This window comes from Microbulbifer mixtoriginis (SeqCode), from assembly GCF_052466695.1.
On sequence record NZ_CP174285.1, the window covers coordinates 4,362,210 to 4,419,354 of the forward strand.

The following is a 57,145-nucleotide window of genomic DNA, read 5'->3' on the forward strand; positions in this document are numbered from 1 at the left end:
AAAGGATTCTTCCTCGCGACAGAGCAAGTGGGTAAACAGCCAGAAGGCGGCGGGCACCAGAATCACCGGCAGGTGAATCAGCAGCCCCATGAGCCCGACAAGGGGAGGGAGTGTCGGTAACAGTAAATAACAGATAACACCGATCAAAACCAAAATCAGCCAGCGGCCCGCCGCGAGACGTCGGTGATTGACGGAAACCTTGGTTGCGGCCAGTAAGAGTAAGGCGCAGGCCCCGCCGGAAAAAAATAAATAGCCTGAAGTCACGACTTATCTCCAGCGGTTGGCCCAGGCATCCAGCACCTTACTGCTATAGGTGTGGCGGCCATAGCTGCCGTTGTAGTAGGCGAGGGCGTTAGCCAGATTGCCCTTCGCTTTTTTGATGTAGTGCTTGAGGATGGTGCAGCCGTAACGCAGGTTGGTATCCATATCAATCAGGTTGTCACCGGGACGGCCGATCTCTTTCTTCCAAAATGGCATTACCTGCATCATGCCTTGTGCGCCTACCCGGGATACTGCGTAGGGGTTAAAGGCACTCTCGATCTGGATTACCGCTAGAACAATTTCCGGGCGTAAACCCGCTCGAGTTGCCTCGCGATGCACAGCCTTAAGAACGTGCATGCGCCTTTTAGGGTCTTTGATGTAGCGTGCTAGGGGCTGGGATTTTGACATCAGCCACACCTCCGCATCGAAGCGATCGACAAAGCTGTCTGCCTGAGTAATGGCCTCGCGCAGGGCGAGCCGCAACTCGGGGTCCACTTGCTTGGTGTTAGTCTGGGATATCGCACTGCAGCAGATAAGGCAGAACCCCATCGCGGTAATAGCTTTTCTTATCATATTGGGAATTTTACGAGATCCAGAGAGATTGGGTAGCGCCTTTTATGGACCTTTTACGCAAATCTGGACAGGGAGAGGCATTTGAATTGAATGGGGCTGTGAAATACCAACGGACTTAAAGTGCTGTGTTGGTATTTCACGGAGGTATTTTGAGATAGATAAGGAATATCTATTTCACCATCAGATTAGCGCAGGCCGAATTTCTCCAGCAGTACTTCCTCCAGCTGGGATACCGCAAACTCCTGGCTCTCAGCATCGGCGCGGCCCTTGTATTCCACAATGCCTTTCTCCAGGCCGCGGTCGCCGATAACGATGCGGTGGGGGATACCAATCAATTCGATATCTGCGAGCATGCCACCCAAGCGAGCCTTGGGCTCATCCATTAGCAGTACATCGACGCCTTTGCTGCGCAGGGATTCATACAGGTGCTCACACTTTTCCCGTACCACATCGCTCTTGTGCATATTGATGGGCACAATTGCCAACTGGAACGGCGCTATGGCGTCTGGCCAGATAATGCCGGAGTCGTCGTGGTTTTGCTCAATAGCGGCGGCGACAATCCGGGATACTCCGATGCCGTAACAGCCCATGGACATGACCTGCTCCTTGCCGTTCTCATCGAGTACGGTGGCGTTCATGGCGCGGCTGTATTTGTCACCCAGCTGGAATATATGGCCGACTTCGATTCCGCGTTTGATTTCCAGGGTGCCCTGGCCGTCGGGGCTGGCGTCACCGGCAACGACATTGCGCAGGTCTTCAACCCGGCCGAGTTCCACATCGCGGCCCCAGTTCACGCCGGTGAAGTGGTAATCGTCGCGGTTGGCGCCACAGATAAAGTCCGCCAAGTGTGCCGCAGCTCGGTCCACAATGGTTTCGAGCTTCATGCCGACGGGCCCTAAAGAGCCGATATTGCAGCCCAGTTCATCGGCAATACGTTGCTCCGGGGCGAACTGCAATGGGCTGGCGATGCCGGCCAACTTTTCTGCTTTCAGTTCGTTCAGTTCATGGTCGCCGCGCAGCACCAGCGCAACCAGGGGCGCGGTTTCACCCTCTTCGCATTCACCCAGAACGATCAGGGTTTTTACCGAATGGGTGGGGTCGCTGTTCAGGAATTCGCTGACATCGGCGATGGTTTTTTGCCCTGGCGTGTGTACTTCCTGCATTTCCTGGCTCGGTGCGGCGCGCTCGCCAGCAGGGGCCAAAGCTTCGGCCAGCTCAACATTGGCGGCGTAGCGGGATTCGGTGGAGAAAGCGATATCATCTTCACCGCTCTGTGCCAGAACGTGGAACTCATGGGAGCTGGAGCCGCCGATAGAGCCGGTATCCGCCAGCACAGGGCGGTAGTCCAGGCCAATACGATCAAAAATGCGGCAGTAGGCGCCGTGCATAATGTCGTAAGTCTCCTGCAGGGAATCCGCATCAATGTGGAAGGAGTAGGCATCCTTCATGGTGAATTCACGCGCGCGCATCACACCAAAACGCGGGCGAATTTCATCGCGGAATTTTGTCTGTACCTGGTAGAAATTGGCAGGCAGCTGCTTGTAGCTTTTGATCTCATTGCGGATCAGGTCGGTAATAACTTCCTCGTGGGTTGGGCCCAGGCAGAAGTCATTGGAGTGGCGATCCTGGATACGCAGTAACTCCGGGCCGTACTGCTGCCAGCGGCCGGACTCCTCCCACAGCTCCGCCGGCTGCACTACCGGCATCAATACTTCCAGGGAACCGGCACTGTTCATCTCTTCACGCACAATACGCTCTACTTTGCGCAGTACGCGCAGGCCGGTGGGCAGCCAGGTGTAGAGGCCGGAGGAGAGACGGCGGATCATACCGGCGCGCAGCATCAGCTGATGGCTGATTACTACCGCGTCGTTGGGCGTTTCTTTCTGGGTGGCGATAAGGTAACGGGATGCGCGCATAGGAATAAACTGGGTTCAATTATCGGTAAGCTGGTTATTTTACGCTATTCATCAGCTAATAAATATTGCCGGATAGACTCCCGTATGGGATCGGTTATTTTTTATGGAAGCTACACCCTGCTGATATTGATAAGGGCGTGGTAAAAAGGGTAATTGGTGTAGCTAAGAATGGGGCTATGGCCAATCTTTAGATGGTATATAGGGGCATAAAAAAACCCCGCAGTTGCGGGGTTTAGTGCCTGAGGCTGGGAGTCTTAGGACTCAGCCATTTCCTTCAGCTTCTTCAGCGGGCGAACTTTTACCTGGATGCTTGCAGGCTTGGCCTTGAAGACAGTCTCTTCACCAGTGAAGGGGTTGATACCTTTACGGGCTTTTTTGGCTGGCTTCTTCACAGTGGTGATTTTCATCAGGCCCGGCAGGGAGAATTCGCCAACAGCGCGCTTCTTGATGTGGCCTTCAATAATATCGCTCAGCTCGTCCAGAACAGACTGTACCTGCTTGCGGGACAGTTCAGTATTTTCTGCGATCTGGTTCAGCACCTGGGTTTTGGTGAACTTCTCTTTGATCGCTTTTACTTTCTTAACTGGAGCGGCAGCGGCTTTCTTGGCTGGAGCCTTTTTGGCAGCAGTGGTTTTGCTGGCAGCTTTCTTGGCGATTGCCATAGCTTACTTCCTTCTTTGTTGTTCGGTGTATATCCGGTAAAAGTGTGTTCGGTCTCCCGCTGCGCTGCATCCACAAAACGGCGTCTCAGCGGGTGATGGTGGGAAGTATATATAGTTTTTGTTTGGCCGCACGGGAAAATACTAGAAAAATAGTGCTTTTTCCTTATTTTGTACCTGTTTTGAGATCCCAAACCCCTTCTACAAAGGCCAAAAGGGGGTGCCTGCTTCTTCCCTCTGGGGGGCTCATGTATACTCTGTCCCCCTTTTTCCAGCATCGGGTACCGAGTAATGCCGATCTATGAATACCAGTGCAATGCCTGCGGCCACGAGATGGAGGCCTTGCAGCGCATGAGCGACAACCCCCTCAAAGACTGTCCTGCCTGTGACAAGGCCGAGTTGCACAAGAAGATTTCAGCAGCGGGATTTCGCCTCAAGGGCGGCGGCTGGTACGAGACAGATTTTAAGACCGGCAGTAAGAAAAATTTGGCCGGTGATGCGGCCAATGGCAGTAAAGCTAAAAGTGGCCAGCCGGCAAAAACGGCGAAGACTGCTTAAACCCGCTGTGCGGAGCCGCTTGTGCGGTGTACTCTCTATTTAACCTTTTTACCTATCGATAACGGGAATTTTCATCCATGCGCAGCGACTACTGTGGCGTCCTTCGTTCCGCGGACATAGACCGTGTAGTAACCCTCTGTGGCTGGGTCGACCGCCGCCGCGATCACGGCGGTGTAATCTTTATCGACCTGCGCGACCGCGAGGGAATTGTTCAGGTGGTATTCGACCCGGATGCGGCCGAGCATTTCGAAATGGCCGATCGCGTGCGCAGCGAATATGTTCTCAAGGTCACCGGCCGTGTGCGCGCCCGCGCGCCCGAAGCCCTTAATCCGAATATGGTGACCGGTGAAGTTGAGGTTTACGGCACTGAGCTGGAAATTCTCAACACGGCAGAGACGGTGCCTTTCCAGCTGGATGAGCACACTGCTGTGGGTGAAGACGTGCGCCTCAAGTACCGCTACCTGGACCTGCGTCGCAACGAAATGCAGAACAACCTGTATTTCCGCTCCAAACTCACCACGGCCATTCGCAATTATCTGGATGAGCACGGTTTCCTCGATATCGAAACCCCGATCCTGACCCGCGCCACCCCCGAAGGCGCGCGCGATTACCTGGTGCCGAGCCGCACCCACGATGGCAAATTCTTCGCCCTGCCGCAGTCTCCGCAGCTGTTTAAACAGTTGTTGATGGTGTCCGGCTTTGATCGTTATTACCAGATTGCCAAGTGTTTCCGCGATGAAGACCTGCGCGCCGATCGCCAGCCGGAATTCACTCAGATCGATATCGAGACTTCTTTCCTCGACGAAGAAGAGATTATGTCGATCACTGAGGGCATGGTGCGCAAGCTGTTCAAGGAATTGAAAGGCATTGAGTTGGGTGAATTCCCGCGTATGTCCCATTACCAGGCGATGTTGCGCTACGGCTCTGACAAGCCGGATCTGCGTATTCCGCTGGAAATGGTAGAGATCAAAGACCTGATGACCGAAGTGGACTTCAAGGTGTTCTCTGGACCGGCCAATGATCCCAAAGGTCGCGTAGCGGCTATTAAGGTGAGCGGTGGCTGCGACAAGCTGACCCGCAAGCAGATCGATGACTACGGCAAGTTTGTGGGTATCTACGGTGCCAAGGGTCTGGCCTATGTGAAGGTGAATGACCGCTCCGACCTGGAGAATGGCCTGCAGTCGCCGATCGTAAAATTCCTGCCCATTGAGACTCGAGCTGCCATTCTTGATCGGCTTGAGGCTGAGAGCGGCGATATTATTTTCTTCGGCGCGGATACTGCCAAAGTGGTCTCCGAAGCGCTGGGTGCGCTGCGCTGCAAACTGGGTGAAGACCTCAATCTCTACACCAGTGAGTGGGCGCCCCTGTGGGTAGTGGCCTTCCCGATGTTCGAGGAAAATGAAGACGGCAGCCTCACCGCGTTGCACCATCCGTTTACTGCACCTTCCTGTAGCCCCGAAGAATTAGAGCAGAACCCACTGGGGGCACTGTCGCGAGCCTACGATATGGTGCTGAATGGTACCGAGCTGGGCGGTGGTTCTGTGCGTATCCACGACCAGGCCATGCAGCAGGCGGTATTCCGTATTCTCGGTATCGATGAAGAAGAGCAGAGCGAGAAATTTGGCTTCCTGCTGGATGCTCTCAAGTATGGTGCGCCGCCCCATGGAGGCCTGGCCTTTGGTTTGGACCGCTTGGTAATGTTGATGACTGGCAGCGATTCTATTCGCGATGTGATTGCCTTCCCCAAAACCCAGAGTGCCGCCTGTGTCATGACGGATGCTCCGGGCACGGTGGATGCCAAGCAGTTGCGCGAGCTGAATATCCGCCTGCGCCAGAAAGAAGAAAAAATCAGCTGATTTTCCCCCGACGGGCCGGGCGAAGCGGGCCTGTCAAATCGTGGTGATGGGCATTTCGCTTCGCTTATTGGCCCATCCCTCGCACAGATTGAAGAGAGACGGAACATGGCCGGACATAGTAAATGGGCCAATATCAAGCATCGTAAAGCGGCTCAGGATGCCAAGCGCGGCAAGATCTTTACCAAGATCATTCGTGAGCTGACCGTAGCGGCCAAGGCGGGCCCCAACCCGGACGATAACCCGACATTGCGCGCGACTATCGACAAGGCTCTGGGCGCGAACATGAAGCGCGACACCATCGATAAAGCCATTGCCCGCGGCGCCGGCAATGCGGAAGGTGATAACTATGAAGCTGTGGTTTATGAAGGTTACGGTGTCGGCGGTGTCGCAGTACTGGTGGAGTGTCTGACCGACAACCGCAACCGTACAGTGGCCGAGGTTCGCCACGCTTTCTCCAAGCGCGGCGGCAACCTGGGTACCGATGGCTCCGTAAGCTATCTGTTCACCCGCAAAGGCCAGATGTTTTACGATATTGGCGTGGATGAAGACGCGCTGATGGAAGCGGCCCTGGAAGCGGGTGCTGAGGATATCGAAACCAACGATGATGGCAGCGTTGAGGTGACCACTGAATTTCAGGATTACCTCACGGTGAAAGATGCGCTGGTAGCCGCAGGCTTCACGCCTGATAGCGCTGAAATCGCCATGATCCCGTCCACCACTATCCCATTGGATAAAGAGGGGGCAGAGAAGGTGTTGGCCCTGATCGAGATGCTGGAAGATCTCGACGATGTGCAAAATGTTTACACTAACGCGGATATTCCCGCAGAGGTGATGGAGGAGCTGGGCTGAGTCCCAGTTCAGACCGGGGCGGGCAAGGTTAGCCCCGGTTTACCCTCATATCGCTTTAGCAGATAGCCACTTTTTCTATGCTGTCTGCGATCTTCCTTGACGCCTCGCTCCCACCTTGGGACACTCCCGCCACTATATAAACATACAGATATTTGGGGAACACCTCTTGACCCGAATCCTGGGTATTGACCCCGGCTCGCGTAAAACCGGCTATGGAATTATCGATGTAGAACGGGGTAAGGCCCGCTATGTGGCCAGTGGGGTAATTCGTATTCCCGAAGGCTCCCTACCTGAGCGCCTAAAGCTGATTTTCGACGCGGTTTCTCAGATTGCCCAGCAATACCAACCGGCGCAGATGGCAATTGAAAATGTATTTATGTCTAAGAGTGCGGGCTCAGCCCTGAAACTGGGCCAGGCGCGCGGTGCAGCCATAGTGGCCGGGGCCAATAGTGGTCTCGCCGTGGCTGAGTATGAGGCGCGCAAGGTCAAGCAGGCGGTGGTGGGCAGTGGTGCAGCCGACAAGCTGCAGGTGCAGCACATGGTCAAAACCTTGCTGTCACTACCGGGGACTCCCCAAGAGGATGCCGCCGATGCACTCGCCGTGGCTCTCTGCCATATGCACACGGAGCAGACTCTGCTATTTACCGCCGGCGGAGCGCGCAGCCGCTTTCGCCGCGGTCGCCTCAGCGTTTAGAAAACTCTGCAGAACTTGGCCCTCATTGTGGGCAGCGATAGATAAACCTGGAACAACACATGATTGGAAGACTGAGTGGCACTCTGGCCGCGGTACAGCCCCCTTTGTTACTGATTGATGTGCAAGGGGTGGGCTACGAAGTGCTCGCGCCTATGACCACAATTTTTGAATTGCCCGCCCTGGGACAGCCGGTTCGAGTACACACGCACTTGGCGGTTTCCGAAACGGCCCAGCAACTCTACGGCTTTATCCGCGACGCCGATCGCAAACTGTTCAGAACCTTGATTAAGGTCAGTGGTGTGGGCCCCAAGATGGCCCTGGCAATTTTATCCGGTCTCGATGGTGCGGCTTTGGCACGCTGTGTGGCTGAGGATAATGTTGCGGCACTGGTAAAGGTACCAGGCGTTGGCAAGAAGACGGCCGAGCGTTTGATTGTAGAGCTGCGCGATAAGTTGACCCCGGATTTCGGTGATTCCAACGATATTCCATTGATGGCGGCAGCCACAGCACTCAAGGTAGATCATACCGGCGAGGCCGAGAGCGCCCTGGTGGCCTTGGGTTACAAGCCCACTGAGGCTAGCAAAATGGTGGCCCGCGCGAGCAAGGAGCAGCCTGAAGCCGACAGTGCCACCCTTATCCGCCTGGCCCTAAAGGGCATGGCACCCGCCTAAAGCGGGAGGCTTGGAGTTGTTGCGATGATTGAAGCCGATCGTTTAGTAGCCCCAGAACCTGCGGGGCCCTCTGGGCAGGAAGAGCAGTACGACCGCGCTGTGCGCCCCAAAGCGCTGGCCGACTATGTGGGTCAGCCAGTGGTGCGCGAGCAGATGGAGATCTTTATTCAGGCGGCCAAACTGCGCAAAGAGGCCCTGGATCACACTTTAGTGTTCGGTCCTCCAGGTCTGGGTAAAACCACTCTGGCCAATATTATTGCCGCAGAGATGGGTGTTGCGATCAAGACTACCTCGGGGCCAGTGCTGGAGAAGGCCGGTGATCTGGCCGCGCTAATGACGAATTTGGAACCTGGGGACGTACTGTTTATCGATGAGATTCACAGGCTCAGCCCCCATGTAGAAGAGGTTTTGTATCCGGCCATGGAGGATTACCAGCTGGATATTATGATCGGCGAGGGGCCGGCGGCACGCTCAATCAAGTTGGATCTGCCGCCCTTTACTCTGGTGGGGGCCACTACCAGAGCGGGCCTGCTCACCTCGCCCCTGCGCGATCGATTCGGCATAGTGCAGCGGCTGGAATTCTACAACGTGCAAGACCTCACCAGTATCGTGCGTCGCTCCGCTAGGTTGATGGGGGTTGAGATGGATGAAGGCGGAGCCTTACAAGTGGCGCGTCGCGCCCGCGGTACCCCGAGGATTGCCAATCGCCTGCTGCGCCGTGTGCGCGATTACGCAGATGTTAAGGGCGATGGTGCGGTGGATGCTGATATCGCCGATGCCGCTTTGAATATGCTCAATGTGGATGCAAAAGGCTTCGACTCTCTGGATCGACGTATGCTGTTGGCGATGATCGAGAAATTTGATGGTGGTCCAGTGGGGGTGGATAGTCTCGCCGCTGCTGTGAGCGAAGAGCGGGATACTCTGGAAGATGTATTGGAGCCCTACCTGATCCAGCAGGGCTATATTGCCCGGACACCCCGTGGGCGAGTAGTTACCGGGCTCGCCTATGAACATTTTGGCCTGCCTAAGCCGGATAAGATCAGTTGATGATTCAGCACCTGGTGTTTTTGGGTTGGGTGGCTGTGGAAGTGAGGGAAATTCAATGAAGGAAGAGTTCGGTATTCCTGTAAGGGTTTATATCGAAGATACCGATGCGGCCGGCATCGTGTATTACGTGAATTATTTGAAGTATATGGAGCGCGCGCGCACAGAACTGTTGCGCTCCCTCGGGTATGATAAGCCGGCAATGCCGCAGGAAGGTGTACTGTTGGTGGTACATTCCGCCGAGGTCCAGTACCGTCGTTCCGCCAGGCTCGATGACGCATTGCGCGCCACGGCGGCGATTGGCAAACTGGGGCGTGCCGCAGTGACTTTTGAGCAAAAAATTTGGCGCGGCGATGAGCTAATTTGCGAAGGCGTGGTCAAAGTGGCCTGTGTCGCTGACGACAGCCGCAGGCCCTGTGCCCTGCCGGAACCTATTTATTCAGCATTAAAGGCAGTTATTTAAGAAGATGAACGCCGGTGAACAACTTTCTCTTTGGGGGCTAATTCAGAACGCCAGCCTGTTGGTACAGCTCGTCATGTTGCTGCTGTTACTGGCTTCTGTGGTGTCCTGGGTCATGATTATCCAGCGCGGGCTCTACTTATCCCAGGCCAAACGCGCGCTCAATAATTTTGAACGTCGTTTCTGGTCCGGTGCAGATCTGAACAAACTTTTTCGCGAGGGCAACGAGCGTGCCGAAAAAGGAAAGACCGATGGGGTCGAATCCCTGTTTCGCGCTGGATTTACTGAGTTTACCCGCCTGCGCCAGCAGGGCAGTAGTGGCCCGGAAGCGGTTATGGAGGGTACCGAGCGCGCCATGCGCGTGGCCATGTCCCGGGAACAGGAAAAGGTAGAGATGAACCTGCCGTTTCTGGCGACTGTAGGCTCCGTTAGCCCCTATATCGGCCTGTTCGGCACCGTTTGGGGGATTATGAACTCCTTCCGCGGTCTCGCCACTATGCACCAAGCCACCATTGCCACTGTAGCCCCGGGTATCAGTGAGGCACTGGTGGCAACGGCCATGGGTTTGTTCGCAGCGATTCCCGCGGTGATGGCCTACAACCGTTACTCGGCCAAGGCGGAGTGGCTGTTGTCCAGCTACGAAACTTTCGCCGAGGAGTTTTCCTCTATCCTGCACCGCAAAGTGCACTCCGGCTGAGTAGTGAGTAGGCGAACCCTATGAGTGTGTTTCGCAAGGGAACCAAGAAAAAGCTGGTCTCCGAGATCAATGTGGTGCCCTACATCGATGTGATGCTGGTGCTGTTGATTGTCTTTATGGTCACGGCACCATTGTTGATGCAAGGGGTCAAAGTGGACCTGCCAAATGCGCCCTCGGCGCCGATGGAGGACACCGATGAGGAGCCTTTGATTATTTCGGTGCGTGCCGATGGCACCTATTACCTAAATCTGGGTACCGATGAGCAGGAGGCCAAGTCTCTCACTGAGATCAAGGAGACGGTGGCCAAGGTGTTGCGGCAAAAGCCGAAAACTCCGGTGCTGGTGTGGGGCGATAGCGAGGCCCGCTACGGTTTAATCGTCAATGCCATGACCGAGCTGCAGCAGGCGGGTGCACCCAGTGTCGGCTTGGTGACAGAGCCACCGCAGGGGTAGGGTGCCGGTGAATAAAGGCTTTTATGTATTGGCGATAATAATTAGCCTCCTGTTACACGGGGCGCTAATTACTGCCATTACCTATGGTTGGGAAGCCAGCAGTATGCCCGAGCGCAAACCGATGCCGAAGTTTGTGCAGGCCAAGCTGGTAACTATTGAGGCGGCGACGCCAAAGAAGAAACTGCCCAAAAAAGTAGACAAAATTCAGCAGCGCGCCCAGCGCGAGGCTGAGCAAAAACGCAAGGCCGAAGTCGAGCGCAAGCGCCGCGCGGCCCTGGAGCAAAAGAAAAAGCAGGAAGCGGAGAAAAAACGCAAGGCCAAAGCCGAAGCCGACCGCAAGGCTAAGCAGGAGAAGGCCCGCCGCGAGAAAGAGCGCAAAGAAAAAGAGCGTAAGGAAAAAGAACTCAAGGAGCAGCTGGCCAAAGAGCGAGAGAGCTCTTTCAATGAGGCGCTGGAAGATGAGCAGGAGCTGTTGGATGCCAATGAAGGGCAGCAGGCGGTGATGTCTGTAGGCCAAGCGATCAAGCAACAGATTGAGGCGGTATGGAGCCGCCCGCCCAGTGCCCGCAATGGCATGACCATTAAAGTGAAAATTAATTTTGTCCCCACCGGCCGGGTGGTGGCAGCTAATATCGTCGAGGGCAGTGGCAATGCAGCCTTGGACCGCTCGGTATTAACTGCTATTCGTAAGGTGGAGGTCTTTCCCGAAGTGGCCAAGCTGGCCCAGGAAGAGCCGGTGATATTTGAGCGGGAAGCCCGTACAACCACTTTGAATTTTATAGTTGAAGATCTGCGCCAATGATCAAGAGCTTACTCAAAACTGTCGTCATTATTGCAATCGCCTCGGTGAGCCTGGGGGCCCGCGCCCAGCTGGTGGTGGATATCACCAGTGGTATCGATGACCCCACCCCGATCGCGGTATCCCCATTCAGCTGGTCGGGCGCTGGTGTCCTTAAAGAGGATGTCTCCGGAATTATCTCCGCCGACCTGCGTCGCAGCGGTCTTTTTTCTCCGGTACCCAAGGAGGACATGCTGTCTTTTCCTAAAACTCCGGAAGATGTGGTGTTCCGCGATTGGCGTATCCTCGGCACCGAGTACATTGTTACCGGTCGTATCGAGCCTCAGGCCTCGGGCTACCTGCTGACTTTTGACCTGGTTAATGTTTTCGGCCAGCACAAGATGTTCACCAAGCAGGTACGCGGCGGCCAAACCCAGTTGCGCGATATCGCCCACCGCGCCGCCGATGAAATCTTTGAGGCCATCACTGGTATTCGCGGCGCCTTCTCCACAGAGATGGTGTATGTGCAGGAAGAGAGGCGTGGCGGCAAGCCCAGCTATGTGCTGATGCGCTCGGATATCGACGGTGCCCGCGCCAAGCAGATCCGTCGCTTCAGTGCGCCGGTGATGTCACCCATGTGGTCGCCCAACGGCCAGGAGCTGGCCTATGTTTCTTTCGAGACCGGCCGCCCGGCGATCTTCCGCGAAAACTTGCGCACCGGCGTGCGCAAGCAACTAACCAACTTCAAGGGCATCAACAGCTCACCAACCTGGTCTCCTGATGGAACCAAGTTGGCTATGGTGCTCTCCAAGGACGGCAACCCGGAGATCTATGTACTGGATTTGGCGAGTGGTAAGTTCACTCGCATGACCAGACACTTCTCCATCGATACCGAGCCGAACTGGATGCCGGATGGTAAATCGCTGGTTTTCACCTCAGATAGGGGAGGGAAGCCACAAATTTACCAATTGACTCTTGCCACTGGTCAAGTCGACCGCTTAACCTTCGATGGCGACTACAATGCGCGGCCGCGTGTTTCTCCTGATGGGAAAACGTTGGTCATGGTACATCGCAACCGGGGAACCTTTACCATCGCTACGATGGATATTAACTCGGGCAGGATGCGTGTCCTTACGGAGACCACCCTGGATGAGTCCCCCAGCATTGCACCCAATGGGGCCATGCTGATGTACGCAACCAAGCGCGGAGACAAGGGCATTCTGGCTGCGGTATCGCTGGATGCCGGGGTGAAGTACAACTTACCCTCACAGAGAGGCGATGTCCGTGAACCGGCATGGTCGCCATACTTTGATTGAGGCGGGGGCCCAGCGCTCTGAAGCGTAGGGTATTTATAAGACCAATTTTAAAAATCTTTCAGGATTTTCGATAACACTAAAAGCGGAGTAGCTTATGTTGAAATCAGTAAAAACGGGCCTGGGGTTGGCCTGTGTTCTGGCAGTAATGGCCGGTTGTAGCAATACCAGCAGCGACAACACCAGCGGTGAAGAGTACACTCAGCCTGAGGTTGATACTCAAGTTGAAACTAACGTTGTAGATGAAGCTGAAACCATGGCTCCGTTGGAAAATGTGGTTTACTTTGACTTCGACCAGTCCCTGCTGAAGCCGGAAACCCGTGAACTGCTGATCCGTCACGCCGACCGCATGCGCAGTAATGCTACTGCTGTTCGCCTCGAAGGCCACGCTGACGAACTGGGCACCCGCGAGTACAACCTGGCTCTGGGTGAGCGCCGCGCCAATGCTGTACGCGACTTTTTGGTACTGCAGGGCGTAGACGCAGCTAACCTGGAAGTAATCAGCTACGGTGAAGAGCGCCCGGCTCAAATGGGCTCTAACGAAGCTGCCCGTGCGATGAACCGTCGCGTTGTTATTAACTAATCGTCAAAATGGATGCCAATGGCTTTTACGATTAGAAAACTGGCGATCGCCGCTGCCATAATGGCTGCGGCATCGCCCGTATTCTCCCAAGCCCCGATTGTCGACCTGACTGCCAGCAGCCAGGAGCCGTCGCCCGTCTCAAGTGACGCTAGTAACGAGGACATCTACCTCGCCCGCGCCACAACCCCCAGTCCCAAAGCTAAGACCAACCCCCAGGCTGAAGCCTACTACCAGATGCAGGTATTGCAGCAGGAAGTGCGCGAATTGCGCGGTACGGTTGAGGAGCTGCGCCACGAGATTAAGCGTCTCAAACAACAGCGCACCGAGGACTATATGGATCTGGACCGGCGTATAGCGCGCCTGAGTGGTACAGAGCCCTCAGCTCAGCCGCCGGTGGATACTAAAGGCAGTGGTGGCGCCTCTGTTGGAGGGGGTTCCTCAATGCCGCCCAAGCCTAAGGGGCCGAAAGACGGCAAGAGTGAGCGCGACCGCTATCAGGCCAGCTTTGGTCTGGCTCGCAATGGTGACTACGGTGGCGCCAGTGCTGAATTCAAGAGTCTGCTACAAGACTTTCCCAACGGTCAGTATGCCCCCAATGCCAATTATTGGCTGGGTGAGATAGCGCTGGTACAGGGAAATTTGGAAGAGGCCCGCGGATGGTTTGTGGCCCTGCTGGACGGCTACCCGAACTCTAATAAAGTCTGGGACGGTCGTTACAAGCTGGGAACGGTTTACCACCAGCTGGGAGATCAGCAGAAAGCGCGCAACCTGCTGGAGCAGGTGGCGGCGAGTGATGCCCGTGCATCAAATCTGGCTAAGAAATATCTGCAGGAGAACTTCTAGCCCGGTGCGGCAGTAATAACTGCTGTTGTTGCCTAATTCGCATCGCTGGTTTTTTGAGCAGAAAAAGCCTATGATCCCGCGCCCGGATGGCATGTGCCATTCGGGCGTTTTTGTGTCGGGTGTGTATGACCAATCTGTCTAAAGAATCACTCAGAATTAGTGAGATTTTCTACTCCCTTCAGGGGGAAGCGCGGGAAAGTGGCCTGCCTACGGTTTTTGTTCGACTGACCGGTTGTCCGCTGCGCTGTACCTATTGTGACTCGGAATACGCTTTTTATGGCGGCGAGCGCATGACCCTGGAGCAAATATTGCAGCAGGTGCAAAGCCACCCCGCACGCCATGTTTGTGTAACTGGGGGCGAGCCCCTGGCCCAGCCCAATTGCCTGCCCTTGCTTGAAGCCCTTTGCGACGCCGGCTACTCGGTATCATTGGAGACCAGTGGCGCCATGCCGGTGGATCAGGTGGACCCGCGGGTATCCCGGGTTGTGGATCTGAAAACCCCAGCTTCCGGAGAGCAGCACCGCAACCGCATGGAAAATATGCAGGTGCTCACCCGCGATGATCAGATCAAATTTGTGATCTGTGACCGGGGCGATTATGAGTGGGCCAGATTTACCCTGGATCAGTACAACTTGCCAGAGCGTGTAGGGGAGGTACTTTTCTCGCCCAGCTATGAGCAGTTGCCGGCGCGGCAGCTCGCGGAGTGGGTGCTGGCCGATGGGTTGCCGGTGCGCATGCAGATGCAGCTGCACAAATTGCTGTGGGGAGATATCCCGGGTGTCTGATTGGCCCGGTGATTGTGGATTGAAAAATTGAGGAAGAGATGACTGCAAAGAAAGCGGTAATTTTGCTGTCCGGTGGCCTCGACTCGGCCACAGTGCTCGCCATGGCGCGTGCAGAAGGTTATGAATGTTATGCCTTGGGTTTTGATTACGGTCAGCGGCACGAAGCTGAATTGTTAGCGGCAAAGCGCGTAGCCGCTGATCTCGGAGCGGCAGAGCACAAAGTGGTGAAGCTCGATCTGCGTTCAATTGGCGGCTCGGCCCTAACCGATGACAGTATTGAGGTTCCCGAAGAGGAAACCAGTGGCATCCCGGTTACCTATGTACCGGCTCGCAATACGGTATTCCTCTCTATTGCCCTTGGCTGGGCCGAGGTGCTTGGAGCTCAGGATATTTTTGTCGGCGTCAACGCGGTGGATTACTCGGGCTATCCGGATTGCCGGCCGGAGTATATCGAGGCCTATGAAAAGATGGCCAACCTCGCTACCCGCGCTGGGGTAGAGGGAAACAAGCTCTCTGTGAGAGCGCCGCTGATGCAGATGAGTAAGGCGGATATTGTACTCGAGGGAACCCGTCTTGGGGTTGATTACAGTTTGACGGTATCCTGTTACCAGGCGCGCCCAGATGGTGCGGCCTGTGGTCGCTGCGATAGTTGTCGGCTGCGTGCTGCGGGATTTACGGAAGCAGGCCTGGCGGACCCTACGGTGTATGCCAGCTGATTGTCAGTTGGTGTCACTTTTATGGGAAATACCTAACCCCTTAAATTTGTTAGATTTTTTTTCGGGTTAGGTATTGTCTTTTCAGAATAGATCCGTAAGATACGCAGCTCCTCACATCGAGGCACGGAAAAGGGTCGTTAGCTCAGTTGGTAGAGCAGTTGGCTTTTAACCAATTGGTCGCTGGTTCGAATCCAGCACGACCCACCATTTCCGCCGGGGATATCCACAGTAACCCCACAGCTTTTACAGATCTGCGAGAGAAGTAAAAGCATCCTGAGTTGGGACATACCAAGTTCGCCCAACTTCCTAAGGGTCGTTAGCTCAGTTGGTAGAGCAGTTGGCTTTTAACCAATTGGTCGCTGGTTCGAATCCAGCACGACCCACCATTTCTTTACTGCTTTCCTTTTTCTTTTAATTTTTTTACTTCCCTGTGAACACTGGTTTGCTCGCGCCTGAAAATTCTCTACATGGCTGAGCCTTTAAGGTATTTATTTGTCTCTACAGAGAGCAGTTTTTAGCGACAAATACAGTCTGCTGCCATCTCCCCTAAATATAAGCAACTGGTAAGGCCGGGTGACTCAATGCCGAAAAAGGCTACTAGTTGTGGTTCTTGACTTTCGCCCCAGTGGAATACTTTGAAGTCCTGGGTTGGGCCGCCTTTTGCCGTGAGCTTTGGGCGAATGCCAGCGTAATCTGGCTTTAGGCTTTCTGCGGGGAGCTCGGGCCAATAAAGGCGAACGCTTTTATAAAACCTTTCCCCTCGTTTTTTATCCACCGTGTAATCAATTTTTTCTACCCACTCAACGTCGGGTCCAAAGCGGGCATAGCCCTCCAAATCCAGTGTGAGATGAGTGCCCAGTCCGCCGGGTTCTGGCAGGGGGTAGATCAGGTGGGAAAAAGGGGGTTTGTGGTCGAGAGAAAAATAACTCCCCTTTGCCAGGAATTGGTTTGGGACTAGTTGTCGAATACTTTTGTCGTTGATTTTGCAGAGCAATTGGTGGCTGTGTAGCCCTGCGGCTACGATCAAATTCTTGGTACCGAGTTGATAGCCATCTCTCATGGTGAGTTGGTAGTGGTCACTTTCACGCGATATTTTTTTCACTGCTGTGCCTAGTGCCACCTGGCCGCCATGCGCTTCCAGGGCGCCCTGCAGTGCCAATAGTAGGGCGTGGCTATCGAAGATGCCTGTGGTAGGTGAATAAATTGCACTGTGACACTGCAGCTGGGGTTCCATTACCTTGGCTTCTTTTGCGCTCAGTAGCTGTAAATGGCCGGCGCCATTCTTATCTCCTTGGGCTTTCAAGGCTTTGAGTTGGGGGAGTTGGGCTTCGTTGGTAGCCAGGATTAATTTGCCGATGGCTTTGTGTGGGACCGCATGCTCGCGGCAAAAACGATACAGCTTGGCTTTGCCCGCGACACAGGCTTTAGCCTTTAAGCTGCGGCTTGGGTAGTAAATACCGGCGTGGATCACCTCGCTGCTGCGGGCGCTAATCTCTGTGCCGATATTGGTGTGTTGTTCCAGAACCAGCACATCCTGCCCTCTAATGGCCAGGGCATAGGCGCTGGCGAGACCAATGGCTCCAGCACCAATCACAATGTTTTCAACCTGCTCCATTTTAGGGGCTCCCCATTAATAGGAAGGCTTTTTTGCCTGGATGTGGGCGCGCAAAACTGCTTCTCTGTTCTCTTGGGCTCTGCAGCCCGGGCATGGGGCGTAACTTATCTTGCGGTGCTGTCGAATTACCAGTTGTTGATACTTTAGGTGCGCTGATATGGCGTCGCAATGCGTTATACTGCGCGTTTTTCGCTGGTGGTAGTTAGCCATGACCCAAAAGTCCGTTGTTGCAGAAACGGTAGATTCCCTCTCCCTGGTGCAGGCGCACTTGGCGGAGCCGGTTGTGTCTCAGTACAGTGAGGAGGAGTTGCAAGCCTGGCGCGAGCGTATCAAGCGTCTGCTTAAAGAGCAGAATGCCGTGTTAGTGGCTCACTATTACACAGACCCATTAATCCAGGCGTTGGCCGAAGAGACTGGTGGCTGTGTATCCGACTCTCTGGAGATGGCCCGCTTTGGTGCCAAGCATAGCGCCGATACCCTGGTGGTGGCCGGGGTGAAGTTTATGGGCGAGACCGCCAAGATCCTGACGCCGAATAAGCGTGTGTTAATGCCCACCCTGGAGGCTACCTGCTCCCTGGATTTGGGCTGTCCCCCGGATGAGTTTTCCGAGTTCTGTGATCAGCATTCGGATCGCACGGTCGTTGTCTATGCCAATACCTCTGCGGCGGTGAAGGCGAGAGCGGACTGGGTGGTTACCTCCAGTATCGCCCTGGATGTAGTGGACCACTTGGATGCCAACGGTGAAAAAATTCTGTGGGCCCCTGATAAGCATCTCGGTGGTTATGTGCAGCGTGAAACCGGTGCGGATGTTCTGCTTTGGGATGGCTCCTGTATTGTGCACGAGGAGTTCAAGGCGAAAGGTGTGGAGGACCTGAAGGCGCTCTACCCGGATGCCGTAGTGTTGGTGCACCCGGAATCCCCTGCCTCGGTGGTTGCACTGGCGGATGTGGTGGGTTCCACCTCGCAGATAATCAATGCAGCCAAGACCCGCCCAGAGAAGCGCTTTATCGTGGCGACCGACCAGGGCATCTTCTACAAGATGCAGCAGGAGTGCCCGGATAAAGAATTGATGGTTGCCCCCACTGCCGGAGCTGGCGCGACTTGTCGCAGCTGTGCGAACTGTCCTTGGATGGCGATGAACTCCCTGGAGAATTTGTGTGGGGTACTGGAGCGCGGTGATAACGAGATCTTTGTAGATGCGGAGCTGGGCCGTAAGGCGATGATCCCGCTGCAGAGAATGCTGGATTTCCGCAAGGGTTAAAGGTGCCTAGCGGGCTCCAGTGCCAATAAAAAAGAGCGGCTAGAGGCCGCTCTTTTTGTTTGTGCTTTGTTTGTGTTGTTAATGAGTGGGGTCAAAGCTCCTTGGCTTTTTCCTGCATCTTGATGACGTCTTTAAGGCGCTGTTTCAGGATGGCATTGGTTTGATAGTCGTCTTTGGTCATGCGAATGCCGTGGCGCAGGTGCTGCAGGGCCTTATCGAAAACACCGATCAAAATATAGTATTCGGCTCGTGCCTCGTGCACCCCGACGATATCCCCGGCCAAGCCATGGGTCTCGGCCAATAGGTACCATACGGCAGGGTCTTTCTTGCGCACCCTGCTGTATTTGGCCAGCATGCGCTCTGCCGCCAGATAGTTGCCCGCTTTAAAATGAGCGTTGGCGAGCCCCATCACCAGGGCGTGGTCGCCGGGGTTGCGGTCCAGTGCCTGCTGTAAGCGCTGGGTGGCGCCCGAATAATCTTGGCGCACTAGGTCAATATCGGCGCGCGCCAGGACAAAAGCGGCTTTGGAGGGCTCCTTATCGAGGAGCGGCTGCAGGGTGTCCAGAGCGGAATCCGGCCTTCCTGCGGCGATTTGTGCCAATGCCAGGCCGTAGCGGGCGGCATCTTCGTTGTCATGGATGCCATTAAGTTCGGCCTGGAAGCGTTTAACGGCCTGCTGTGGCGTGGCTTCAGTAGCCAGTCGGATTCGCGCGCGCATCATATGGTAGTCGCGGCTATCGCTGGGTTCGACATCCTCCATGCGCTGGGAGCGCAGCTTGGCGTCGGCGATACGCTTCTCTGTTACTGGGTGGGTCAGCAGGAACTCTGGTGGACGGCGGTAATAGCGGGTGGCTTTGAGCATCTGCTCGAACATCTCGCCGGCGGCATCTGGATCGCGGCCGGATCTTGCCAAGGTTTCGATACCGACCCGATCGGCCTCCTGTTCATTCTTGCGGCTAAAGCGCAGCTGACTGTCGAGCGCTGCGGCCTGAGTTGCGGTTATGGCGGCGAGGCCCGCTTCGCCACCGGCGGTGGCGGCGAGTACCAGGGCGCCGAGCATGCCGGCCAGGGTGGGCAGGGTGTTGTTGCGCTGGGCTTCCAGGGAGCGGGCGTAGTGGCGCTGGCTGAGGTGGCCCAGTTCGTGGGCGACCACCGAAGCAAACTGATCTTCGTTTTTCGCAAATAGGAAGAGACCGGTGTGAATACCCATAATGCCACCGGGTACCGCAAATGCGTTCATGGTTTCATTATTTACCACGACCACATCAATATTCTTGTCCTCCAGGGGGCTGTATTCGGCCAGGCCCTTAACGGTTTTTTCGACGTACTGCTGCAGCAGTGCATCGGAGGAAGTCTTAACCTGGCTACGAAATATACGCAGCCACATTTGGCCCAGTTCTTTCTCGCGCTGGGGGGATACCAGGCCGCTGGTGCTGTCTCCAAGTTCCGGCAGGCGGATTCCCTCAGAGTCAGCGGTGGCTGCAATGGGAGTGCTGCCGAGCAACAGGCCTAAGCCGAGTGCCTTTAGGGTATTGCGCAATCGCAGTGAGAGAGGCGCTTTGTTTGATCGACGAGGCAGGCTTTTTTGGGGATCAGTCATTTTGATTACTGCTCGGTCTGTCCATGAAGGATCTATAGTCCAACTCTATACGCAACCCCGTTGAACTGTCGAGGGTTAGACAGGGTGGGGCGGTAAAGGTTCTGGCCGGCGCCAGCGGGAAGGTTAAAAAGGGTTAAGCATTGTCGGTAACTGGCGCAGATTACGCGTTATAATCCGCGGCTCTGTAAAGCTTGTGACCAAATAGCCAATGGCCGTGCCCCCTTCCAATACCGTTGATAAAAACTCCGTGCCGGACTGGCATGAGGCGGTAACGGTGGACGCCCGCCAGTTGCCCTGCCCCCAGCCTCTGCTGGCTATGCGCAGGGCCCTGCGCCAATACGAAGCGGGGACCTTACTGTGTGTGATGGCCACCGATGAGGGTTCCTGGCGCGATTTTCACAGCTTTGCCGCACTGAGTGGCAGGCCCCTGCTGCGCGCCGAGAGGCGTGATAATACCTTTCTATATTGGCTGTACGCTGGCAAATGAAGAATCAATCCCGAGAGTCTATGTTGTCGATTGTTAAAGGCTGGGTGAACCGCTACTTCAGTCAGGAAGAAGTGGTGTTGCTCGTGCTGCTGCTCACCGTAGCGCTGGTGGTACTGGCCACGCTCGGCGGTGTGCTGGCGCCTGTGCTTACGGCCCTGGTAATCGCCTTCCTGATGCAGGGCATGGTGCAAAAGTTGAAGTCCTGGCGGGTGCCCCATTGGCTCGCGGTAACACTTTCCTGCTTGGTGTTAGTGGGCACTATCGTGGGCCTGCTATTTGTGGTGCTACCGATTATTTGGCGCCAGCTGGTGCGCCTCGGTGCGGAGTTGCCGAATATGGTGCAGCGCGGCCAGGAGCTGTTGTTGCTACTGCCGGAGCGTTACCCGCGCCTGATTTCTGCGGCGCAGATCGACGAGGTTTTTAATACCCTCGGCAAAGAGCTGGGTGGCATGGGGCAGACCCTGCTGGCTTTCTCTCTCACTAACCTGCCCATTTTTGCCGGCCTGCTGATTTATGTGGTGGTGGTGCCGATCCTGGTATTTTTCTTCTTGAAGGACTCCGACCAGCTGATCCGCTGGTGTACCTCTTTCCTGCCAAAGCAGCGCCCCATGCTGCACCAGATCTGGCACGAGATGAACGACCAGGTGGCCAACTATGTGCGCGGCAAAGTGGTGGAGATCGGCATAGTGGCAGCGGTGAGCTATGCCGCCTTCCTGTTGCTGGGGGTCAATTACGCCCTGCTGCTGGCGGTGGCGGTGGGCCTGAGTGTATTGATTCCCTATATCGGCGCGGCGGTGGTGACCATCCCGGTGGCGGCCATTGGCCTGTTCCAGTGGGGTTGGAGCAATGAGTTTTTCTACCTGATTATGACCTACGGCATTATCCAGCTGCTCGATGGCAATGTACTGGTGCCACTGCTGTTTTCCGAGGCTGTCAATCTGCACCCGGTGGCAATTATCCTGGCGGTATTGTTTTTCGGCGGTATCTGGGGCTTCTGGGGCGTCTTCTTCGCTATTCCGCTGGCGACCCTGCTTAAGGCCATTATGAGTGCCTGGCCCACCAGCGAGCACCAGGCCGAGTGGGAGGCCAAGCGTATATCGGAGTAATGCTAGCGGGCCCAGTGGGGAACCTCTGGGCCATTGTTATTTCGCAATATCTGGCTGGCCCAATACCTGGCCCGCCCTAGAGAGCTTTTAGAGTGACTCACACTCTGCGTTGCGAGTTCCTGAAGGGGCTAGACACTCCTGCACAGTCGGGCCCTGGCTATAGTCGCCCTAAAAGCCAGAGGCATCACGGAATTGTTCAGGGGCTCTCTGCCAACTTCTTTTCTTTGTATCGACGCGGGCCATTGCTAGAATGCCGCGCTTTCTTTTATTTGCTCCTTCGAATAGGTGAGAGCCCATGAGCCTGGCTGACAAAGTTCTAGCGGTCAATAATGACCTGCCGATCCGTACCGACAAGCCTGTCCACAGCGGCAAAGTCCGTTCCGTTTACTGGCTGAGCGAAGAAGATAGCCGCCGCCTGATTGAGGAAAAAGGCTACCCGGTTTCCCCGGACACCCCTCTCGCGGTAATGGTGATTTCCGACCGTATCTCCGCATTCGACTGCATCTGGACCGGCGAAGGCGGCATGCGCGGCGTACCCGGCAAGGGCGCGGCATTGAACGCCATTTCCAATCACTGGTTCAAGCGGTTTAAAGAGCAGGGCCTGGCCGACAGCCATATTCTGGATATCCCACATCCGCTGGTGTGGATCGTACAGAAGGCGCGCCCGGTGATGATCGAAGCCATCGCCCGCCAGTACATCACAGGCTCCATGTGGCGCTCTTACCAAAAGGGCGAGCGCGAGTTCTGCGGTATTGAAATTCCCGATGGCCTGCAGAAAGACCAGAAGCTGCCAGAATTGCTGATTACCCCCTCCAGCAAAGGTATTCTCAAGGGCATCCCCGGCGTGCCGGAAGCAGATGACGTCAATGTCACCCGCAAGAATATCGAAGATAATTTCGCGGCCTTCGGCTTTCGCAGCGCGGGCGATATCGATCTGTATGAGAAGTTGCTGAAAGAAGGTTTCGATTTGATTTCTGCCGAGCTGGAAAAACTCGATCAGGTCTTTGTCGATACCAAGTTTGAATTCGGCTATGTCACCGATGCCAATGGTGAAGAAAAGCTGATCTATATGGACGAAGTGGGTACCCCGGACTCCTCCCGTATCTGGGACGGCGAACAGTATCGTGCAGGTAAGGTTGTGGAGAAATCCAAAGAGGGCTTCCGCCAGGCGCTGCTCAACTACTTCGCCGATGCAGATATCCTGTTGAACAAAGATCGCATGGATGAGCGCTCGGCCCTGGCTCGCGATAATGAGCTGCCAGAATCTATGCTGATGGATCTCTCTAATACTTATGTTGGTATTGCTGAGAAGATTATTGGTACGAAATTGGAGATATCCGATAACCCCAAAGCGGAACTGCTTGAAGTATTGCGTAAGGATTATGGTTTGGTCGACTGATATCAGATTGATTGATAAAAAAACCGGCGCTTGCGCCGGTTTTTTTATGTCAGGGAATTTTATTCCTTATTAGTTCGATGGTCTTGGTACAGATATTCTCTTAAGAAAGTATCTTAATATTAAATCTGTATTGACTGATCAATGGAGGTTTTGCCGTTGATCTTGTACGTCTATTATTTAAGTTCCTCCCTCAGCCATTTTCTTATTTTTAGCGATAATTTTTTGTTGCTGTTCAAATGGATGAGAGATGGTTGTCGCTGTATAACTTTTTCTGAAACGATGTGCGGAATGCTTTGTAATAAAGTGTGATTTTCCATTTTTGTCGATATGTTAGAGTGCTCTTCGTGCCTGCTGAATTTGAAATTTTATTTGTGCACTCTCTGCCCTTCCGGGTAAAGGGTATTTTTCTGCATTATACTTATTTGAGAAAGGGATTTGTTGTGAATTTTAATGGGCCTCTTATCGTAAATCTGGGTTCTGGCTATGAGAATCCGCTATGTAAGGCAGAGCTTGAGCGCTTTCCCGAGCTTGAAGGTTGGGGAATCCTTAATTTTGATCTTCATGAATTGCATGGCCAAAAAGGTTATCAGCAGGACAGTAAAAAGGTGTTAGATTCGAGTCATGTGTGGAATGCAAATGTTGAGAAAAAGATTCCTTTGGTTGATTGCTCAGCGGATGTTGTTATTTCGGTAAGTCCCTATGGCTATTCTGTGCTGAGTAAGGAAGTTTATAGAATTTTAAAGCCGAGAGGTTTAATTATCATTTGGGGGAATGGAAGTAATAAATTTATCCAAGAGGATCATGAGGAAAATGATGAGATGAAAATTGGTAGATTGAGAAGTGGTGCGGTGAAAGAGCTTGATCAATTATCCGGATACAATGGGGTGAGTAGGCAGGGGGATTTTTTTGCTCGCTATGAATACACTGTAGAGCACGATTTAGTGCAACGTTGCAAGCAGTATTTGTTTGATCGTGGTTCGTATGTTACTGGTGGGTGTCGCGAGACTAAATTGGATACATGTTTGGTTTTCAGGAAATGTAAGAATATTAAATTCGGGGAGGAAACCTCTGGTTAATGAAACTCTTTTTTAGGTTGCCATGATTGGCTGAAGGTAGAGGTTTTTATTGTTGGTTGGTGTTTTATTCTTCTCTGGGGTTGATTTGTTTTAGGTCTTTAGGGGGTTGAGGCTGGTAGCGTTTTTAAGTTAGATAATGCGTGGAACTAGGGTGGCTGATTTCTTGTGTAATTTATCTAAAGAAATTTAATTGTTTCGGAGAGTTTTTTGGTGTACATAGCTTTGTTCCTTGAGGTTAGAGGCCTTATTAAATGAGGTTTCAATGGGGGGCTGCTAAAAGTTAAATGGCTTAAAGTGGTAATTTTGGTAGGGCTACGATAACTAAGAAATATACTGTCTACAATTGCCATAATTCGTCATAATTCCTCCCATTTCCCGCCCGCTTCCCTGCCGCCTTTCGCCTGCTTCCCTTTGTTTAATCACTTCAACATCCAATTTAAAAGTGGAGGGAAGTGAGTGAACAGGGTGATGTTGTTTGGGCAGCGGTTTCATAAAGACGATCTGATGTTGCCGACGGAGGAATATTATCGTCGCCGCCAGAAGAGCGGTGGTGCCGGGCGCTGGTTGTTATTTATTGTGGTGGTATTAGCGGTGGTCATTGCGGCAATCGGGGCCGAGGTCAGTGCCCAGGCGCTTGTCTCTGAAAATGATACGGCTACCGCTGAACCGGTTACCCTGGATGATGTGCAAGCGGGGGATTTACTGTTTACTGGCGCGGAGCCGGGCCGTTATGTGCCCGCCGTGCACCTGCACAGTAGCGTCAAAATGGTGGTGCGCGGTCTGGTTGCGGAAGTGCAGTTACAGCAGGCTTTTCAGAATACCAGCGATAGCTGGCAGGAGGCGGTTTACGCACTGCCATTGCCCGAGCAGGCAGCGGTGGCTGGTCTCGAGATTCAATTAGGTGAGCGCCGTATTGTCGGCAAGGTGCGCGAGCGCAAACAGGCGGCAAAGATTTATAAGGCCGCGCGCGCGGCGGGTAAGCGCGCGGCTCTTTTAGAGCAACAGCGCCCCAACCTGTTTACCAACAAAGTGGCCAATATTGCACCGGGAGAAACGGTGCAGGTGAATATTCGCTATCTACAGCCAGTAGCCTATGACAGTGGTGTCTTTTCATTGCGGCTGCCAACCACCCTGACTCCCCGTTATATCCCCGGTGAACCCATTTCCTCACAAGCCCTCGGTGGTACCGAGCTGGAGCTGGCCACTCAGAGCAGTGGCTGGGCGCTGCCCACTGATCAGGTACCGGATGCCGCAGCGATTGCCCCGTTGATGCAGCCGGCGGCAGAGTTGGAAGCGGTGGGCAGTCACAATATTGCCATTGAGGTAGAGCTGGAGGGCGGCTTGCCGCTGGTGAAAATCGGTAGCCCTTATCACGATATTGCCATCGATGAAAAAGCCGGAGAGCGCTACTCGATCCGTCTGCGCAAGGGCAGGGCAAAAATGGATCGTGACTTTCTTTTAAATTGGCAGCCGGAGCCCTCGGCCATGCCGCGTGCGGCGCTGTTTAGTGAGCATGTTGGTGAGCGTGCCGCCGGGGTGCAGGCGGATGGCAGGGAAAGTGCGGATAAAAAATCCGGTACCTATTTGCAGCTAATGCTGCTGCCACCAGATGAGGGCACTCGTGTCCAGCGCCTGCCACGGGAAGTGGTTTACGTGATCGATACCTCCGGTTCTATGAGCGGTAACTCTATCCGCCAGGCCAAGGAGAGTCTTACCCTGGCGCTCTCGCGTCTAGATGGTAATGACCGTTTTAATGTAATCGAATTTAATAACAGCCCCCGTGCTTTTTTCCCACGCCCGCTGGCGGCGAATGCGGAGAATATTCAGCGCGCACGCCGGGAGGTAGAGCGCTTAAATGCCGATGGCGGCACCGAGATGGCTGCTGCGCTACGTTTAGCGCTGGGCCAGCAGTTGCCCGATAACAACAACCTGGTACACCAGGTGGTATTTATTACCGATGGTGCGGTGGGCAATGAACAGGCGCTGTTCGAGTTAATCCACCAACACCTGGGCGATGCGCGTTTATTTACGGTGGGCATTGGCTCGGCACCTAACAGCCATTTTATGCGTAAAGCCGCCCAGTTTGGACGCGGTATCTCGGTCACTATCGGCGATCTTTCCGAGGTGCGCAGACGTATGCAGACCCTGTTCGCCAAGCTGGAAAACCCTATGGCCACCAACTTACAGCTGAGTTGGCCCGAGGGTGTGCTGGCGGACGCCTATCCCAAACGAATCCCCGATCTCTATCGCGGCGAGCCGTTGCAGCTGGTGGCCAGGGTGGAAGGGCAGTCGCTGCAGGGGGGCATTCAGCTGCGTGGGCGTATGGCCGGTAAGCAGTTTGTGCGCAACCTGGCGCTGACACTGGAGCAGGCTCCCAGTAGCAAGGGCATCGGCAGTTTGTGGGCGCGCAGAAAAATGGAATCCCTGCGCGACCGCCAGACCCAGCTGGGTGAGGAGAGCGATGCGGGTCAGGCTCTGCGTGCACAGATTTTACAGCTCGCCCTGGCTCATCAACTCGCTAGCCCCTACACCAGTTTTGTCGCGGTTGAAGAAGAGCTGGTGCGCAAGCCCGAAGAAAAGCTCTCCCAAAGTGCGCTCACCAACATGGTACCCAAAGGGCAGGTGTTGCAGCGCCAGGCTTACCCCAGTACGGCCACAGGCGTTTACGCGCAACTGTTTGCTGCCTTGAGTCTGCTTAGCTTGGCAGCACTGTTGCGCCGCGGCCGCTCAATGCGCGCCAATATGATGGGGGCAATCCGCCGTCTGCTGCGTAAGGTGGTGCCGGATCTGCGCCGCTGTAGCGGTGGGCTGGAGGCGCAGCTGGGGAGTACGCCACAGTGATGCGCCAGCTGCTTTTTTCAGTGTGCCTGCTGGTGGGGTTGTGGCAGTTGGGCTCCGCCTCCTGGCTGCTGGCCAAGGCGCAGCTGGCCCAGTTGCTGATTGCCAGTGCCTGGGAGGAGCAGTTGCAGGGTGGGGTTCCGCAAAAGCCCTGGCCCTGGGCGGATACCCGGCCGGTGGCCAAGCTCAAGCTGCAGGGTCAGCGTCCTTTTATAGTGCTGGCGGGAGGCAGTGGAGAATCCCTCGCCTTTGGTCCCGGCTTGCTTGATGGTTCCGGCAAGCCCGGTGACTTTCGCACCACGGTAATCGCTGCGCATCGGGATACGCACTTTGCCGGGCTGCAAACCCTGCGGCGCGGCAATGGCATTTACCTGCAGGGTGAAGACGGGCGCTGGCACACGTATCGGGTGACGGAGCTGCGCATCGTAAATAGTGAGCGCGAACGTCTGCCGGTTTTTGCCGAGCGGGGCCTGCTACTGGTGACCTGCTATCCCTTCGATGCTATGGCGGCGGGTGGTCCACTGCGCTACTTGGTCTACGCTGAATACCAATCTGGCGGGGAGCTGGTGCAGCTGTGACTGGCACCTTTATTTGAGACTCGATTTTGTAATTTGTTTTCTCAAACTTTCCATAAAATATTCCGGTAAAACAGCAAAATGGCAAATAATTGTTTTGCCGTTTTGTTTTGTTTGTTACTAACCGTCCTATCTGGAAAATTTTTTGTAGTAATACTACAATCGCTTCCGCTAATAACCGGGAATGGGGCTTTGTCCGCCACGTTAGAGTGGGGCCCGGAACAGATAATTACAGTCAAACTAAGCACTCGCGGCACAGACTGGCGCCGCTTTTCCTCTCCGCCGCGATCGGGTGAAGATTCACACATTGCATTTCCGCCACCAACGGCGGTGAATTGGCGGAAGCCTGAAAAAAAGGAAGCATTTTTTCGCCTGCGCTGTAGTTTGCCCGCGTACCGATTTTTGAGAAATAGACCGACTTGACGTCGCCTAATTCGCCGAGGAGCATTTGATGCACGAAGATACCGATAACCTCGAAACGCAGGAATGGCTGGATGCGCTGCAGGCGGTTATCCGCTACAGCGGCAAAGAGCGCGCCGCCTTCCTTCTAAAGCAGCTGTCTGATCGCGCTACCGATGTCGGTGTGCAGCTACCCGCGGCTATCACTACCCCTTACCGCAATACCATTCCGCCCAATGCGGAAAAGCGCATGCCCGGCGACCTATTTATGGAGCGCCGTATTCGCTCCCTGATTCGCTGGAATGCCCTGGCGATGGTGGTGCGTGCCAACCAGAATAACGACCACCTCGGCGGCCATATCTCCAGTTTCTCCTCTGCCGCCACACTCTACGATGTGGGCTTTAACTACTTTTTCCGCGGCAATGAAGGTGAAGAGCGCGGCGATCTGATTTTCTTCCAGGGGCACAGTGCGCCGGGTATTTATGCCCGTTCTTACTTGGAAGGACGCTTCGATGAAGAACAGCTGGATAACTTCCGCCGCGAAGTGAACGGCAACGGTCTCTCCTCTTATCCACACCCCTGGCTGATGCCGGATTACTGGCAGTTCCCCACAGTTTCCATGGGGCTGGGACCGATTCAGGCAATTTATCAAGCGCATATTATGCGCTATATGTCTGCCCGCGGTTTGTCACCGCGCGGTGACCGCAAGGTGTGGGCTTTCCTTGGCGACGGCGAATGTGATGAGCCGGAAACTCTGGGCGCCATTTCCCTGGCCGGCCGTGAGCAACTGGAAAACCTGGTGTTCGTGGTTAACTGTAACCTGCAGCGCCTGGATGGCCCGGTGCGCGGTAACGGTAAAATTGTGCAGGAGCTGGAAGGTGTATTCCGCGGTGCCGGCTGGAATGTCGTTAAAGTACTCTGGGGCCGCCTGTGGGATCCGCTGCTGGAGAAAGACGACAAGGGGCTACTGCAGAAAGTCATGGACGAAGTGGTCGATGGCGAGATGCAGAACTTCAAGGCCAACGGCGGCGCCTATACCCGCGAACACTTCTTCGGTAAGTACCCGGAGCTGCTGGAGCTGGTCAAGGATATGTCCGACGATGAGATTATGAAGCTCAATCGCGGCGGCCACGACCCCTACAAGGTCTACGCAGCTTACGCGGCAGCCATGGCCCACAAAGGCCAGCCCACTGTGATCCTGGCGCAAACAGTTAAAGGCTACGGCCTGGGCTCCGCCGGTGAAGCGGCGATGGATACCCACTCCGTGAAGAAGTTGGATCTGGATTCCCTTAAGCGCTTCCGCGACCGTTTTGCTATTCCGCTCACCGATAAAGAGCTGGAAGAAGTGCCTTACTACCGTCCGTCTCCGGATAGCCCGGAAATGAAATATATGGCGGAGCGCCGCAAGACCCTGGGCGGTCCGGTTCCCCGTCGCCCGATTGAGTGCCCAAAACTGGAAGTGCCCGGTCTCGATGCTTTCAGCGCGCTGACCAAAGGCTCCGGCGAGCGCGAAATTTCCACCACCATGGCATTTGTGCGCGCTATCGCCGCACTGGTGAAAGACAAGAATATCGGCAAGAACATCGCGCCGATTGTGCCCGATGAAGCCCGTACCTTCGGTATGGAAGGCCTGTTCCGCCAGCTGGGTATCTACTCTTCTGAAGGGCAGCGCTATACCCCGGTGGATCACGGCCAGATCATGTATTACAAGGAAGATAAGAAAGGCCAGGTGCTGGAGGAGGGCATCAATGAAGCCGGTGCCATGTCTGCCTGGATGGCGTTGGCTACGGCCTATAGCAACCACGGCGTGCCGATGGTGCCTTTCTATATCTATTACTCCATGTTCGGCTTCCAGCGCGTGGGCGATCTGGCCTGGGCCGCTGGCGATATGCAGGCGCGCGGCTTCCTGATTGGTGCCACCGCCGGTCGTACCACTTTGAATGGTGAAGGCCTGCAGCACCAGGATGGTCACAGCCATGTACTGTCCTCCACTATCCCCAACTGTCGCAGCTACGATCCGGCCTACGGTTACGAGTTGGCTGTGGTTATGCAGCGGGGCCTCAAGGAGATGTACGAGGAGCAGAAGAATGTCTTCTATTACATCACCATCGAGAATGAAAACTACCTGCAACCGGAAATGCCCCAGGGCGTGGAAGAGGGCATTATTCGCGGCATTTACAAACTTCAGTCCAACGTCAAGAAAGGCGCCAAAGGCAAGACTGCCAAGAAGCATGTGCAGTTGATCGGTGGCGGTACAATTTTGCGTGAAGTGCTGGCAGCAGCGGATATCCTCGCCGATCAATTTGGCGTGACCTCCGATGTCTGGAGCCTCACCTCTGCTGTGGAAGCGGCCCGCGAAGGCCAGGATGTGGCGCGTTGGAATATGCTGCACCCGGAAGCCGAGTTGCGCAAAGCCTGGATCACCGAGCAGTTTGAGGGCAATACCTCACCGGTGATCGCCTCCACTGACTACATCCGTTCCTATGTGGAGCCCCTGCGTGAATTTATCGATGGGGACTTGACCACCCTGGGTACTGATGGTTTCGGCCGCAGTGACAGCCGCGAGCAGTTGCGTCGCTTCTTCGAGGTGGATCGCAACTATGTGGTGATTGCCGCTCTGAATGGATTGGCCAAGCAGGGTGTGATTGATGCGAAAGAAGTGTCCGAAGCGATCGTGAAGCTCAATATCGACGCCGAAAAAGTTAACCCGCGCATCAGCTAAGAGAAGGCAGAACTCCTATGGCAAAACAAGTCATTAAAGTGCCTGATCTCGGCGGTGCCGATCAGGTGGATGTGATTGAAATTACGGTTGCCGTCGGTGATACCGTCGCGCAAGAGGATTCTCTGATTGTGGTGGAGGGCGACAAGGCCTCCATGGATGTGCCGGCCCCGGTGGCCGGTAAAATCCTCAGCATCAGCGTAAAAGAGGGCGATAAGGTCTCTGAAGGCGATGTGATTGGTGAGATCGAAACCGATGCCGCGGAAGCACCAGCAGAGGAGCCCGCTGCAGTCCCCACCAAGCAAGAAGCTGCGCCGGCGGCAGAGCCTGTAGCTGAAGCCCCTGCGGCAGCAGCGAGCGGCGAGCCGAAAGAGGAAACGATCCAGATCCCGGACCTGGGCGGTGCCGATGCGGTTGATGTGATCGAGATCAGTGTGCAACCCGGTGATACCGTCGAAGAGGGTGATTCTCTGATTGTGGTGGAAGGCGATAAAGCCTCCATGGATGTCCCTTCCCCCAGCGCCGGTACTGTCGTTTCTATCGCCGTTAAAGAGGGCGATAAGGTTTCCACGGGCGATACCCTCGGTGTATTGAAAGTGGTTGCCGCAGGCGGTGCCGCCGCCCCGGCAGCTCAAGCCGCAGTCCCGGCAGCTGCTGCGCCTGTCGAGAGTGCTCCACAGCAGGCCCCTTTATCTGTTGAGCCGCCGGCAGTGCCGCAGAAAGATTACCAACTGGAGCGCAATCTCACTGCCGCAGCCCAGGTTTATGCCGGTCCCGCCGTACGCAAATTGGCCCGTGAGTTGGGTGTTACCTTGAGCAAGGTGAAGCCCACTGGTCCGCGCAACCGGGTCTCCAAGGACGATCTGCACAATTATATCCGCGAGCAGGTGAAGAAAGCCGAGAGCGGTGCGGTCGGCGGTGGAATTGGTATCGCCAAGATGCCGGATATCGACTTCAGCCAGTTTGGCCCGGTGAACGTGGAGCCGATGAGCAAGATCCACAAGATCACCGCAGCCAATATGTCGCGCAACTGGCTCAACGTGCCTCATGTCACCCAGTTTGATGATGCGGATATCACCGAGCTGGAAACCTTCCGCAAGTCTATGAAGGCTGAGGCGGAAAAGCGCGGTGTGAAACTCACGCCTGTGCCTTTCCTGCTGAAAGCGGTAGCCGCGGCCCTGCGCGCAGAGCCCAGCTTCAATGTGTCCCTGCACAATGATGGCGAGCAGATTGTGCGCAAGGACTATGTACATGTGGGTATGGCGGTGGATACGCCAAAAGGCTTGATGGTGCCGGTTATTCGCGATGTGGATAAAAAAGGCTTGTACGAGCTGGCGGCCGAGGCCACTGAAATGGCCCTGAAAGCCCGCGATGGCAAGCTGAAGCCCAACGAGATGCAGGGTGCCTGTTTCACCATCTCAAGCCTGGGTGCTATTGGCGGTACCGGATTTACCCCGATCGTCAATTCGCCAGAAGTGGGCATCCTCGGTGTTTCCAAGTTGGCGGTGAAGCCGGTGTGGAACGGCGAGGACTTCGAGCCGCGGCAGATGCTGCCTTTGGCGCTTTCTTACGACCACCGCGCGGTTAATGGTGGCGATGCCGGACGCTTTATGACCTACCTGGTGAGTGTGCTTGCGGATGTGCGGCGCCTGCTGCTATAGCCTATTCATAAGCTACAGCACAACCCTCAAAAAGCGGCCTATGGCCGCTTTTTTTATGGGGGTCACTCAGCTGACATTGGGCTTTTAAGAAGTTGTGAGTTCTTTCTGCTTTTTTTAGTCAGAACGGACTCGTAGGTGCCTTACTGCGAAGAAACTTTTAACCAGTTACCCACAAAAGTATCTAAAATGGCGTATAAAACTTTATAAAAATGAATTGCACGCAGAAATGACCTGGCGCCAACTGGCTGGATAATCCTCGCCGGCTAGACTTTTTTGAAAGACAGCTATCAGCGCAACACTGAAAGTGGAGTGTCGGATCATGAGGCCTTCAAGGAAATTCGCTCTGCCGCTTGTAGCGGCTCTGGCGGTGCAGGGTTGCTTATTCTTACCCGCGGAGGAAGTGGAAGGGGAAGACCCTTTCTTTTTCGAGGCTCAGGCTAGCGGGCAGGAAGGTGGCTTTGTCGAAGCCGACTCGATTGTTTCATCGCCTGCTCAGGCCTTGCCTGTTAATAATGAGTGTGAAGGGCATTGCACTCACCAGGTGTACGACTCCACCGCCTGGTTCTTCCCGGTTCTGAGGGTGTACTAAGCACCGAGCTGCGAGTCTGGGAAGGTAGTGCGCAAGGTTGTGGCTGCACCGTCCGATCATTTACCGAAGTACGCGAATTAGGTTTCGCGTGGTGCCGATACGGAGGCAAGCCCATGAAAAAATTCCCTATAGCCATTGCCGCGTTGTGTACCAGCTTGCTGCTTCCAGCTTGCGGTACCCCGGATACGCGCAACCAGGTGGTCTACCCAACCAGTGCGCCGATACCCCGCCATGCGGAATATCGCGCATATCCCTCTCAAGCAATGCCCGCAGCTCCCTCAACACGCAGGTCCAGTCATTCCAGTTGCCCCGGTGACTCTGAGGAATTGGCGCCCGGATCAATTTGTCCTGAGAGTGCCCGTTGCTTTGATATTTCCGGTGGAAGGCGTTGTATTTCCTATGAAGAGTAAAGTTTTACTGTCATTGATTGTGGCGCAGCTGCTCGGTGGCTGTGCCGATGGTTTTTGGCAGGATTTAAATGGCACCGCAATTTATTATTCCTATAAGCACAGTCCCGTTCCGCCCGATGAACTGACTGCATTCCCACGCTTTTGCCTGGTTTGTGATCCCTATATGGGTGACCTGGACAATTGCATTGCTGCGGGAGTGCCTTGCTATCAATTGGATACTGGCGATTGGTGTGCCGGGCCCTATTCACCATTTGAATTGAGTTACAGCTTCTATTGATGGATATTGCTCGTGACTGCTCCGGGTGAAGCAGGGGTGAAAATATAGGAAGCGGCAAAAGTGTTGAGTTACTTCAGCAGTGTTTTAATGCTTTCTTTTATCGAAGTTCCAATATAGTACTTTAAGCCGTTAAGTGTGCCCTTGATATTCACTTCGGGGTAGTAGTCATAGCCCAGCTTTTCCAGCAGGATATGCAGGTTTTTCTTGATACCAATGGCGAACCAGCTGCAGGGGAAGGAGATAATGCTGGGACTCTGCCCGTTGAGCAGGTAAATTTTTCCTCCCTGAATATGGTCCACTTGATTGAGCAGGTTGTAACTGGGATCGGCCATGTCAAAGTTATAAAATAACTTGGCCTCGTGATCTATATCCACCTGCTCACAAGTGTGATGCGCATAATAGCGCCGCAGTATTTTCTGGTCATCGCAGTAATTGGGATACATTCCGCGGGCTGCCTGGAATAGGTTTTGTAGCGCTTTATTTTTTCCAATAAATATTCCCGTGGAAAAAACATGTTCGTTAGGAAAGAATTTTTTTTCAAAATATCCTTGAACACCATCGTGCCGGTAGTCATTGGAAAAAATAATATCTTTGCCAAAGGAGTGAAAGTTTTTTTCGAGCAGGCGTACTGACGGTAATATCAATGAGTCGAAACCGTCGAGATAGCAGATTATGTCCTCCTCAGGTAGCGTTTGAAAAAAAGGAAGCAAAATATCCATTTTGGATGAGAAGTCTTTCCAGGGGTGATCGCGCCCAAGAATGGTAAGTGATACGCCATTGCGTCTGGCGGATTCCTGGAGTACAGGAAACATTCTTTCCGAGTGGGTGGCAATGGTGGCGATATGCAACATTTTTTAGGAGAAACCCCTGCGCCTACAACTTTCTAAGCCGGCAAAGGTTTCTTTGCCACCTGTGAGAAGTCTAGCCGACCCTTTTATCTGAAGTGACAGGTCTGTACAACTCGGGGGCTGCTCTTGTCTCGATACGTCTATACATTACTTGGCGAGTGGCAGTGCTTGCCGGATTTCCTTTAATTAGACGAGCGTGTAATGAGAGGCGCCAGAAGAAGCTGGATAATCAATGTCTGCATCGCGATTGATCAGCTCGGTAATGCTATTGCCGGAGGTAATCCCGATGCCACTATCTCTGGTCGTTGCGGTTATTTTTCACGGGTGCAGGAGACACGTTTACGCCGTTATTGGCGGATTTTGGAATGGGTGATCAATTTTACCTTTATCCCCATCGATGGACCGGATCATTGCTACCGGTCTTATCTGTGGGATCGCGCAGAAAAGCATGAAGAGGGCAGTGACTTTATGCGTGTGCTGCTGGGGGTGATCGTGATTTTTTTCTGCATGCCTCTCTGTCTGTTTACCTGGCTTTATGTATTGGTTTTCCCCAGTGCCCGCTGGAAAAAGGAAGAGCCATAGCAAAAAAAAGCCCCCGAGCAGAGCGCAGCGGGGGCTTGAAGTTGGGGGTTATTTCTAGCTATGCGCCGGTTGTTCCATTGAATCCTGAATTAGTGCTGGTTCATTAGTTTTTGTTGTGTTGGACAAGCTGCCACCGGCAAGTTTGCGCAGCGCAACATAAAACACTGGGGTCAGGAACAAGCCAAACAGGGTTACGCCAATCATGCCGGTAAATACGGTAATACCCATGGCGTTGCGCACTTCGGCACCGGCGCCACTGGCTAGCACCAGGGGCACCACGCCGGCAATAAAGGCTACGGAAGTCATAATGATTGGACGCAAACGCAGGCGGCAGGCTTCCAACGCCGCCTCTACGGTACCCTTGCCGTCCATTTCCAGCTCGCGGGCAAATTCCACAATCAGAATGGCGTTTTTACAGGCGAGCCCCATTAATACAACCAGCCCTACCTGAACAAATACATTGTTGTCGCCGCCAGTAGCCCAAACACCGAATAGTGCAGCCAACAGACACATGGGCACGATCAGAATAACCGCCAGCGGCATTACCCAGCTCTCATAGAGTGCGGCGAGTACTAGGAATACCAGCAGTACTGCTAGTGGAAATACCACCATAGCGGCGTTGCCCTGGTTAACCTGCTGGAAGCTGAGGTCGGTCCATTGAATTTGCATACCCGGAGGCAGGGCCTGGTCGGCTACCTGCTCAACCGCCGCCAGTGCTTCAGAGGAAGACAGCATGCTGGGATCGGATTGCCCCATCAAATCGGCTGCGGGATAGCCGTTGTAACGGATGACCGGGTCGGGTCCGTAGCTTTGGCGCAGGGTCACCATGGTGCTGATGGGCACCATTTCCCCATTCATATTGCGGGTGTAGAGATTGTCGAGATCTTGCACTTCATCGCGGAAAGGCGCATCTGCCTGGGCAACCACCTGGTAGGTGCGACCGAACAGGTTGAAGTCATTGATATACATGGAGCCGAAATACAGCTGCAAGGTGCCGAACAGGTCGTCCATACGCACGCCCTGGGCTTTGGCCTGCAGGCGGTCTACCTCGGCGTCCATCTGCGGCACATTGGCCTGGTAGGAGCTGAAGGGATAGCTGAGGCCGCTGGCCTGGCTCAAGGCCCCAGCCAGCATATTGGTGGCATTTTGCAGCTCACCGTAGCCGGCACCACGGCGGTCCTGGACATAGAGGGAGTAACCGGAGCCTGCGCCCAGCCCGAAGATGGGTGGTGGCATGAAGGTCATGGCGAAGCCTTCCTTGATCTGGGAGAGCTTGCCGTTTAGCTCCGCGGCGATTTCGGTGGCACTGCGTTCGCGCACATCGAAGTCGTCGAATAGGATAAATACCGTGCCCACGTTGGGGGTATTGGTGCCTTGTAGGGCGTTAAAGCCGACAAAAGCCGCCGCGTTGGCAACGCCCTCTGTTTCCAGAGCCAATTCACTCACGCGGCGCGCAACTTCTTCAGTGCGATCCAGGGAGGCTCCTTCCGGCAGGCGGATACTGCCCACCAGGTAAGTCTTATCCTGAACCGGAATAAAGCCTCCGGGCACCTGTTGGAACAGGGCGAAGGTACCGCCGAGCAATATCAGGTAGACCCCAAATACGATACCGCGGCGTTTGAGGCTGTGGCCCACCACCCGCTGGTAGCGTTCAGAGTTGCGCTGGAAGAAGCGGTTGAACGGGCGGAATAACCAGCCGAACAGGCGCTTGATAATGCGCGCGGGCATATCCGGCTTGGCACCGTGCGGCTTCAGCAGGGTAGCCGCCAGGGCCGGGGACAGGGTCAGGGAGTTGATCGCGGAGATAATGGTGGCGATGGCAATAGTGGTGGCGAACTGGCGGTAGAACTGGCCGGTGATGCCGTCCAGGAAGGCCATGGGCACAAACACTGCACAGAGCACCAAACTGATGGCGACAATTGGGCCGCTCACCTCGCGCATGGCCTGGTGGGCAGCGGCTAAAGGTGTCAGTCCCTCCTCGATATTCCGCTCAACGTTTTCCACCACCACGATGGCGTCATCCACCACGATACCGATGGCCAGTACCATGGCGAACAGGGTCAGGGTGTTGATCGAGAAGCCCAGCATCAGTAGCACCGCAAAGGTACCAACAATGGATACCGGCACGGCCAGGAGTGGAATCAGGGAGGCGCGCCAGGTCTGCAGGAACAGGATAACCACCAGCACTACCAGTAACACCGCCTCAAGCAGGGTCTTGATCACAGAGCTGATGGAAGTGCTGACAAATACGGTTGGGTCGTAGGCAACTTTCCACTCCAGGCCTTCGGGGAACTGTTCTCCCAGTTCCGCCATCTTCTCGCGTACTGCAGCGGAGACTTCCAGGGAGTTGGAGCCCGGGGACTGGAAGATCGGAATGGCCACCGCCTGGCGGCCGTTTAGTAAGGCGCGTAGAGAGTCTTGGGATGAGGCCAGTTCAACCCGCGCCACGTCACGCAATCGGGTAATTTCACCATCGCTGCCGGTCTTCAGTACCACATTGCCAAACTCTTCTTCGCTTTGCAGGCGGCCCTTGGCGTTGATAGAGATCAGGAAATCAGAGCCATTGGGCATCGGCGAGGCGCCGATCTGTCCGGCAGACACCTGCACATTTTGCTCACGCACTGAGCTGACGATATCCGCTGCAGTCACGCCCAGGGCCGCCGCTTTTTGCGGGTCTACCCACAGGCGCATGGCATAGTCCCCGGAGCCAAAGACGGCGGCGAGGCCTACACCGGGAATACGCGACAGCTCATCGCGAATATGCAATACCGCATAGTTGCGAATATAGGTGGCGTCGAGGCTGTCGTCTGGAGAGATCAGATGCACCGCCATCATCAGGTTGGGCGACTGCTTCTGCGTGGTTACCCCCTGGCGGCGTACGTCTTCCGGTAGGCGGGGTAGTGCCTGGGATACCCGGTTTTGTACCTGAACCTGGGCCTGGTCTGGGTCGGTGCCCAGTTTAAAAGTGACATTCAAAGTGAGGGTGCCGTCACTGCCGGCCACCGACTTCATGTAGATCATGTTTTCCACACCATTGATGGCTTCTTCCAGTGGTGTGGCAACAGTTTCGGATATCGTCTTGGGGTTGGCACCAGGGTAGCGGGCACTTACTTGCACGCTAGGCGGTACAACCTCAGGATATTCACTGACTGGTAATGACGGGATGCTAATCAATCCCACTACAAAAATAATGATCGACAGCACCGAGGCAAAGATGGGCCTGTCGACAAAGAAACGGGAAAAATTCATACGCTGCTACCTGGGAAGCGGCTTTCAGGCCGCTCGGATTCCATTGATAGGATTCGTTGGGCGTTCGGTGCCCAAAACTCGTTGTCCAAAAGTAGTGGAAACACCTAGGCTCAGTGTCCGGCGGCCTGAGCGCTACTGCCTTGACCCTGCTGGGCGATCATCTCGGGTGCGACCGGCATGCCGGGGAAGAAGATCTTCTGGAGGCCGTTGACTACAATTCGTTCGCCAGTTTGAAGGCCGCTACGGATTACCGTGCGCTCCCCCTGCCGCGGGCCCAATTCTACCGGGCGACGTTCCGTCAAGTTCTCCTGCGTGACCACATAGACATAGCGGCGATCCTGGTCGGTGAGTACTGCCTTGCTATCGATCAGTACTGCCTGGGCCATTTCTTCGATAGGCATTTCCACGCGGGCGAACTGCCCTGGCTTAAATGTGCCTTCGGGGTTGGAGACTACAGCTCGGAACTGGATAGTGCCGGTGTGGCTGTTGAGGCGGTTGTCGATAAAATCCAACTGACCTTTATGCGGGTAGCCGTGTTCGCCTGCTAAGCCGATATGAACTGGGGGCCTGGCATCGCTGTTAAGTAGATTGCGACTGGCGGCAAAAGTCTGCTCGTCACTTTCGAAATACACGTACATGGGATCTACAGACACGAGGGTGGTCAGCAGGGTTGTATCCGCGTTGGCCAGATTGCCGCGGGTTATCTGGGCGCGGCTAACACGGCCACTAATAGGGGCTGTCACCTCGGTGTATTGCAGGTTGAGGCGCGCGTTTTCCACAGCGGCTTCGGCGGCATTCAGGGCTGCGTGCTTGGCATCCCGCGCGGCGATGCGGCGGTCGTATTCTTCTCGCGAAATGGCTTTACTGTCGAGCAGCTGCTGGGCGCGGCGGGCCTGCTTCGCATTGAATGCCAGCTCGCTGCGTACCCGCTGTAAATCCGCTTCAGCGGCACGCAGTTTGGCTTTGTAGGGGCGCTGATCGATAGTGAATAGCACATCACCTCGCTCTACCAGGGCGCCTTCAGTGAAAGATACCTGGTCGATATACCCGCTGACACGGGGGCGTAGTTCGACGGTCTCCGGAGCGACAACGCGGCCAGTAAAACTGCGCCACAAAGTGGTTGACTCGGTGCTAACCTGGGCAACTTCTACGGCCGGAGGGGGCGGTTGCTGCCCAGTGGGCTCTTCGCTGCCGCAGCCAGCCAGGACCAGTGCGGAGAGGCCGAACAGTGTGGAGGTAAGTTTCTTCACCATAACGCGTGTACTCCCTTTGCTTCGGAAGAGAGGGGCCGTTCGGCACTCCTCTCAGTTGGGAGGCAACTTTAATAGGGCGCAATGGGGGGGCGGTATCCGGTAACTATGGCCTGATTGCCTATTTCTATTTTTCTCAGTGAGATGACAGTCTGAGAAAGACCTTTAAGTCAATCAATTAGTACTGTATATATAACTAGGTTTGTGATTCATTAATGAATTTATCACGGCTTTATACGGTAGGAGATTACGGTAAGTTATCTATTGCTGCACAGTAATTGCCCAATCCTGCAAAATCCTGCGAGAGTTGCCTAAAACTCCGTATACTGTCAGCCACCTTGTTTGATGCCGCCCAGGGCACGCGGGCGCGAGGAAAAACTATGAGCAGTGAAGAGAGAGCGGTAGCAGAAGTCATTCCGGCGGAATTGGAGTCGACCAGGCAAAAACTGATCCAAACCCTGATGCGCCAGGCACCGGAGCAAGGCTTGACGGAGACTGCACTGGATGGCTTGGCCTTGATTCGCTGCAATGAGCCGCTCGCCTGTGCCTCGTCAGTCTATACGCCTTCACTGAACTTTATTATCCAGGGCAACAAAACCCTGGAGTTGGGGGATAGGGAAATTTCCTATATGCCCCTAAGTTATGTCGCAACTTCTGTACATTTGCCGATTTTGGGGCGAGTAGAGCGGGCCTCCAAGGATGTCCCCTTTCTTGGGGTAAAGTTGATTATTGACCCCAAAGAGGTGGCAGACCTGGTCCTGGAGCTAGGAGATAAGGCTCCCGGCATTGAAGCGGGCTATGACTGCCCGGAGGTCAGCTGCGGCCTCTGTGTAACACAAATGGATCAGGGCATTCTCGATGCAGTGAGCCGCTTAGTGCACTTGGCAGGAAATCCTACAGACGCGCAAATACTGGCGCCCATGGCGAGGCGGGAGATTATCTATCGGGCTCTGATGGGTGAGATCGGTGCGCGCATGCGCAAGTTTGCCATGGCGGACAGCCAGGCTAACCGGGTATCGCGGGTGATAGAGGTGCTCAAAGACCGCTTCTCCGAGCCCCTGCGTATCAGCGATCTGGCTGAACAAGCCAATATGAGCGAGTCCTCCCTATATCACAGCTTCAAGCAGATAACCCGCATGTCGCCACTGCAGTTCCAAAAGAAACTGCGTCTGCACGAGGCTCGCCGTCTGATGCTCTCAGAGGGGTTGGAAGCAGCTTCCGCCAGTTATCGGGTGGGCTACGAAAGCCCCTCCCATTTCAGCCGTGAATACAGCCGCATGTTCGGCCTACCGCCTCGCGCCGATGTCAGTAAGCTGCGCGGTGAGCTGCGGGTGCCGGCTTAGTCTGAAGTGGCATTGCCCTGTTTGAGAACAAACAGGCTACACCAGCCCTCGGGGCTGATATCGCCCTCCACCACTATGCAGGCATTGGGTGGTGTAAATAGCTGGCAGTCCACACACTTCTTACCGTCTTTCGGTGTGTCCTGGTAATTGACCGATTCCTTGGTCGCCTTGATTTGGGCGCTGGCCCGATCAGTGGCGATTATGCTAACCGGAAGAATCGCCAGGGCACCGCCGGATAACTTAAGGAACCTTCTGCGGGAAATATTCTGATGTTTTTCCATTGGCAAAATTTCCAAAACGCTTTGCATTAGTCTTCAGAATTTCAGAGTAGCTCGGTTTGGAATTTCTGCTGGAGGGTTTGCATTGCTGCAGAAAGGAAACGAAATAAGAAGAAATCTTATTCGCTTATAAAAAAGGCGGCCATCTGGCCGCCTTTCAGATTTATCTCAAAACAGAATTACTTCTGAGAGATAAGGATTTTACCTACCGACTTGTCTCTGCTCTGCGTGACTACGCGAACTTTCAAACCGTAAGGGGTAATCGCGCGGCCGGCATCGGGGATCTCATCGCTGCTAAAACTTCTGCGATCGTTGAATACCCGCTGGGGACGGTTGTGGATATCGGTCATGGTGATGCCGTAATCTTCCAGAAGGTCCAGTGTTAGACGCTGGGCCCAGTCGACACCAAATGTGGCATCGTGGATCTGGTAGCGAGTAGATGCAACGGAGTCATCGCTCCACTTCAGAACCTGCTGATCTGCATCGACTACGCCGAGGAAGCCATTACCAGGGTGGACACCTACCCAGTTGTTTTCATAGCTGGTGTCCGCATACCAAATCAGGAGACCCTCGTTATAGGTCAGCATTTGGCCGGCCACATTTATGTGTGCCAGGCCTTGGTCTACACCGCGGTGGGTACGCCATTCCAACAGGTAGTAGTGGTCGTGGAGGTTGTAGCCGGGGTGGCGGCTGAAGCCGGTCAGGCTGAAGTTGCCGTCGCTCTCCGCATCATCGAAGAGGGTGGCTTGGCCGTCGACATTGATGGTGATGTCATCGGCAAACAGGCCGGGGTTGGCTTCATAGGCATCGGTAATATAGGCGATGGACAGGTTGAACTGTTGGCCAGCGTAGGCACTTAGGTCAAATTCGGCATCGACCCAACCACTGGAGCTGCCGGTAATACCGAAGCCCGGGTTTTGCCCATTGGGGCTGGTATCGGTGGTAATGTTACCGGGAATAGAGACGAAGCCCTCACCCAGGTCAACCATAACCGCACCGTAATCCCAATCCTGCTCAATGTCATACCAGGCCTTGAAGGTCAGGCTTGCGCTCTGAGCATCGGTCAGGTCGACAGGGATTACCATGGAGTTTTGCAGGTTGTTGTCACTGCCACTGAAATAGGCGTATTCACCGCTGGTTGGTACGGTCACGACCACTTCCTTTTTGGGAAGGTCGATACGGATCGCATCGTTGTTGGTGCCCTTGTGTACCGCCTCGTCAAGCAGGAGAGGGATGCCGCGACGGGGAATATCTTGCAGGGCGATGGTCTCGCCGTGCAGCCAGTTGCCGCCGTGGTTGGTTTGCAAATACTCCTTTGCCCAAGCAGAGAAACCCGTGGGTTCTGAGCCAGGGATAACACCGGCCCAGCTGCCGCTGGACATGATTGACCAGGAGGAGACGGGTTCACCGCGGCCGGAACCATCGGTGTCGTACTCGTCGGGTAGACCCAAGTCGTGGCCGTACTCGTGACTGACAACACCTGCTGCTGCGTCGGCAGGCTGTACTGTGTAGTCGTAGGCCGCCATGGTGCCGCCCCAGTAATCCACTGATGCGGTAGTTCCCTCAATAGAGAAAACATCGCCGAGATTCCAGCGGTGCGCCCAGATCGCGTCTTCTCCCAGCTGGCCGCCTCCCGCTTCTTCCCCCACTGAGGAGTGGAAGATCATAATGTGGTCCACCAAGCCGTCGGCTTCCCAATAGTTGCCATCCCCATCCAGGTCGTAGCGGTCTTCGATATCGAAGTCAGCGAGGTTAACGCTGGGATCTGCTGCGGCAGCCTGCAGTGCTTCACGCACCAGAGCACGGGCATCGCCGTTTTCATTGTTACCATAGAAAGCTGCTGGCTGACTGGCAGTGTACCAACCTGCTACTGCACCTTCGACGGAGTAGCTATTGCCGGATTGTTGCCAGTAGAACTGCTGCATAGACAGTAGGTTTTCACCCTGGGGGCCAGTGAAGCCCTGTTGGGAGAACAGCAGGTCTGCATAGTGTTGTGCGGCATAGTCCTCGTAGTACATATCCGTTTCCCCTGGCTCAATGCTGTTGTGGGGGAAATCGGGGAAGTCCATCAGGATCGCGAGAACCTTCGCGGTACGCATCTCACCTTCATAGTTTTCGAGCTGAATGGGTGCCGGTGCACGGCCGATGCCATGAAAGCGCCCCTTGCCTTTACCGCGCCCTAATCTGGGATGCTTGCCGCCACGGGCATGCTTCATCATTTGTACCGTTTCACTAGACAAATCCTGGGCCAAGTTTTGGCTTTTACTGGCACGTTCTTTCAGAAACTGGTGTAGAGTGCGCTCGGCTTCGCCAATGGATGCATTTTTACTAATGCGGCCTGAGCGCTTGAGCATGTCGATCAGCTTGGCTTCGTTGGCGATTACCAGGTCGAACTGATTGCCACCTTGTAGCTGAGGTGAGGGTGCAGCGTAGCTGTTCGCAGCCATCAGGCTGAGAGCAAGCGCGCTGACGGGCAGCAGACTATTTACTTTTAGCATTGATCCCTTCTTTCATTTTTGTTTTAACAAAGAGCTCGGGAGATTTTTATAAATTTTAAGGGCACTTTGCCGGTGCATTACCCGAACCTTAAGGGCCGGCTGAACTTTTCAGTAGCCCCATGTTGTTCAACGAAGTAAGAGGGAAGAGCCACAGCACTTTTTTTGTGATGGACTTGGTATTTTTTTACAAGGTTATTTACGTTGCTTTGCACTGAGATAGTGGGTGCACACTCTGGAATTATTTTTTTATCTTAACCCTTCTTGGAAGGCTTAATTTCTATTTTAATTGTTTAATTTAAATTTTTGCTATTAAGCTTCTTGCTCCCAGGGTAGCCATAGTGAGATTTGCAAGCCGCCACCGTTTCGGTTCATTAACTGAATGTGCCCTCCGTGTGCATCGACAATTTCTCTACAGAGGGCGAGGCCCAGGCCCACTCCCTGTTCTTTGGTGGAGAAAAATGGCAGCAGCGCTTGTTGCAACACTTTTTCACTCATGCCACAACCACGGTCGGCAATAACCAGTTGTTGACCCAGACCATCAGTGTGAATCGACAGTTCGATATCATTAATGCTGGAACCCGCTTCACGGGAATTTTTGATTAAATTTAGTAGAGCTTGCTCAATTTGTACCGGATCAAAGTAGCCTGGTCGCTCTGGTAGTTCACCATTTAAAATAAATTTCTGTAGGGGGGCTATACGTTCTACAAGTTCTTGCCAGCTGACTTGTTCACAGCTTGGTGGGGGTAATTTGGCAAAGCTGGCATAGCCTTGGGTGAACTCAGTCAGGTGTTTGCAGCGCTCGGCAATAATATCGAACACCTTTCCAAGCGCCGCGGCTTTATCCGGTTTGGCGATCAGCATTTTTCCTGAGTGGGCCAGGGAGGAGATGGGGGCGAGGGAATTATTTAATTCATGGCTAATCAGGCGAATCACTTTTCTCCATACCTCTACTTCCGCCTTGGTGAGCTCCTTTGTCATCTCGCGCATAACAATCAGGCGGTGCTTGTGGGCGTTGAGTACAAATGTGCTGTTGCCAATATGCATGGAGTGGCTGCCATATTTATCCGTGTAATTAAACAGGCCGTTATCCCAATTTTGTATGGCGCTGGCAATTTCTTTCGGGCTGTTGGGCAGCAACTTTTGCAACAGTAAACCCTGAATAGGTTTCCCGCCATTGAGTAACTTTTTAGCGCTACTGTTGGAATAAATAATATGATCACTCTGGTCCACCAGGATCAAAGCCTGGGTAGAGCTTTGTATTACTGTATCCAGAAGTAATTCCCGCTGATAGATATGGGCGCGTTCGCGTCTGAGGTGTTCGCCGATATCATTGTATAAATTCGTGATCTTGCTCAGTTCAGTATCCCGGGGAGAGACCAGTGAAATAGAAAAGTCACCATCGCGAAAGTTGAGCAATCCACCCTGTAGGGATTTCAGGGTGGAGGTCAGGGGCTTTAGTGCCAGATGTATCAGGCTGATAAGAGCACAAATTCCCAGGATAAGGCCCAGGGTCCAGGAGAGACGGGCGTCCAAACCAATAAAGCTTAATAACCACGGCAGGCCGGTGGCGATGGCTAGAGCCAATATGGAGAAGGCGAGGATACGGCCTTCCAGAGAGAAATATTTCGACATCAATAGGGAATACCGTGTTTGTCCAGTCGGCGATACAGTGCCTGACGGCTCATGCCCAGTTCCCTGGCAGCTTGGGCGATAATGCCATTACAGCTGGCCAGCGTTTGCTGTAGGAGTTCGCGGCTGGGCTCGAAATGTACTTCGGCCCTGTCTATTGAGGCCTGTTTCGGCAGGGCAAGCAGTGCTTCATCTATCGTATCTCCACGGCAGAGAACCGAAGCGCGTTGCATCACGTTTTGCAGTTCACGCACATTGCCGGGCCACTGATAGCGGGTTAGGGCGGTCAACGCTTGGGGGGAGAGTTTTTTTGAACTGCCGTTATCCTGTAAAAAATTCATGGCCAACGGGGCTATATCCTCGGGGCGTTCACACAGGGGGGGCAGGCGCAACTCAATCACATTCAGGCGGTAGAACAGGTCCTGGCGAAAGCTGCCATTAGTGATGGCTTGGGGCAGATCGCTATTGGTGGCACTGATCACTCGTACCTTAACCTTGCGGGTTTGACTGCTACCGAGCCGCTGGAACTCGCCGGTTTGCAGTACGCGCAATAACTTCACCTGCCCACTGGCAGAAAGTTCGCCGATCTCATCGAGAAAGAGGGTGCCGCCATCGGCGGCCTCGAAACGTCCTTCACGGGCCTTATTACCAGCGCCGGTATAGGCGCCTGGCTCGGCACCAAATAGTTCTGCCTCCATCAGCTCTTCCGGTAGGGCGCCCACATTGATCTTTACAAAAGGTTGATCACGTAGCATGGAATTGGCCTGCACAATTTCGGCAATTTTTTCCTTGCCGGCTCCATTGGGCCCTGTAATTAGAACTGGTACATCAGATTTGGCCACCTGCGTGGCCATCTCTAGCAGTTGTTGCATTTTATCGCTGCGGTAGATGATCTCGCACAAGTCGAATTTATCCTGTAATTCACTGCGGGCATCGATGGCCTTTTGCTGGGAAGTCCGTTGCCGTTTTTGCAATTCACCGAGTTCAAGAAGATTATTGATGGTGGAAATCAGCTTGTTATCGTCCCAGGGTTTGCCCAGGTAATCGGCAGCACCGGCGCGGACCAGCTCCACGGCCATTTCCAATTGCGTCCAGGCGGTCAAAAGAATGATGGGTAGATCTGGGTTAATTTCGCGAATGGCAAAAAACAGTTCGCGCCCCTCCTCACCAGAGGTAGTATCCGTGGTGAAATTCATATCTTGGATCACCAGGCTGATATCCCGGTTTTCCCGCAACAGCTGCAGACCTGCCTGGGGGGTAATGGCGCAGAGAGGCTGTAGGTCGTGCAGTGATAACAGTATTTCTAGGGCTGAGACGATACCGCTGTTATCGTCGATAATGAGTATTTTATCCATAGGACCAAGAGCCAGCTTGTAAGCTGAGCATTATGCAATGAGTCGGTATTAAGGGGGAACTGCAGCTAGGGCAATATGTGCCCCAGCTGAAGGAATTCACCAAAGTGTTAGGAGCTATTGACTATTGTTGGCAGGTTGGTGATCAAAGCTCAGCACCCTGGCGAGCTTCCATTGTCCATCTACCTTTTGCCAGAGATGGGTAAATTGTCCACTTTCACGCAGTACTTCTTTGTTGTTGGCGTGAATACCATAAAAATTATGCGTTCCGGTTTGGATCGCGCCGTAGTTGTTGATTGGGAATATCTTTACGCTTTTAGCAATTAACTCGCGGCGTGCCTTGATATCGTTGCCAGATTTTTGTCGTTCACACATACCACTAATACCATCGAGAAACTCTTGCGCTGAGCTTGCGGTTTTTCCCCATTTATCGTGGTACATTTCCAAGTCTTCGGTTATAAGCTGGCTCAGTTTGTCGATGTCACAGTTATTGAAAACTGCATCAAACAGTTGTGAGTCCACAGTTGTGATTTCTTGTTCTAATTCCTTTGTGGCTTGAGGGCCGGCAACGACTGGGTGCTGCTCGGCAAGTGCTGTGGACATGAAAAGCGATATAGCTGTAAAACCTACAGCTCTAAAATAATTGCGCATAAAAAATCCTTCTATGTTTTCTTAAGAATAGTGGTCAGGCTATTAAGAAGGCTGACCACCAAGTCCAATCTTTATACACTTCGTGTTGCAGTCGCCGGGGAAATATTGGCAGCGCGCAGTGCTGGTGCTAGAGCTGCAGAAAGACTGACAACCAGTACCAATAGAGCGCAGATAGTGAGTGGCAGCAGGGTTAATACCGGCTGGGAGTAATCGCGCACCATATATTGGTTGGCGATTAAGGCTGCGGCACTGCCCAGGGCAATACCAGTAGCGGCAATCAGGCTGTTTTCAATCAGAAAATAACGGCTGATATTACTGCGGGTTGCACCTAGTGCACGCCTTACGCCAATTTGTTTGGCCCGCTGATTAATCCAGAAGATTGTCAGGCCGACAATTCCCAGTGCTACGATAAAGCTGAGCGTGGCTGCAACAATAGATAACACTTTTACCATTAAGTTATCGCCTGCATAACTGCGAGCGACATACTCTGAGAGAACTCTGGTTCTTATAACTCTTTGAGGATCCCTTTCTGACAGTTTCTCTACTAAGGTCTTCAACACTTCATCGCGCTTTCCCGGCTCAGCACGTACTAAATAATTGACGTCCTGAGTATTTCTGACAATGGGGAAAAAGGCCACATTGCCTGCTTTTGGCCAATCCACCCAAGCGCCCAGATGCCGTTCGACAATACCAATAATTTCTATTGGATGGGAAGTGTTGCCATCATAGAGGGGTTTTCCAATAGGATCTTGGTCTGGGTAAATTTTATCCGCGAATTGCTGGGTAATAACTGCGACATTGATATCCCGATTTTCACTGGGATCAAAATATTGCATTTCAGCACTGGTAAAGTTTCGCCCCGCCACTAATTTTAGGCCCAGAGTATTGATAAAGTTTGGGTCTGTATTGTAACGGTTAGAGACTTCTCCACCGATTTCCTGATTAGGTTGATTGTAAAAAGTGCCCGCGGAACCTGACCGGGATAAAGGTACTTGATTGGTAACCGTTGCATCTTGGACGAAAGGCAGTTTTCGCAGTAATTCTAAATCAGAAGATACAGCTCCAATCATATCGTAGTTATTAGGGATCGCCATTACGTTGATGGCTATGATCTCCTCTACGGCAATACCAGTAGGTCTTTCTATTTTTGCAATGCGATCTTTTACGATAACAGCCGTGTTGCTGATGATTGCCAGTGTCAATGCAAGCTGCAGAGCGATCAGCATGGCAGGAACTTTGTTACGCCAGAGGGCGGATAACATGGGTTTTAATTCAAGCATGACTCGTCCTTTACTGGGTTTTCAGGTAAATGGATGGATTAGTGCGACTGATACGCCAAGCTGGGTAAAGCCCTGCCAGCAGGCTTGCGATCAGGGCAAGCCCGATGGCGGCTATTACCATTATCCAATCCATCTTGGCCACTGTATCCAGTTGTCCCATGGCCAAATAACGGATTCCACTGATGCCCATAAAAGCAAGTAAAATACCAACTATCCCACCGAGAATACCGATGGTAGAGCTTTCAATGAGGTGCTGTGTGAAGATGGCATTACGGCTGGCACCAAGCGCCCGGCGCACACCCGCTTCGGGCGCTTTGCGCAGAAACTTGGCTAGTAGCAGAGCTACCGCGTTGATAACGCAAACCAACAGAAAAGCCAGAGATACCCAGCCCAATATACGATTGTCATCGCTGAGAACTTCGTTAAGAACTAGCCACTCGGAAGGTTTACTCAGGGCAAACTTTAATGGTCGCTCGAAGCGCCCTTGGTCCTTTTGTCCTTGAATATACGCGGTTAGGAAGTTTTCGTACTCAGCTTTCTGTTCGCTATCGCGGAGTTCAACCCAAAATTGAATCCAGACGCTCTCACTTTGTAGGAAACCCTCGTAGCCTTCTCCCTCTCCTTCTCCACTATTACCCCAGCCATTAGTGTTCCCCCAGCTGTAAATTTCCAGCTTGCGGTGGAGGCCAAAAGGCACGAAAAGGGATTCAACTTTTGCAAAGGAACTGTTGTTTACATCGTAAACTTTGGGTGAGGGTTCCCAGGTATCAATAACGCCAATGACTGTAAAAGGCTGGCTATTTAATACGACTGTTTTGCCAACGCTGTTTTCTCCCGAGAATAATTTTTCATTAGTGGCCTTGGAGAGTATTACCACTTGCGAGGGGGAGTTATCAGCTGCTTGTTCCCAGGTTCCTCCATAGATAAAAGGAACATCGAATAGGGCGAAGAAATCGCGAGTGGTTACGCGGATATCGGCGGTATAAGGTCGGATCGCTGAATCTTCCAGCTCCACGGTGAAACCATAGCGGTGCATGGCTACCTGGTGAGTGGGGATATCGGAGCGTAGCAGGGCCTGGGTGTCTCTATAGGTTAGTTGCCAGGGAATTTCATTGGTGGTATTTGCGGCTTCATTAACATCCCAGCCATCGAGCTGTACTGCGAAAAGTACGTCATCTTTATGCTTGAGAGCATTTTTTGACATCGTGTAGTTCAAAGTAAGCACTGTCATGGAGGCACCAACACCCACCGCGATGGCCGCGACCATCAGTGCACTTAATATCGGTGTACTGCGCAGGCTGCGCAGAGCCAGGGAAATATAGTATCCAATCATTACTGCAGGCTCCTTAAGCAGTAGCGGCTTCAGGTTGCTCGGTGACCGGACGCAGATCACACACTTGCCCATCCACAATCTGAATATTGCGATGTGCGCGACGGGCCAGCTCGGGGTCGTGGGTGACCATCACGATAGTTGTGCCCCATTCATTGATAAACTCCAGAAGCTCCATAACCTGGCGCGCCATCAGGGAGTCGAGATTTCCGGTGGGCTCGTCCGCGAGCAGGAAGCGCGGTTCGCCGGCCAGGGCACGGGCGATGGCGATACGCTGCTGCTGACCACCGGACAGCTGTGCTGGAAGGTGCTTAGCTCGGGCAGATAGACCTACTTGTTCCAGAACTTTTTCGATGCGCTTACGGCGCTCTTTAGCATTAAAGCCGCGATAGCGCAGAGGCACATCGATATTGTCGAATAGGTTGAGATCTGGAATCAGGTTGAATCCCTGAAAAATAAAGCCGATTTTCTCGTTGCGCAGGCGGGAGCGCTGGCGGTCATTCAGGTTGCTGACGTCTTCACCGTCCAGCAAATATTGGCCACCGGTTGGGGTTTCCAGTAGCCCTGCGATATTGAGAAAGGTGGTTTTGCCTGAACCACTGGGTCCGGTCACAGAGACAAATTCCCCTTCCTTTACTTCCAGGCTGAAGTCGCGCAGGGCATGGGTTTCTATGGTGTCTGTACGGAAACTCTTGCGGACGTTATGCATTTTAAGCATGGCGATATTCCTTGTTTATCACTGAATTTTTTAAATCGTTAATGAATCACGGAAGCTGAGTGGGAGTAGCTTGCGCGTGTTAAATGTCTTGCTCGGCTTATTCTTTCAGGGCAACCAGCTGCGCCGTATCCAATTCTTCGGAGGCGGAAATAATGATTTGATCGCCCTCTTGCAGGCCGGAAACAATTTCCACTTGCTTCAATCCCAGCGCGCCGACTTGGATGGCAACGCGCTCTGCCTGTTGTTGATCGTTGAGACGGAATGCAAAGCGGCCGCCGCTCTGATCCAGAAAGCCTCCACGTTTTACCAGCAACACATCATTGCGGTTCTCCAGCAGTACGCGAGCGGTGAGGCGCAGGTTCTGGCGCAGGTTTTGGGGCTGTCCCTCGCTAAAGCGCACCCGGGCGATGACTTGGCTGTCGATGACTTCAGGGGATATCGCGGTGATTTCGCCGGGCAGTTCCCGCCCTCCAAGGTTGATGGCCACGGCCATATTCAGACCCAGGTCGTCGGCGTAGTTTTCTGGCACGGCGGCTTCCAATTCGAAACTGGTGAGATCCACTACAGTGATCAGCGGTGAATTAGCGGGCACCGCACTGCGTTGGGTAACGGCGAGACTGCCGACAGTGCCATTCACTGGAGAGAGAATCTGCAGCTCGCGAACACGGCGCTCCAACTCCTCCACTTGCAGTTGTTGTTGTGATAGCTGCAACTCCAGAGTCTGGGTTTCAAAGGTGAGGGACTCTTTCTCCAGCTCTGCATTTTGTACGGCCTGTTGGTATTCCAGCTGGGCGCGGGCCATTTCATCCTTGCTGCGCTCAAAGTCGAGCAGGGAGATAATCTGTTTCTCCATCGAGAGTTCGGAGCGCTTTAACTCCCTCTTAGCTGCAGTGAGATCGACTTTGGCCAGGTCGGCTTTTTGCTCGTTCTCCATCTGCTGGCGCTTGGCCTGGATTTTCTGCCGTTGCAGCTGCACACCGAGCTGGTTCAGTTGCGCCTTTTCCTGGGCCAGTTGGTTGGACAGCTCTGGGCTGTCGACGCTGGCGAGGATCTGACCGGCCTTTACGCTATCTCCGGCTTTCACGGAAAACTTCACGATACCTTGAGCGGGGCTAAACAGGGTGGGGCTGTTGGCGGCGACGACTTTGCCTTGAACCACCAGGTCGCGCACTAGATCACCGCGCTCCACTTGGGCGATATTGATCCTTGATAGAGATAGGGTGTTATCCACGGAGCTGGTGCTATGCCAGGCGCTGATACCCCAGGTGAGGAAAGCGGTGGCCAGGCCGAGGCCGAGGGTACTCTTAATTACTTTTGGATTCTTCCACAGCGGCACGGCTTCGATTTTTGTATCTTGCCTGGAAGTGTCTCTGATCATCTCGCTTTCCATTACTCTTTATCGGGGCTTTGTTTTTCCAACTTGGATGCAAAAAATTTTCTATTCGGATGCAAATCAAAAAAACTGGTTTTGCCGGGTATTCAGCAAGGGCTGTGCCAACTTTGAAATAATTGTTAACTCATTGAAAAATAAGGATTTTTTGACTTATTGGTAGTGCGGGGCTTTTTCGGGGGTGTCCGCAAAAAGTGTCCGCTGTCCGCTTTGTCCGCTAGTGCTAAGGGGCCGGGGAAGATGAATAAAGCTAGGGCTGGGGAGACTGAAGGCGAAGGTCTATCCGCTGAATCTTTGGTCTGTAGTGGGGATTTATGCGGGGGGACTGTGCATGTGGTAGAGTGCGCGGCCTTTTTTTGATCAATTCAAATTTATTGCGTTTATGTTCCTTCCATCGCTGCTCTCATCGACCAAAGCCGACTGGTTCGGCAATATACGTCGCGACGTTCTCGCAGGCCTGGTAGTGGCCCTGGCTCTTATTCCAGAGGCGATCGCCTTCTCTATTATTGCGGGGGTGGACCCCAGGGTTGGACTCTACGCCTCCTTCTGTATTGCCGTGGTGATCGCCTTTGTGGGCGGCCGGCCGGGCATGATTTCCGCGGCCACGGGGGCCATGGCATTGCTGATGGTGACGCTGGTGAAGGAGCACGGCTTGCAGTATCTGCTGGCGGCGACGCTGCTCACTGGGGTACTGCAGATTATTGCCGGTTACCTCAAGCTGGGCAGCCTGATGAGCTTTGTGTCCCGGGCGGTGGTGACCGGGTTTGTGAACGCCCTGGCCATTTTGATATTTATGGCGCAGATGCCCGAATTGATCGGTGGCACCTGGGAGGTCTACGCCATGACCGCAGCGGGCCTGGGGATTATCTATCTTTTTCCCTATATTCCGGTGATTGGTAAAGCGGTGCCCTCACCGCTGGTGTGTATCCTACTGCTCACCGCAGTAGCCGTAACCATGGGGCTGGATATTCGTACCGTCGGCGATATGGGTGAACTGCCGGATACTCTGCCGATCTTCCTCTGGCCCGAAGTACCGCTGAATTTTGAAACCCTGCAGATTATCTTTCCTTATTCCGCTGGCCTGGCTGTGGTCGGTCTGCTGGAATCTCTGATGACGGCAACCATTGTCGACGACCTGACCGATACTAACAGCGATAAAAACCGCGAGTGTAAGGGGCAGGGGATCGCCAATATCGCTGCAGGCTCCCTCGGTGGTATGGCCGGTTGCGCCATGATTGGTCAGTCGGTAATCAACGTGAAGTCTGGCGGTCGCGGTAGACTCTCCACCCTGGTGGCCGGTATTGGCCTGTTGACCCTGGTGGTGTTCCTCAGTGACTGGGTGGCGGTGATCCCTATGGCGGCCCTGGTGGCGGTCATGATCATGGTCTCTATCGGCACCTTTGATTGGAGCTCCATTCGCAACCTGAAACACTATCCGCTCTCCACCAATTTGGTCATGCTGGCCACTGTGATTGTGGTAGTGTGGACCCATAACCTGGCTTATGGTGTGTTTGTTGGGGTGTTGCTGGCCGCGCTATTTTTTGCCAACAAAGTCAGCCACTTTATGTATGTAAGCAGTAAACTGGACGAGGCGCAGAGTCGTCGAACCTATAAAGTGATTGGGCAGGTTTTCTTTAATTCCGCCGATAAATTCACCGCATCATTCAACTTCAAAGAAGTCGTGGATACGGTAGTGATCGACCTCAGCCGCGCGCACTTCTGGGATATCTCCGCGGTGAACGCCCTAGACAAAGTTGTGCTGAAATTCCGTCGCGAGGGCGCCCAGGTAGAGCTGGTGGGACTTAACCAAGCCAGTGAGACAATCGTCGACCGGTTCGGCGTACATGATAAACCCGAGGAAATTGAACGGGTTCTTGGAGGACATTGATGGCCGTAAGCAACAGCGACAATAACAATAACTCCTTTGGTAGTGGTGCTACACCGCCGTTGATACTCTCCTGTATCGACGGCTCCCATTACACCGGCGCAGTCTGTGATTATTCGGCCTGGCTGGCCGATAGCTTGGGTGCGCCGTTAAAGCTGTTGCATAACATCGAACGCAGTGAGGTTCCGGCGGTAACGGACTTCACCGGCAGCATCGGCCTCGGCAGCCAGGAAGAGTTACTGGAAGAGCTGACCGCGCTGGAGCAACAGCGCGCGCAGCTGCTGGTAAAACAGGGCAAACTGATGTTGCAGGCCGCGCGTACTCGCGTTGAGGCTGCTGGAGTGGAGCAGGTAATGAGCTGCCAGCGCCACGACAGCTTGCCCGAGTCCGTGGTGGAGCTTGAGGATTCGATTCGTGTGCTGGTGCTCGGTATTCGCGGTGAAGAGCACGCGGATTCTGACCAGGGCCTGGGTGCGCAATTGGAGACGGTGGTGCGTGCTCTGCACAAGCCGATTCTGGTGGTTAACCGGGAATTCCAGCCACCTAAGCGCATTATGCTCGCTTACGATGGTAGCGAAGCCGCGCGCAAGGCCCTGTCGCTGGTGGCAGAGAGCCCTCTGTTCCGGCAGATGTCCTGCCATCTGGTCAATGTGGGACCTGCGGATGTGGCGGAGAAGCTGCTGGCGCAGGCCAGCGCTGAGCTGGATACTGCGGGGCTGGCGGTTACAGCCAGCCACCTGGAGGGCAATCCGGTTGAAGCTTTGATTGCCTATCAGTCAGAACACCAGATTGACCTCACAGTGATGGGGGCCTTCAGCCACAATCGCCTGCGTGATCTGTTAATGGGGAGCATCACCGCCAAGATGCTGCTAAAAACCCGGCAACCCCTGCTGCTGTTGCGTTGATCATTGAAGCTCTGGGGTTGCGGCCTCAGAGTGCCAACGCTGCCTCCCTGGGGCTGGTGAACCAGCGCAGTACTTCGGCATCTGCAGGTAGTGTTAATTCGCAGTAATGCGCCTCCGGCCGAGCTCGGCATAGCTCCTCCTCCGCGATAGCAAGGTAGTCGCTCAGGGTCCTTAGCGGTTGAGGCTCCTCTTCTTCGTTTATTGCCCCTGCGAAAAAATCCATCTCTGCCAAGCTGACAACTGGGCCGAGTTTTTCTTGCTGGAAGCGCCAGACTCCTTGAGCCGTGTCGAAGGCGTAATAGGGCAGCAGCCTCCAGCCGTGCTGTGCGACCAGGGCAACTGCCTCTAGCAAGTATTCAAAGGTGTCTTCGTCGATAAAATAATTGAAATTCAGGCGCACCCAGCCGGGCCGTAGTAGTTTTTGCCCCTTTAGAATCTGTTCTTCCAGAGCGCGGCTGTGCTCCATATCGATGCCGAGCAGTGCGTGCCCATAGGGGCCGGCACAGGAGCAGCCACCGCGGGCCTGGATACCAAACAGATCATTGAGCAGTGCCACAACAAAGCCGTAGTGCAAGTCCTTGCCCTGCCAGAGAATACGCAGTGAAGCGATGGAAAGGCGAGGTGCCTGCAGGTTACCGAGAATTTCGATATTTTCTTCACGGGACCAGCGCTGCAGCGCTCGGTTGATAAACTGCTCTTCACGTCTGGCAATTTCCTCTGTGCCCACCATCCCCTGCAGTTTGAAGACCATGCCGGCGCGAATAGACTCAACAATGGCGGGTGTGCCGCCCTCCTCACAGCGCTCCGGGTCCTCCAGGTAGCGGTGATCTTTCGGGGTGACATAGAGTACTGTGCCTCCGCCGGGAGTCGCCGGTACAGAGTTTTTTAACAGCCGCTCGTGTACCACCAAAATACCGGGGCTGCCCGGCCCGCCGACGAATTTGTGCGGTGAAATAAAGATCGCGTCTTTATTTGTCTTGTCCCCATTGTCCCCAACTGCACACATATCGATCTCCACATAGGGCGCGGCAGCCGCATAGTCCCAGAAGGACAGAGCGCCGTAGCGGTGTAGCAGTTGGGTGACGGCCGCTACGTCGGTTTTAATGCCGGTTACATTGGAGGCAGCGGAAAAACTGCCAATCTTCACGGGTCGCTCGGCGTAAGTGTGCAACATGGATTCCAGACCGTTTAGATCCAGCCCGCCTTGGCGATTCAGGGGAATAGAAACCAGTTCGGCGATGCTTTCCCGCCAGGGCAATTCATTGGAATGGTGCTCGTAGGGTCCGATAAAAACCACCGGCCGTTGTTGCGGAGGGATTTGCTCCAGTAGCTGGTGTCGCTTATCCAGGTCAGCCGGCAGACGCAAGTTAAGGATATCGATCAGCTTGTTGATCGCAGCGGTGGCGCCAGAGCCACAAAAAATGATCTTGTGTTCGGGGCTTGCATTGACCGCACGGCGAATTTCTTCCCGCGCTTCCTCGCGCAGCGCACTAATCTGGGCACCGGTAAAGGAACTCTCGCTGTGGGTATTGGCGTAGTAGGGCAGTACCTGCTGACGGATGGCATCTTCGATAAACGTCAATGAACGACCGGAAGCGGTGTAATCGGCATAAACCAAAGGCCTCGGTCCAAAAGGAGTCGGAATCGGTGTGCGATCGCCGATAACAGATTCACGGATGTGCTTGATAAGAGTGGTCATGATTCTCTTCCCTGTTTTATAGGGGCACTCTAGGGCTTTGGGAGTGAAACAATGTGCCTATTTGTATGGTTTTTTATTTCAAATCCGAAACAGCATGCCGTAATAGTAATTATTTCGGATCATTGTATTGATATTTACACATTTGATGAGACGATAAGCTATTTGGTGGTCAGTGTGGGGACAGGTATGGCAGCGGCACTTAACCGGCAGGACAAACAAATTCTCGAGTTATTGCAGCGGGATGCGACACTCTCTGTGGGGGATATTGCCGAGCAGGTGGGGCTATCAAAATCCGCCTGTTGGCGGCGTATTAACAAGCTGGAGGAGGAGGGCGTGATTGCCGAACGGGTGACACTGCTGAACCCGCAGAAACTCAATCTGCCACTGACCGTATATATTTCCATTCGAACCAATCAGCACAATGATCATTGGGCTGCTCAGTTCGGTGAGTTGGTGCAAGGCATCGCCGAGATATTGGAGGTGCACCGTATGAGTGGGGACCTTGATTACCTGATCAAGGCGGTGGTTACCGATATGC

General features: G+C 54.1%; 52 protein-coding genes and 2 tRNA genes (2 of these 54 only partly in view). 34 read left to right on the top strand and 20 right to left on the bottom strand.

All coding sequences use genetic code 11. The annotated features are described in order from the left end of the window. The 4 genes from ACJJI0_RS19075 to ACJJI0_RS19090 form a co-directional block, all read right to left on the bottom strand. Positions 1-264, bottom strand: the start of a protein-coding gene (locus ACJJI0_RS19075) for a helix-turn-helix transcriptional regulator (RefSeq protein WP_444883804.1). It extends 804 nt beyond the left edge of the window; only the first 264 of its 1,068 coding nucleotides appear in the window; it begins with the start codon at positions 262-264; its stop codon lies off the left edge, out of view. 3 nt (positions 265-267) lie between these two features. After that, on the bottom strand, positions 268-810 hold the full coding sequence (locus ACJJI0_RS19080; RefSeq protein ID WP_444885956.1) for a lytic transglycosylase domain-containing protein: 543 nt from the start codon (positions 808-810) through the stop codon (positions 268-270). Between the two features lie 209 nt (positions 811-1,019). Beyond that, positions 1,020-2,750 carry a proline--tRNA ligase gene (locus tag ACJJI0_RS19085; protein ID WP_444883805.1) on the bottom strand — a complete coding sequence of 577 codons (1,731 nt, stop codon included), beginning with the start codon at positions 2,748-2,750 and terminating at the stop codon, positions 1,020-1,022. A 254-nt stretch (positions 2,751-3,004) separates the two neighbouring features. Further along, on the bottom strand, positions 3,005-3,412 hold the full coding sequence (locus ACJJI0_RS19090) for an HU family DNA-binding protein (RefSeq protein ID WP_252084616.1): 408 nt from the start codon (positions 3,410-3,412) through the stop codon (positions 3,005-3,007). A gap of 288 nt (positions 3,413-3,700) precedes the next feature. Between ACJJI0_RS19090 and ACJJI0_RS19095 the strand changes: the two genes are divergently transcribed. From ACJJI0_RS19095 to ACJJI0_RS19175, 17 genes are all read left to right on the top strand, one after another. After that, positions 3,701-3,967 (top strand): FmdB family zinc ribbon protein, encoded by a 267-nt coding sequence (locus tag ACJJI0_RS19095; protein WP_252084617.1) that lies wholly within the window; start codon positions 3,701-3,703, stop codon positions 3,965-3,967. Between the two features lie 77 nt (positions 3,968-4,044). Further along, positions 4,045-5,823, top strand: coding sequence for an aspartate--tRNA ligase (aspS, locus tag ACJJI0_RS19100; protein WP_444883806.1), 1,779 nt, complete (start codon positions 4,045-4,047; stop codon positions 5,821-5,823). Positions 5,824-5,928: 105 nt separating this feature from the next. Beyond that, entirely contained in the window at positions 5,929-6,672 is a 744-nt protein-coding gene (locus tag ACJJI0_RS19105; RefSeq protein WP_252084619.1) for a YebC/PmpR family DNA-binding transcriptional regulator, read from the top strand. A gap of 166 nt (positions 6,673-6,838) precedes the next feature. Continuing rightward, positions 6,839-7,366 carry a crossover junction endodeoxyribonuclease RuvC gene (ruvC, locus tag ACJJI0_RS19110; RefSeq protein ID WP_444883807.1) on the top strand — a complete coding sequence of 176 codons (528 nt, stop codon included), beginning with the start codon at positions 6,839-6,841 and terminating at the stop codon, positions 7,364-7,366. 59 nt (positions 7,367-7,425) lie between these two features. Beyond that, a complete protein-coding gene (gene ruvA, locus ACJJI0_RS19115; protein ID WP_444883808.1) occupies positions 7,426-8,037 on the top strand; it encodes a Holliday junction branch migration protein RuvA in 612 nt (203 codons plus the stop codon). Positions 8,038-8,061: 24 nt separating this feature from the next. After that, entirely contained in the window at positions 8,062-9,084 is a 1,023-nt protein-coding gene (gene ruvB, locus ACJJI0_RS19120; RefSeq protein ID WP_444883809.1) for a Holliday junction branch migration DNA helicase RuvB, read from the top strand. A 55-nt stretch (positions 9,085-9,139) separates the two neighbouring features. Further along, the gene (gene ybgC, locus ACJJI0_RS19125; protein WP_444883810.1) at positions 9,140-9,544 is read left to right on the top strand and encodes a tol-pal system-associated acyl-CoA thioesterase; all 405 of its coding nucleotides are present in this window, start codon (positions 9,140-9,142) and stop codon (positions 9,542-9,544) included. Between the two features lie 4 nt (positions 9,545-9,548). Further along, entirely contained in the window at positions 9,549-10,238 is a 690-nt protein-coding gene (gene tolQ / locus ACJJI0_RS19130; RefSeq protein ID WP_152451559.1) for a protein TolQ, read from the top strand. Between the two features lie 20 nt (positions 10,239-10,258). After that, on the top strand, positions 10,259-10,690 hold the full coding sequence (tolR, locus tag ACJJI0_RS19135) for a protein TolR (protein ID WP_444883811.1): 432 nt from the start codon (positions 10,259-10,261) through the stop codon (positions 10,688-10,690). 7 nt (positions 10,691-10,697) lie between these two features. Further along, complete coding sequence (tolA, locus tag ACJJI0_RS19140; RefSeq protein ID WP_444883812.1) at positions 10,698-11,492, top strand: cell envelope integrity protein TolA; 795 nt, start codon at positions 10,698-10,700, stop codon at positions 11,490-11,492. Further along, positions 11,489-12,784, top strand: a complete 1,296-nt coding sequence (tolB, locus tag ACJJI0_RS19145; protein WP_444883813.1) for a Tol-Pal system beta propeller repeat protein TolB — start codon at positions 11,489-11,491, stop codon at positions 12,782-12,784. The genes tolA and tolB overlap by 4 nt, the downstream gene beginning before the upstream one ends. A 94-nt stretch (positions 12,785-12,878) precedes the next feature. After that, positions 12,879-13,364, top strand: coding sequence for a peptidoglycan-associated lipoprotein Pal (pal, locus tag ACJJI0_RS19150; protein WP_252084627.1), 486 nt, complete (start codon positions 12,879-12,881; stop codon positions 13,362-13,364). 18 nt (positions 13,365-13,382) lie between these two features. Further along, positions 13,383-14,207 carry a YbgF trimerization domain-containing protein gene (locus tag ACJJI0_RS19155; protein WP_444883814.1) on the top strand — a complete coding sequence of 275 codons (825 nt, stop codon included), beginning with the start codon at positions 13,383-13,385 and terminating at the stop codon, positions 14,205-14,207. A gap of 125 nt (positions 14,208-14,332) precedes the next feature. Further along, the gene (gene queE / locus ACJJI0_RS19160; RefSeq protein ID WP_252084629.1) at positions 14,333-14,992 is read left to right on the top strand and encodes a 7-carboxy-7-deazaguanine synthase QueE; all 660 of its coding nucleotides are present in this window, start codon (positions 14,333-14,335) and stop codon (positions 14,990-14,992) included. 38 nt (positions 14,993-15,030) lie between these two features. After that, entirely contained in the window at positions 15,031-15,708 is a 678-nt protein-coding gene (gene queC / locus ACJJI0_RS19165) for a 7-cyano-7-deazaguanine synthase QueC (RefSeq protein ID WP_444883815.1), read from the top strand. 131 nt (positions 15,709-15,839) lie between these two features. Further along, positions 15,840-15,915: transfer RNA gene (locus ACJJI0_RS19170), tRNA-Lys, on the top strand. Between the two features lie 103 nt (positions 15,916-16,018). Further along, positions 16,019-16,094, top strand: a tRNA-Lys gene (locus ACJJI0_RS19175). 128 nt (positions 16,095-16,222) lie between these two features. Here ACJJI0_RS19175 and ACJJI0_RS19180 read toward each other — a convergent pair. Further along, the gene (locus tag ACJJI0_RS19180) at positions 16,223-17,323 is read right to left on the bottom strand and encodes an NAD(P)/FAD-dependent oxidoreductase (protein ID WP_444883816.1); all 1,101 of its coding nucleotides are present in this window, start codon (positions 17,321-17,323) and stop codon (positions 16,223-16,225) included. A 208-nt stretch (positions 17,324-17,531) separates the two neighbouring features. Here ACJJI0_RS19180 and nadA point away from each other — a divergent pair, with 208 nt between their 5' ends. After that, complete coding sequence (gene nadA / locus ACJJI0_RS19185; protein ID WP_252084632.1) at positions 17,532-18,584, top strand: quinolinate synthase NadA; 1,053 nt, start codon at positions 17,532-17,534, stop codon at positions 18,582-18,584. 91 nt (positions 18,585-18,675) lie between these two features. Here the strand turns inward: nadA and ACJJI0_RS19190 are convergent, their stop codons facing one another. Continuing rightward, a complete protein-coding gene (locus ACJJI0_RS19190; RefSeq protein ID WP_252084633.1) occupies positions 18,676-20,184 on the bottom strand; it encodes a M48 family metalloprotease in 1,509 nt (502 codons plus the stop codon). 208 nt (positions 20,185-20,392) lie between these two features. Between ACJJI0_RS19190 and ACJJI0_RS19195 the strand changes: the two genes are divergently transcribed. From ACJJI0_RS19195 to ACJJI0_RS19220, 6 genes are all read left to right on the top strand, one after another. Next, the gene (locus ACJJI0_RS19195) at positions 20,393-20,671 is read left to right on the top strand and encodes a sulfurtransferase TusA family protein (RefSeq protein ID WP_444883817.1); all 279 of its coding nucleotides are present in this window, start codon (positions 20,393-20,395) and stop codon (positions 20,669-20,671) included. A 20-nt stretch (positions 20,672-20,691) separates the two neighbouring features. Further along, entirely contained in the window at positions 20,692-21,777 is a 1,086-nt protein-coding gene (locus tag ACJJI0_RS19200) for an AI-2E family transporter (protein ID WP_252085962.1), read from the top strand. A 295-nt stretch (positions 21,778-22,072) separates the two neighbouring features. Next, the gene (locus ACJJI0_RS19205; protein ID WP_444883818.1) at positions 22,073-23,176 is read left to right on the top strand and encodes a phosphoribosylaminoimidazolesuccinocarboxamide synthase; all 1,104 of its coding nucleotides are present in this window, start codon (positions 22,073-22,075) and stop codon (positions 23,174-23,176) included. Between the two features lie 344 nt (positions 23,177-23,520). Further along, complete coding sequence (locus ACJJI0_RS19210; RefSeq protein WP_444883819.1) at positions 23,521-24,252, top strand: class I SAM-dependent methyltransferase; 732 nt, start codon at positions 23,521-23,523, stop codon at positions 24,250-24,252. Between the two features lie 456 nt (positions 24,253-24,708). Further along, positions 24,709-27,093, top strand: coding sequence for a marine proteobacterial sortase target protein (locus tag ACJJI0_RS19215; RefSeq protein ID WP_444883820.1), 2,385 nt, complete (start codon positions 24,709-24,711; stop codon positions 27,091-27,093). Beyond that, positions 27,093-27,668: a class GN sortase gene (locus tag ACJJI0_RS19220; protein WP_444883821.1), complete on the top strand. Its 576-nt coding sequence runs from the start codon at positions 27,093-27,095 to the stop codon at positions 27,666-27,668. The genes ACJJI0_RS19215 and ACJJI0_RS19220 overlap by 1 nt, the downstream gene beginning before the upstream one ends. 232 nt (positions 27,669-27,900) lie before the next feature. Here the strand turns inward: ACJJI0_RS19220 and ACJJI0_RS19225 are convergent, their stop codons facing one another. After that, positions 27,901-28,113 (bottom strand): hypothetical protein, encoded by a 213-nt coding sequence (locus ACJJI0_RS19225; RefSeq protein ID WP_444883822.1) that lies wholly within the window; start codon positions 28,111-28,113, stop codon positions 27,901-27,903. A 3-nt stretch (positions 28,114-28,116) separates the two neighbouring features. Between ACJJI0_RS19225 and aceE the strand changes: the two genes are divergently transcribed. From aceE to ACJJI0_RS19250, 5 genes are all read left to right on the top strand, one after another. Next, on the top strand, positions 28,117-30,786 hold the full coding sequence (gene aceE / locus ACJJI0_RS19230) for a pyruvate dehydrogenase (acetyl-transferring), homodimeric type (protein ID WP_252084639.1): 2,670 nt from the start codon (positions 28,117-28,119) through the stop codon (positions 30,784-30,786). Between the two features lie 17 nt (positions 30,787-30,803). Further along, positions 30,804-32,444 (top strand): dihydrolipoyllysine-residue acetyltransferase, encoded by a 1,641-nt coding sequence (aceF, locus tag ACJJI0_RS19235; RefSeq protein WP_444883823.1) that lies wholly within the window; start codon positions 30,804-30,806, stop codon positions 32,442-32,444. A gap of 319 nt (positions 32,445-32,763) precedes the next feature. Then, positions 32,764-33,033: a hypothetical protein gene (locus ACJJI0_RS19240; protein ID WP_444883824.1), complete on the top strand. Its 270-nt coding sequence runs from the start codon at positions 32,764-32,766 to the stop codon at positions 33,031-33,033. Positions 33,034-33,146: 113 nt separating this feature from the next. Then, entirely contained in the window at positions 33,147-33,443 is a 297-nt protein-coding gene (locus ACJJI0_RS19245; protein WP_444883825.1) for a hypothetical protein, read from the top strand. Beyond that, a complete protein-coding gene (locus ACJJI0_RS19250; RefSeq protein WP_252084643.1) occupies positions 33,433-33,720 on the top strand; it encodes a hypothetical protein in 288 nt (95 codons plus the stop codon). Before ACJJI0_RS19245 ends, ACJJI0_RS19250 begins: the two co-directional genes overlap by 11 nt. A gap of 68 nt (positions 33,721-33,788) precedes the next feature. Here ACJJI0_RS19250 and ACJJI0_RS19255 read toward each other — a convergent pair whose 3' ends face one another. Beyond that, a complete protein-coding gene (locus tag ACJJI0_RS19255; protein WP_444883826.1) occupies positions 33,789-34,571 on the bottom strand; it encodes a glycosyltransferase domain-containing protein in 783 nt (260 codons plus the stop codon). 198 nt (positions 34,572-34,769) lie between these two features. Here ACJJI0_RS19255 and ACJJI0_RS19260 point away from each other — a divergent pair, with 198 nt between their 5' ends. Continuing rightward, on the top strand, positions 34,770-35,150 hold the full coding sequence (locus ACJJI0_RS19260) for a hypothetical protein (RefSeq protein WP_252084645.1): 381 nt from the start codon (positions 34,770-34,772) through the stop codon (positions 35,148-35,150). A gap of 54 nt (positions 35,151-35,204) precedes the next feature. Here the strand turns inward: ACJJI0_RS19260 and ACJJI0_RS19265 are convergent, their stop codons facing one another. Further along, positions 35,205-38,399, bottom strand: a complete 3,195-nt coding sequence (locus ACJJI0_RS19265; protein WP_444883827.1) for an efflux RND transporter permease subunit — start codon at positions 38,397-38,399, stop codon at positions 35,205-35,207. Between the two features lie 110 nt (positions 38,400-38,509). Then, entirely contained in the window at positions 38,510-39,652 is a 1,143-nt protein-coding gene (locus ACJJI0_RS19270) for an efflux RND transporter periplasmic adaptor subunit (protein ID WP_444883828.1), read from the bottom strand. Positions 39,653-40,029: 377 nt separating this feature from the next. Between ACJJI0_RS19270 and ACJJI0_RS19275 the strand changes: the two genes are divergently transcribed. Further along, positions 40,030-40,992 (top strand): AraC family transcriptional regulator, encoded by a 963-nt coding sequence (locus ACJJI0_RS19275; RefSeq protein ID WP_444883829.1) that lies wholly within the window; start codon positions 40,030-40,032, stop codon positions 40,990-40,992. Here the strand turns inward: ACJJI0_RS19275 and ACJJI0_RS19280 are convergent. The 9 genes from ACJJI0_RS19280 to ACJJI0_RS19320 all read right to left on the bottom strand — a co-directional run bounded on the left by ACJJI0_RS19280 (position 40,989) and on the right by ACJJI0_RS19320 (position 52,106). Then, complete coding sequence (locus ACJJI0_RS19280; RefSeq protein ID WP_444883830.1) at positions 40,989-41,273, bottom strand: hypothetical protein; 285 nt, start codon at positions 41,271-41,273, stop codon at positions 40,989-40,991. The two genes, ACJJI0_RS19275 and ACJJI0_RS19280, sit on opposite strands and share 4 nt — an antisense overlap. 176 nt (positions 41,274-41,449) lie before the next feature. Then, complete coding sequence (locus ACJJI0_RS19285) at positions 41,450-43,768, bottom strand: immune inhibitor A domain-containing protein (protein ID WP_444883831.1); 2,319 nt, start codon at positions 43,766-43,768, stop codon at positions 41,450-41,452. Between the two features lie 309 nt (positions 43,769-44,077). Then, positions 44,078-45,400 (bottom strand): sensor histidine kinase, encoded by a 1,323-nt coding sequence (locus ACJJI0_RS19290; protein WP_444883832.1) that lies wholly within the window; start codon positions 45,398-45,400, stop codon positions 44,078-44,080. Beyond that, positions 45,400-46,752, bottom strand: coding sequence for a sigma-54-dependent transcriptional regulator (locus tag ACJJI0_RS19295; RefSeq protein WP_444883833.1), 1,353 nt, complete (start codon positions 46,750-46,752; stop codon positions 45,400-45,402). The genes ACJJI0_RS19290 and ACJJI0_RS19295 overlap by 1 nt, the downstream gene beginning before the upstream one ends. Positions 46,753-46,866: 114 nt before the next feature. Beyond that, complete coding sequence (locus tag ACJJI0_RS19300) at positions 46,867-47,400, bottom strand: nuclear transport factor 2 family protein (protein ID WP_444883834.1); 534 nt, start codon at positions 47,398-47,400, stop codon at positions 46,867-46,869. 71 nt (positions 47,401-47,471) lie between these two features. Further along, positions 47,472-48,680, bottom strand: coding sequence for an ABC transporter permease (locus tag ACJJI0_RS19305; protein WP_444883835.1), 1,209 nt, complete (start codon positions 48,678-48,680; stop codon positions 47,472-47,474). Positions 48,681-48,690: 10 nt separating this feature from the next. Then, positions 48,691-50,013, bottom strand: a complete 1,323-nt coding sequence (locus ACJJI0_RS19310) for an ABC transporter permease (protein ID WP_444883836.1) — start codon at positions 50,011-50,013, stop codon at positions 48,691-48,693. A gap of 13 nt (positions 50,014-50,026) precedes the next feature. Next, positions 50,027-50,728: an ABC transporter ATP-binding protein gene (locus tag ACJJI0_RS19315; protein WP_444883837.1), complete on the bottom strand. Its 702-nt coding sequence runs from the start codon at positions 50,726-50,728 to the stop codon at positions 50,027-50,029. Positions 50,729-50,825: 97 nt separating this feature from the next. Continuing rightward, entirely contained in the window at positions 50,826-52,106 is a 1,281-nt protein-coding gene (locus ACJJI0_RS19320) for an efflux RND transporter periplasmic adaptor subunit (RefSeq protein WP_444883838.1), read from the bottom strand. Positions 52,107-52,500: 394 nt separating this feature from the next. Between ACJJI0_RS19320 and ACJJI0_RS19325 the strand changes: the two genes are divergently transcribed. Continuing rightward, positions 52,501-54,006, top strand: a complete 1,506-nt coding sequence (locus ACJJI0_RS19325; RefSeq protein WP_152451629.1) for a SulP family inorganic anion transporter — start codon at positions 52,501-52,503, stop codon at positions 54,004-54,006. Continuing rightward, positions 54,006-54,908 (top strand): universal stress protein, encoded by a 903-nt coding sequence (locus tag ACJJI0_RS19330; RefSeq protein WP_444883839.1) that lies wholly within the window; start codon positions 54,006-54,008, stop codon positions 54,906-54,908. Before ACJJI0_RS19325 ends, ACJJI0_RS19330 begins: the two co-directional genes overlap by 1 nt. Positions 54,909-54,933: 25 nt before the next feature. Here ACJJI0_RS19330 and ACJJI0_RS19335 read toward each other — a convergent pair whose 3' ends face one another. Then, complete coding sequence (locus ACJJI0_RS19335) at positions 54,934-56,607, bottom strand: aminotransferase class V-fold PLP-dependent enzyme (RefSeq protein ID WP_444883840.1); 1,674 nt, start codon at positions 56,605-56,607, stop codon at positions 54,934-54,936. A gap of 186 nt (positions 56,608-56,793) precedes the next feature. Between ACJJI0_RS19335 and ACJJI0_RS19340 the strand changes: the two genes are divergently transcribed. After that, positions 56,794-57,145 carry the 5' portion of an Lrp/AsnC family transcriptional regulator gene (locus tag ACJJI0_RS19340; RefSeq protein ID WP_444883841.1) on the top strand. The gene runs 125 nt beyond the window's last position, so only the first 352 of its 477 coding nucleotides appear in the window; the start codon lies at positions 56,794-56,796; the stop codon falls past the right edge of the window.

Coding starts and splice junctions, on each gene's coding strand:
- ACJJI0_RS19080 (WP_444885956.1), bottom strand. CDS start 810: ATGGGGTTCTGCCTTATCTGCTGCAGTGCGATATCCCAGACTAACACC.
- ACJJI0_RS19085 (WP_444883805.1), bottom strand. CDS start 2,750: ATGCGCGCATCCCGTTACCTTATCGCCACCCAGAAAGAAACGCCCAAC.
- ACJJI0_RS19090 (WP_252084616.1), bottom strand. CDS start 3,412: ATGGCAATCGCCAAGAAAGCTGCCAGCAAAACCACTGCTGCCAAAAAG.
- ACJJI0_RS19095 (WP_252084617.1), top strand. CDS start 3,701: ATGCCGATCTATGAATACCAGTGCAATGCCTGCGGCCACGAGATGGAG.
- aspS (WP_444883806.1), top strand. CDS start 4,045: ATGCGCAGCGACTACTGTGGCGTCCTTCGTTCCGCGGACATAGACCGT.
- ACJJI0_RS19105 (WP_252084619.1), top strand. CDS start 5,929: ATGGCCGGACATAGTAAATGGGCCAATATCAAGCATCGTAAAGCGGCT.
- ruvA (WP_444883808.1), top strand. CDS start 7,426: ATGATTGGAAGACTGAGTGGCACTCTGGCCGCGGTACAGCCCCCTTTG.
- ruvB (WP_444883809.1), top strand. CDS start 8,062: ATGATTGAAGCCGATCGTTTAGTAGCCCCAGAACCTGCGGGGCCCTCT.
- ybgC (WP_444883810.1), top strand. CDS start 9,140: ATGAAGGAAGAGTTCGGTATTCCTGTAAGGGTTTATATCGAAGATACC.
- tolQ (WP_152451559.1), top strand. CDS start 9,549: ATGAACGCCGGTGAACAACTTTCTCTTTGGGGGCTAATTCAGAACGCC.
- tolR (WP_444883811.1), top strand. CDS start 10,259: ATGAGTGTGTTTCGCAAGGGAACCAAGAAAAAGCTGGTCTCCGAGATC.
- tolB (WP_444883813.1), top strand. CDS start 11,489: ATGATCAAGAGCTTACTCAAAACTGTCGTCATTATTGCAATCGCCTCG.
- pal (WP_252084627.1), top strand. CDS start 12,879: ATGTTGAAATCAGTAAAAACGGGCCTGGGGTTGGCCTGTGTTCTGGCA.
- ACJJI0_RS19155 (WP_444883814.1), top strand. CDS start 13,383: ATGGCTTTTACGATTAGAAAACTGGCGATCGCCGCTGCCATAATGGCT.
- queE (WP_252084629.1), top strand. CDS start 14,333: ATGACCAATCTGTCTAAAGAATCACTCAGAATTAGTGAGATTTTCTAC.
- queC (WP_444883815.1), top strand. CDS start 15,031: ATGACTGCAAAGAAAGCGGTAATTTTGCTGTCCGGTGGCCTCGACTCG.
- ACJJI0_RS19180 (WP_444883816.1), bottom strand. CDS start 17,323: ATGGAGCAGGTTGAAAACATTGTGATTGGTGCTGGAGCCATTGGTCTC.
- nadA (WP_252084632.1), top strand. CDS start 17,532: ATGACCCAAAAGTCCGTTGTTGCAGAAACGGTAGATTCCCTCTCCCTG.
- ACJJI0_RS19190 (WP_252084633.1), bottom strand. CDS start 20,184: ATGACTGATCCCCAAAAAAGCCTGCCTCGTCGATCAAACAAAGCGCCT.
- ACJJI0_RS19195 (WP_444883817.1), top strand. CDS start 20,393: ATGGCCGTGCCCCCTTCCAATACCGTTGATAAAAACTCCGTGCCGGAC.
- ACJJI0_RS19200 (WP_252085962.1), top strand. CDS start 20,692: ATGTTGTCGATTGTTAAAGGCTGGGTGAACCGCTACTTCAGTCAGGAA.
- ACJJI0_RS19205 (WP_444883818.1), top strand. CDS start 22,073: ATGAGCCTGGCTGACAAAGTTCTAGCGGTCAATAATGACCTGCCGATC.
- ACJJI0_RS19220 (WP_444883821.1), top strand. CDS start 27,093: ATGCGCCAGCTGCTTTTTTCAGTGTGCCTGCTGGTGGGGTTGTGGCAG.
- ACJJI0_RS19225 (WP_444883822.1), bottom strand. CDS start 28,113: ATGCTCCTCGGCGAATTAGGCGACGTCAAGTCGGTCTATTTCTCAAAA.
- aceE (WP_252084639.1), top strand. CDS start 28,117: ATGCACGAAGATACCGATAACCTCGAAACGCAGGAATGGCTGGATGCG.
- aceF (WP_444883823.1), top strand. CDS start 30,804: ATGGCAAAACAAGTCATTAAAGTGCCTGATCTCGGCGGTGCCGATCAG.
- ACJJI0_RS19240 (WP_444883824.1), top strand. CDS start 32,764: ATGAGGCCTTCAAGGAAATTCGCTCTGCCGCTTGTAGCGGCTCTGGCG.
- ACJJI0_RS19245 (WP_444883825.1), top strand. CDS start 33,147: ATGAAAAAATTCCCTATAGCCATTGCCGCGTTGTGTACCAGCTTGCTG.
- ACJJI0_RS19250 (WP_252084643.1), top strand. CDS start 33,433: ATGAAGAGTAAAGTTTTACTGTCATTGATTGTGGCGCAGCTGCTCGGT.
- ACJJI0_RS19255 (WP_444883826.1), bottom strand. CDS start 34,571: ATGTTGCATATCGCCACCATTGCCACCCACTCGGAAAGAATGTTTCCT.
- ACJJI0_RS19260 (WP_252084645.1), top strand. CDS start 34,770: ATGAGAGGCGCCAGAAGAAGCTGGATAATCAATGTCTGCATCGCGATT.
- ACJJI0_RS19265 (WP_444883827.1), bottom strand. CDS start 38,399: ATGAATTTTTCCCGTTTCTTTGTCGACAGGCCCATCTTTGCCTCGGTG.
- ACJJI0_RS19270 (WP_444883828.1), bottom strand. CDS start 39,652: ATGGTGAAGAAACTTACCTCCACACTGTTCGGCCTCTCCGCACTGGTC.
- ACJJI0_RS19275 (WP_444883829.1), top strand. CDS start 40,030: ATGAGCAGTGAAGAGAGAGCGGTAGCAGAAGTCATTCCGGCGGAATTG.
- ACJJI0_RS19280 (WP_444883830.1), bottom strand. CDS start 41,273: ATGGAAAAACATCAGAATATTTCCCGCAGAAGGTTCCTTAAGTTATCC.
- ACJJI0_RS19285 (WP_444883831.1), bottom strand. CDS start 43,768: ATGCTAAAAGTAAATAGTCTGCTGCCCGTCAGCGCGCTTGCTCTCAGC.
- ACJJI0_RS19290 (WP_444883832.1), bottom strand. CDS start 45,400: ATGTCGAAATATTTCTCTCTGGAAGGCCGTATCCTCGCCTTCTCCATA.
- ACJJI0_RS19295 (WP_444883833.1), bottom strand. CDS start 46,752: ATGGATAAAATACTCATTATCGACGATAACAGCGGTATCGTCTCAGCC.
- ACJJI0_RS19300 (WP_444883834.1), bottom strand. CDS start 47,400: ATGCGCAATTATTTTAGAGCTGTAGGTTTTACAGCTATATCGCTTTTC.
- ACJJI0_RS19305 (WP_444883835.1), bottom strand. CDS start 48,680: ATGCTTGAATTAAAACCCATGTTATCCGCCCTCTGGCGTAACAAAGTT.
- ACJJI0_RS19310 (WP_444883836.1), bottom strand. CDS start 50,013: ATGATTGGATACTATATTTCCCTGGCTCTGCGCAGCCTGCGCAGTACA.
- ACJJI0_RS19315 (WP_444883837.1), bottom strand. CDS start 50,728: ATGCTTAAAATGCATAACGTCCGCAAGAGTTTCCGTACAGACACCATA.
- ACJJI0_RS19320 (WP_444883838.1), bottom strand. CDS start 52,106: ATGATCAGAGACACTTCCAGGCAAGATACAAAAATCGAAGCCGTGCCG.
- ACJJI0_RS19325 (WP_152451629.1), top strand. CDS start 52,501: ATGTTCCTTCCATCGCTGCTCTCATCGACCAAAGCCGACTGGTTCGGC.
- ACJJI0_RS19330 (WP_444883839.1), top strand. CDS start 54,006: ATGGCCGTAAGCAACAGCGACAATAACAATAACTCCTTTGGTAGTGGT.
- ACJJI0_RS19335 (WP_444883840.1), bottom strand. CDS start 56,607: ATGACCACTCTTATCAAGCACATCCGTGAATCTGTTATCGGCGATCGC.